53 protein-coding genes, 1 pseudogene and 1 other annotated feature (1 of these 55 running past the window's edge) are annotated in these 57,671 nt (G+C 43.5%); of the genes and pseudogenes, 38 read left to right on the top strand and 16 right to left on the bottom strand.

The window, feature by feature from the left end; translation table 11 throughout:
- Positions 1-212: 212 nt before the first annotated feature.
- The 3 genes from AAEO50_RS09685 to AAEO50_RS09695 form a co-directional block, all read right to left on the bottom strand.
- Positions 213-1,388 carry an acetoin utilization protein AcuC gene (locus AAEO50_RS09685; RefSeq protein ID WP_341983097.1) on the bottom strand — a complete coding sequence of 392 codons (1,176 nt, stop codon included), beginning with the start codon at positions 1,386-1,388 and terminating at the stop codon, positions 213-215.
- Positions 1,385-2,032, bottom strand: a complete 648-nt coding sequence (locus AAEO50_RS09690; RefSeq protein ID WP_341982962.1) for an acetoin utilization AcuB family protein — start codon at positions 2,030-2,032, stop codon at positions 1,385-1,387. The genes AAEO50_RS09685 and AAEO50_RS09690 overlap by 4 nt, the downstream gene beginning before the upstream one ends.
- A gap of 95 nt (positions 2,033-2,127) precedes the next feature.
- A complete protein-coding gene (locus AAEO50_RS09695; RefSeq protein ID WP_341982964.1) occupies positions 2,128-2,760 on the bottom strand; it encodes a GNAT family N-acetyltransferase in 633 nt (210 codons plus the stop codon).
- Positions 2,761-3,025: 265 nt separating this feature from the next.
- Between AAEO50_RS09695 and acsA the strand changes: the two genes are divergently transcribed.
- Positions 3,026-4,744, top strand: coding sequence for an acetate--CoA ligase (acsA, locus tag AAEO50_RS09700; protein WP_341982966.1), 1,719 nt, complete (start codon positions 3,026-3,028; stop codon positions 4,742-4,744).
- Between the two features lie 260 nt (positions 4,745-5,004).
- Here the strand turns inward: acsA and AAEO50_RS09705 are convergent, their stop codons facing one another.
- On the bottom strand, positions 5,005-7,950 hold the full coding sequence (locus tag AAEO50_RS09705; protein WP_341982968.1) for a transglycosylase domain-containing protein: 2,946 nt from the start codon (positions 7,948-7,950) through the stop codon (positions 5,005-5,007).
- 180 nt (positions 7,951-8,130) lie between these two features.
- Positions 8,131-8,345, top strand: a binding site (T-box leader).
- Between the two features lie 69 nt (positions 8,346-8,414).
- Here AAEO50_RS09705 and tyrS point away from each other — a divergent pair.
- Positions 8,415-9,677: a tyrosine--tRNA ligase gene (tyrS, locus tag AAEO50_RS09710; RefSeq protein ID WP_341983099.1), complete on the top strand. Its 1,263-nt coding sequence runs from the start codon at positions 8,415-8,417 to the stop codon at positions 9,675-9,677.
- A 94-nt stretch (positions 9,678-9,771) separates the two neighbouring features.
- Positions 9,772-10,125, top strand: a complete 354-nt coding sequence (locus tag AAEO50_RS09715; protein WP_341982970.1) for a hypothetical protein — start codon at positions 9,772-9,774, stop codon at positions 10,123-10,125.
- Here AAEO50_RS09715 and AAEO50_RS09720 read toward each other — a convergent pair whose 3' ends face one another.
- The gene (locus AAEO50_RS09720; protein ID WP_341982972.1) at positions 10,126-10,338 is read right to left on the bottom strand and encodes a hypothetical protein; all 213 of its coding nucleotides are present in this window, start codon (positions 10,336-10,338) and stop codon (positions 10,126-10,128) included.
- A 5-nt stretch (positions 10,339-10,343) separates the two neighbouring features.
- Positions 10,344-10,946: a 30S ribosomal protein S4 gene (rpsD, locus tag AAEO50_RS09725; RefSeq protein WP_032087327.1), complete on the bottom strand. Its 603-nt coding sequence runs from the start codon at positions 10,944-10,946 to the stop codon at positions 10,344-10,346.
- Between the two features lie 624 nt (positions 10,947-11,570).
- Here rpsD and AAEO50_RS09730 point away from each other — a divergent pair.
- From AAEO50_RS09730 to megL, 3 genes are all read left to right on the top strand, one after another.
- Positions 11,571-12,065 carry a hypothetical protein gene (locus tag AAEO50_RS09730; RefSeq protein ID WP_341982979.1) on the top strand — a complete coding sequence of 165 codons (495 nt, stop codon included), beginning with the start codon at positions 11,571-11,573 and terminating at the stop codon, positions 12,063-12,065.
- A 38-nt stretch (positions 12,066-12,103) separates the two neighbouring features.
- Entirely contained in the window at positions 12,104-13,948 is a 1,845-nt protein-coding gene (locus AAEO50_RS09735; RefSeq protein ID WP_341982981.1) for a sensor domain-containing diguanylate cyclase, read from the top strand.
- A gap of 180 nt (positions 13,949-14,128) precedes the next feature.
- Complete coding sequence (gene megL, locus AAEO50_RS09740) at positions 14,129-15,331, top strand: methionine gamma-lyase (protein WP_341982983.1); 1,203 nt, start codon at positions 14,129-14,131, stop codon at positions 15,329-15,331.
- A gap of 68 nt (positions 15,332-15,399) precedes the next feature.
- Here the strand turns inward: megL and AAEO50_RS09745 are convergent, their stop codons facing one another.
- Positions 15,400-15,885, bottom strand: coding sequence for a GAF domain-containing protein (locus tag AAEO50_RS09745; RefSeq protein ID WP_341982985.1), 486 nt, complete (start codon positions 15,883-15,885; stop codon positions 15,400-15,402).
- A 260-nt stretch (positions 15,886-16,145) separates the two neighbouring features.
- Between AAEO50_RS09745 and refZ the strand changes: the two genes are divergently transcribed.
- A complete protein-coding gene (gene refZ, locus AAEO50_RS09750; RefSeq protein WP_341982987.1) occupies positions 16,146-16,799 on the top strand; it encodes a forespore capture DNA-binding protein RefZ in 654 nt (217 codons plus the stop codon).
- 246 nt (positions 16,800-17,045) lie between these two features.
- On the opposite strand, the gene hisJ is transcribed toward refZ, so the two are convergent.
- A complete protein-coding gene (gene hisJ / locus AAEO50_RS09755) occupies positions 17,046-17,843 on the bottom strand; it encodes a histidinol-phosphatase HisJ (protein ID WP_341982989.1) in 798 nt (265 codons plus the stop codon).
- Positions 17,844-18,062: 219 nt separating this feature from the next.
- Here hisJ and ezrA point away from each other — a divergent pair, with 219 nt between their 5' ends.
- The gene (gene ezrA, locus AAEO50_RS09760) at positions 18,063-19,757 is read left to right on the top strand and encodes a septation ring formation regulator EzrA (protein WP_341982991.1); all 1,695 of its coding nucleotides are present in this window, start codon (positions 18,063-18,065) and stop codon (positions 19,755-19,757) included.
- Positions 19,758-19,818: 61 nt separating this feature from the next.
- On the opposite strand, the gene brnQ is transcribed toward ezrA, so the two are convergent.
- Positions 19,819-21,156: a branched-chain amino acid transport system II carrier protein gene (gene brnQ / locus AAEO50_RS09765; protein WP_341982993.1), complete on the bottom strand. Its 1,338-nt coding sequence runs from the start codon at positions 21,154-21,156 to the stop codon at positions 19,819-19,821.
- Positions 21,157-21,474: 318 nt separating this feature from the next.
- Between brnQ and AAEO50_RS09770 the strand changes: the two genes are divergently transcribed.
- From AAEO50_RS09770 to rarD, 6 genes are all read left to right on the top strand, one after another.
- Complete coding sequence (locus tag AAEO50_RS09770; protein ID WP_341982995.1) at positions 21,475-22,626, top strand: cysteine desulfurase family protein; 1,152 nt, start codon at positions 21,475-21,477, stop codon at positions 22,624-22,626.
- The gene (gene thiI, locus AAEO50_RS09775) at positions 22,623-23,834 is read left to right on the top strand and encodes a tRNA uracil 4-sulfurtransferase ThiI (RefSeq protein WP_341982997.1); all 1,212 of its coding nucleotides are present in this window, start codon (positions 22,623-22,625) and stop codon (positions 23,832-23,834) included. The genes AAEO50_RS09770 and thiI overlap by 4 nt, the downstream gene beginning before the upstream one ends.
- 81 nt (positions 23,835-23,915) lie before the next feature.
- On the top strand, positions 23,916-24,122 hold the full coding sequence (locus AAEO50_RS09780; protein WP_175990678.1) for an alpha/beta-type small acid-soluble spore protein: 207 nt from the start codon (positions 23,916-23,918) through the stop codon (positions 24,120-24,122).
- Between the two features lie 572 nt (positions 24,123-24,694).
- A complete protein-coding gene (mbcS, locus tag AAEO50_RS09785; protein WP_341983001.1) occupies positions 24,695-26,278 on the top strand; it encodes an acyl-CoA synthetase MbcS in 1,584 nt (527 codons plus the stop codon).
- 224 nt (positions 26,279-26,502) lie between these two features.
- Positions 26,503-28,095 carry an amidohydrolase gene (locus AAEO50_RS09790; protein WP_341983003.1) on the top strand — a complete coding sequence of 531 codons (1,593 nt, stop codon included), beginning with the start codon at positions 26,503-26,505 and terminating at the stop codon, positions 28,093-28,095.
- Between the two features lie 75 nt (positions 28,096-28,170).
- Positions 28,171-29,088 (top strand): EamA family transporter RarD, encoded by a 918-nt coding sequence (rarD, locus tag AAEO50_RS09795; RefSeq protein WP_341983005.1) that lies wholly within the window; start codon positions 28,171-28,173, stop codon positions 29,086-29,088.
- Between the two features lie 49 nt (positions 29,089-29,137).
- On the opposite strand, the gene AAEO50_RS09800 is transcribed toward rarD, so the two are convergent.
- Positions 29,138-29,938: an NAD kinase gene (locus AAEO50_RS09800; RefSeq protein ID WP_341983007.1), complete on the bottom strand. Its 801-nt coding sequence runs from the start codon at positions 29,936-29,938 to the stop codon at positions 29,138-29,140.
- 151 nt (positions 29,939-30,089) lie between these two features.
- On the opposite strand from AAEO50_RS09800, the gene sppA reads away from it, so the two are divergent.
- From sppA to AAEO50_RS09840, 9 genes and pseudogenes are all read left to right on the top strand, one after another.
- On the top strand, positions 30,090-31,100 hold the full coding sequence (sppA, locus tag AAEO50_RS09805) for a signal peptide peptidase SppA (protein WP_341983009.1): 1,011 nt from the start codon (positions 30,090-30,092) through the stop codon (positions 31,098-31,100).
- A gap of 92 nt (positions 31,101-31,192) precedes the next feature.
- A complete protein-coding gene (locus AAEO50_RS09810; protein ID WP_341983101.1) occupies positions 31,193-31,678 on the top strand; it encodes an RDD family protein in 486 nt (161 codons plus the stop codon).
- Positions 31,679-31,842: 164 nt separating this feature from the next.
- A complete protein-coding gene (locus AAEO50_RS09815) occupies positions 31,843-32,556 on the top strand; it encodes a DUF2953 domain-containing protein (RefSeq protein WP_341983012.1) in 714 nt (237 codons plus the stop codon).
- A 15-nt stretch (positions 32,557-32,571) separates the two neighbouring features.
- Positions 32,572-33,057, top strand: a complete 486-nt coding sequence (gene ytfJ, locus AAEO50_RS09820; protein WP_341983014.1) for a GerW family sporulation protein — start codon at positions 32,572-32,574, stop codon at positions 33,055-33,057.
- Positions 33,058-33,379: 322 nt separating this feature from the next.
- Complete coding sequence (gene tpx / locus AAEO50_RS09825) at positions 33,380-33,880, top strand: thiol peroxidase (protein WP_341983016.1); 501 nt, start codon at positions 33,380-33,382, stop codon at positions 33,878-33,880.
- A gap of 114 nt (positions 33,881-33,994) precedes the next feature.
- A pseudogene (locus tag AAEO50_RS21415) lies at positions 33,995-34,245 on the top strand (hypothetical protein).
- Positions 34,205-35,191: a class I SAM-dependent methyltransferase gene (locus AAEO50_RS09830; protein ID WP_341983018.1), complete on the top strand. Its 987-nt coding sequence runs from the start codon at positions 34,205-34,207 to the stop codon at positions 35,189-35,191. Before AAEO50_RS21415 ends, AAEO50_RS09830 begins: the two are co-directional and overlap by 41 nt.
- Before the next feature lie 692 nt (positions 35,192-35,883).
- Positions 35,884-37,077, top strand: coding sequence for an acetate kinase (locus AAEO50_RS09835; RefSeq protein WP_341983020.1), 1,194 nt, complete (start codon positions 35,884-35,886; stop codon positions 37,075-37,077).
- 231 nt (positions 37,078-37,308) lie between these two features.
- Positions 37,309-38,145, top strand: coding sequence for an EcsC family protein (locus tag AAEO50_RS09840; RefSeq protein WP_341983022.1), 837 nt, complete (start codon positions 37,309-37,311; stop codon positions 38,143-38,145).
- 76 nt (positions 38,146-38,221) lie between these two features.
- Here AAEO50_RS09840 and AAEO50_RS09845 read toward each other — a convergent pair whose 3' ends face one another.
- Positions 38,222-38,542, bottom strand: coding sequence for a hypothetical protein (locus AAEO50_RS09845; protein WP_341983102.1), 321 nt, complete (start codon positions 38,540-38,542; stop codon positions 38,222-38,224).
- Positions 38,543-38,781: 239 nt separating this feature from the next.
- Between AAEO50_RS09845 and AAEO50_RS09850 the strand changes: the two genes are divergently transcribed.
- Together AAEO50_RS09850 and argH are read left to right on the top strand one after the other, a co-directional pair.
- Positions 38,782-39,993 carry an argininosuccinate synthase gene (locus AAEO50_RS09850; protein WP_341983023.1) on the top strand — a complete coding sequence of 404 codons (1,212 nt, stop codon included), beginning with the start codon at positions 38,782-38,784 and terminating at the stop codon, positions 39,991-39,993.
- Positions 39,990-41,387, top strand: a complete 1,398-nt coding sequence (gene argH, locus AAEO50_RS09855) for an argininosuccinate lyase (RefSeq protein ID WP_341983025.1) — start codon at positions 39,990-39,992, stop codon at positions 41,385-41,387. Before AAEO50_RS09850 ends, argH begins: the two co-directional genes overlap by 4 nt.
- 65 nt (positions 41,388-41,452) lie before the next feature.
- Here the strand turns inward: argH and AAEO50_RS09860 are convergent, their stop codons facing one another.
- On the bottom strand, positions 41,453-41,905 hold the full coding sequence (locus tag AAEO50_RS09860; protein ID WP_341983028.1) for a universal stress protein: 453 nt from the start codon (positions 41,903-41,905) through the stop codon (positions 41,453-41,455).
- A gap of 106 nt (positions 41,906-42,011) precedes the next feature.
- Here AAEO50_RS09860 and AAEO50_RS09865 point away from each other — a divergent pair, with 106 nt between their 5' ends.
- The gene (locus AAEO50_RS09865) at positions 42,012-42,167 is read left to right on the top strand and encodes a hypothetical protein (RefSeq protein WP_341983030.1); all 156 of its coding nucleotides are present in this window, start codon (positions 42,012-42,014) and stop codon (positions 42,165-42,167) included.
- 43 nt (positions 42,168-42,210) lie between these two features.
- Here the strand turns inward: AAEO50_RS09865 and AAEO50_RS09870 are convergent, their stop codons facing one another.
- Positions 42,211-43,554 (bottom strand): purine-cytosine permease family protein, encoded by a 1,344-nt coding sequence (locus AAEO50_RS09870; protein ID WP_341983032.1) that lies wholly within the window; start codon positions 43,552-43,554, stop codon positions 42,211-42,213.
- A 212-nt stretch (positions 43,555-43,766) separates the two neighbouring features.
- Here AAEO50_RS09870 and AAEO50_RS21420 point away from each other — a divergent pair, with 212 nt between their 5' ends.
- The 6 genes from AAEO50_RS21420 (at position 43,767) to AAEO50_RS09895 (ending at position 48,175) form a co-directional block, all read left to right on the top strand.
- Positions 43,767-43,946 (top strand): hypothetical protein, encoded by a 180-nt coding sequence (locus AAEO50_RS21420; protein ID WP_425383180.1) that lies wholly within the window; start codon positions 43,767-43,769, stop codon positions 43,944-43,946.
- Between the two features lie 137 nt (positions 43,947-44,083).
- Positions 44,084-45,205, top strand: coding sequence for an alanine dehydrogenase (gene ald, locus AAEO50_RS09875; protein ID WP_341983033.1), 1,122 nt, complete (start codon positions 44,084-44,086; stop codon positions 45,203-45,205).
- Between the two features lie 311 nt (positions 45,206-45,516).
- Positions 45,517-46,197, top strand: a complete 681-nt coding sequence (locus AAEO50_RS09880; protein ID WP_341983035.1) for a metal-dependent hydrolase — start codon at positions 45,517-45,519, stop codon at positions 46,195-46,197.
- A gap of 123 nt (positions 46,198-46,320) precedes the next feature.
- Positions 46,321-46,575 carry a hypothetical protein gene (locus AAEO50_RS09885; protein WP_341983037.1) on the top strand — a complete coding sequence of 85 codons (255 nt, stop codon included), beginning with the start codon at positions 46,321-46,323 and terminating at the stop codon, positions 46,573-46,575.
- 42 nt (positions 46,576-46,617) lie between these two features.
- Positions 46,618-46,842: a hypothetical protein gene (locus tag AAEO50_RS09890; protein WP_341983039.1), complete on the top strand. Its 225-nt coding sequence runs from the start codon at positions 46,618-46,620 to the stop codon at positions 46,840-46,842.
- A 16-nt stretch (positions 46,843-46,858) separates the two neighbouring features.
- Positions 46,859-48,175, top strand: coding sequence for a CBS domain-containing protein (locus tag AAEO50_RS09895; RefSeq protein WP_341983041.1), 1,317 nt, complete (start codon positions 46,859-46,861; stop codon positions 48,173-48,175).
- Positions 48,176-48,212: 37 nt separating this feature from the next.
- Here the strand turns inward: AAEO50_RS09895 and AAEO50_RS09900 are convergent, their stop codons facing one another.
- On the bottom strand, positions 48,213-48,518 hold the full coding sequence (locus AAEO50_RS09900) for a YtpI family protein (protein ID WP_341983042.1): 306 nt from the start codon (positions 48,516-48,518) through the stop codon (positions 48,213-48,215).
- Between the two features lie 94 nt (positions 48,519-48,612).
- Between AAEO50_RS09900 and AAEO50_RS09905 the strand changes: the two genes are divergently transcribed.
- A complete protein-coding gene (locus AAEO50_RS09905) occupies positions 48,613-49,551 on the top strand; it encodes a bifunctional oligoribonuclease/PAP phosphatase NrnA (protein WP_341983044.1) in 939 nt (312 codons plus the stop codon).
- Between the two features lie 51 nt (positions 49,552-49,602).
- Here the strand turns inward: AAEO50_RS09905 and ytrI are convergent, their stop codons facing one another.
- The gene (gene ytrI / locus AAEO50_RS09910) at positions 49,603-50,133 is read right to left on the bottom strand and encodes a sporulation membrane protein YtrI (protein WP_341983047.1); all 531 of its coding nucleotides are present in this window, start codon (positions 50,131-50,133) and stop codon (positions 49,603-49,605) included.
- Positions 50,103-50,438: a YtrH family sporulation protein gene (locus AAEO50_RS09915; RefSeq protein WP_341983050.1), complete on the bottom strand. Its 336-nt coding sequence runs from the start codon at positions 50,436-50,438 to the stop codon at positions 50,103-50,105. Before AAEO50_RS09915 ends, ytrI begins: the two co-directional genes overlap by 31 nt.
- A 138-nt stretch (positions 50,439-50,576) precedes the next feature.
- Between AAEO50_RS09915 and dnaE the strand changes: the two genes are divergently transcribed.
- The 5 genes from dnaE to accA form a co-directional block, all read left to right on the top strand.
- Positions 50,577-53,930, top strand: a complete 3,354-nt coding sequence (gene dnaE / locus AAEO50_RS09920; protein WP_341983053.1) for a DNA polymerase III subunit alpha — start codon at positions 50,577-50,579, stop codon at positions 53,928-53,930.
- Positions 53,931-54,081: 151 nt separating this feature from the next.
- The gene (locus tag AAEO50_RS09925) at positions 54,082-55,320 is read left to right on the top strand and encodes an NAD(P)-dependent malic enzyme (protein ID WP_341983055.1); all 1,239 of its coding nucleotides are present in this window, start codon (positions 54,082-54,084) and stop codon (positions 55,318-55,320) included.
- Positions 55,320-55,985 carry a FadR/GntR family transcriptional regulator gene (locus AAEO50_RS09930; protein ID WP_341983057.1) on the top strand — a complete coding sequence of 222 codons (666 nt, stop codon included), beginning with the start codon at positions 55,320-55,322 and terminating at the stop codon, positions 55,983-55,985. The genes AAEO50_RS09925 and AAEO50_RS09930 overlap by 1 nt, the downstream gene beginning before the upstream one ends.
- A 484-nt stretch (positions 55,986-56,469) precedes the next feature.
- A complete protein-coding gene (accD, locus tag AAEO50_RS09935) occupies positions 56,470-57,348 on the top strand; it encodes an acetyl-CoA carboxylase, carboxyltransferase subunit beta (RefSeq protein ID WP_341983059.1) in 879 nt (292 codons plus the stop codon).
- On the top strand, positions 57,342-57,671 hold the beginning of the coding sequence (gene accA, locus AAEO50_RS09940; protein WP_341983061.1) for an acetyl-CoA carboxylase carboxyl transferase subunit alpha. It continues 651 nt past the right edge of the window; the window shows 330 of its 981 coding nt (coding positions 1-330); the start codon lies at positions 57,342-57,344; its stop codon lies beyond the right edge, outside the window. Before accD ends, accA begins: the two co-directional genes overlap by 7 nt.

Here is a 57,671-nt window from a genome sequence, read left to right on the forward strand (position 1 = left end):
CATGTGCCTCTAAGCCCCAGAGCTAGACAGGTCTCACATAAGCTACTCTTCCCGCAGGAGTCTTCGTCTTGCACTCCAATCAACCGCTGGAAAGTACTACAATTTCAATGTAAATAAAAATAAACTGAAAACCCGAACTTACTTGCCTACTGAAAGGCAAATTAGTTCGGGTTTTACTTAGACTAAAATACTTTTGTCCCAGTCTCTTCTTCTTAACTCCCTGGTTTCTGCCTAAGCTGCTGGCGGATGGGGTAGAGAGCTTTTTCAAGAGTATGCCTGTTCTTTTCGGTAATTTCACCTTTACGCGGTATGGCTGGATAGATATCTGGAGTGTCTGTCCATTCAGTGGGTAAAGGGATACCTGCTTTGCTTTTCCAACGGTTTACCCAAGCTTCGGGAAATGTACCGGCTGCATTCATGCGTCCGGTCATTTCCAGCCAAATCAGGGACCAGGCCCTCGGAACGACCCGCCAAATATCGTAGCCGCCGCCGCCTACAGCAATCCACTTACCATCACAATACTTCTCCGCGAGTTCGTGGGCAATGCGGGGAATCTCTTTGTATATGTTCATCGTAGCAGAAAGGTGTGTCAATGGATCATAGTAGTGGGCATCTGCGCCATTTTGAGTGAGGATGACATCGGGTTTAAAGAATTCAACTACCTCTCTGAAGCTGGTCTCATATGCTTCGAGCCAGGATTCATCCTCAGTAAATGCATCCAATGGAATGTTGAACGAGAATCCATACCCTTTTCCATGGCCGCGTTCATTGATGTTCCCTGTACCCGGGAATAAATATCGGCCGGTTTCATGGATGGACAATGTACAGACGTCGGGATCATCATAAAAGGACCACTGAACACCGTCCCCGTGATGGGCATCGGTATCAACGTACAATACTCTTGCGTGATATTTCTCTTGTAAATATCGGATGGCAACTGCACTGTCATTGTATATGCAGAAGCCGGACGCCTTTCCTTTAAAACCATGATGAAGACCGCCGCCGAGGTGAAGGGCATGCCTTGCTTTTCCCGTCATCACATAATCCACTGCTGTAAGTGTCCCTCCGACTAAATAGGCACTTGCTTCGTGCATTCCATCGAACATGGGGGTATCTTCTGTACCGATTCCGTAACCTTCTGCCTGTTCAGGAGGAAGCTGGCCTGCACTTGCCCTCTTGACAGCGTTTACATAGTTAGGGTCGTGATTCAGGAACAACTCCTCATCCGTTGCCATCCTTGCAGGTATGATTTCCTGAGGATGGAGAGCCTGGACTTCTTTCAATAAATCGATCGTCAGCGTCAACCGGGTTTGATTGAAAGGGTGCTGATCATTAAAGCGGTACCCCAGAAGTTCGTCGGAGTAAATGAATATTGCATCTTTCATCATGAAGACATTCCTGGCATGTTTGGCCATAACACGTCATATCCTTCTTTCTTCAAATCTTCGATCACGTTCATGGGATTCATCGTCCTTACCCGGAAAACAAGTATTTTATAGGCTTCATCATTTTTATCAGGGTAGACAAGAACACTCAATATATTGCTGTTATGACGGCGGATGATGCCCGCAACATCATATAATATCCCTGCACGATGAGGAACCTTCACCTCGATCTGTGATCCGGGCTGATTGGCTCCGGTCAATTGTATCAATGTGTGCAGGAGGTCGGTTTCCGTAATGATTCCAATCAGCTTGTTTTCCCTTACAATCGGGAGGCAGCTGATATGGTGTTCGTAGAATAAAGCGGCGACTTCTTCCACGAAGTCGAGCGGATGTCCCGTTATCACATCTGTTTTCATGATATATTTAAGGGGATTCTTAAGCTCAGGAGCTGAAGAATCCTTATCGAAGATGGAAGGTGTGCCGTCTTTTACATCGCGGTCACTTACAATCCCGATGACTTCTGATTTCTCATTTGTGATCGGGATATGCTTGATTTTCTTTTCCCTCATTAATTGGATGGCTGATTCGATTGTATCTTCTGGCTGTAAGGAAGCCACGTCCGTTTTCATAATTTCTTCTACTATCACGTTTTCCACCTCTTTTTAGAAAAACTGTTTTCGCCATGATTATTGGTGTACGCACAGGCTTTTCGCAAATGGCGAGCTTTTAGAAAACTAATAGATTAATACATAAAGCGGTTCATAAAACGAAGTTGATCAAATCTTTGAATGGAGTCAGAATCGACTCGTTTCCCGATTCTTGCCATCAGGCAATTGGCAGGGTGGGAGCTGATTTCAGGATCGTCTGTCGCGTAATATTCCAGGCCGCCCGCATTCATCATCTTCTCCATGATTTTCCGGTATTCCCATACGTTCAGACCTGTTCCTTTCAAGTCCCAATGCCAGTAATATTCAGTCGTAATGACAATGTAATCTTCCATATGATCATCCATCATGGAAACTCTTAACAGGTGCTTTCCGACTGATGCCCCGCGGTACTTTGGTATGACCTCAATCGCACCAAGCTCGATCAGATTCTCCATTTTCCCCTGAGACCACCGCTCAAGCGGATCCGGATATAGATATGTAACATAACCTACAATTGTATGATTGTCCCTTGCGATAATAATTCTGCCTTCAGGTAAATCGGCAATTTCCACCAGGGCTTTATGCTGCTGTGCAGGAGGCCTGAAAGCAACCAAATCTTCATGAAAGTCAAGGCGGGCTAGCTCCTCTGCATGAATCGGGCCTTCAATGATCACATTTCCTTTTGTTGTTTTTAACTCAGTTGCATTATAGGTTTTCTTCAATTTCATCTGGACACCACCTAAAGATATTCCTCACAATCTATTATACATGAATTAGAAAAAAGTAGAGCGCTTTCACGAAATTTTCAGACGTTTAAAATAAATTTTCAGCTCAGAACATTATTGTGAAATACCTATAAGTCAGCAGTTTAAAAGGTATTAACCCCTTATCTATTAAGGTTGATTGAACCAACTGATTTTTTAAAAAATTGAGAAAATATAATTTATATACTATAATAAGGATGTAAATTCTTACATAAGGGGGATTCGGTATATGAAAGTGGAAGCGTTACCAGTCACGAAGGGGAATTATAATCTGGAAAGCTATGAAAATGCGAGTGAGTCTTTTGATTGGAAGGAAGTCGAAAAAGAATTTTCATGGCATGAAACAGGACGGTTGAATTTAGCGTATGAAGCGATTGACCGACATGCTGAATCATTCAGAAAAAATAAAGTTGCCCTTTATTATCGGGATCCTGAACGTGATGAAAAATACACGTTCACTGATATGAAGAAATTATCCAACAAAGCAGGAAACGTGCTGAAACAATACGGTGATGTGGAAAAAGGAGACCGGGTGTTCATCTTTATGCCAAGATCGCCGGAACTGTATTTCTCCGTCCTCGGAGCGGTGAAACTGGGTGCGATCGTAGGCCCATTATTCGAAGCATTCATGGAAGGCGCAGTACGGGACCGCCTGGAGGACAGCGAAGCTAAGGTGCTTATCACGACTCCTGAATTGCTGGATCGTGTACCTGTAAGTGAACTGCCTCATCTTAAACATGTATTCCTGATCGGGGATGACGTGAAAGAAGATGATGTCTACGTTGATTTCAATGCAAAATTCAAAGAGGCAAGTGATAAGCTTGCAATCGAGTGGGTCGACCGCAATGATGGGCTGATCCTGCATTATACGTCAGGTTCGACAGGTAAGCCTAAGGGTGTCCTTCATGTTCACAATGCAATGTTGCAGCACTACCAGACATCTAAATGGGTGCTGGATCTGCAAGAAGAAGATGTATACTGGTGTACAGCAGACCCTGGCTGGGTAACCGGAACTTCATACGGAATCTTCGGTCCATGGCTGACAGGTACCTCAAACGTGATTGTAGGGGGACGTTTCAAGCCTGAGAATTGGTACAAAACGATAGAAGATTACGGTGTGAGCGTCTGGTACAGTGCTCCAACCGCTTTCAGAATGCTGATGGGTGCAGGAGACGAGGTCGTTAAACAGTTTGACCTAAGCTCGCTTCGCCATATCCTAAGTGTAGGTGAGCCGCTCAACCCTGAAGTGGTGCGCTGGGGAATGAAGGTCTTTAATTTGCGCATCCATGATACGTGGTGGATGACTGAAACAGGGGGGCAGTTGATCTGTAACTACCCTTGTATGGAAATTAAGCCTGGATCTATGGGGAAACCTTTCCCTGGAGTGAAAGCGGCAATCGTCGATGATCAGGGAAATGAACTGCCTCCGAACCGCATGGGGAATCTTGCCATTAAAAAAGGCTGGCCATCCATGATGAGTCAGATTTGGAACAACCCTCAGAAATACGAGTCTTACTTCATGCCGGGTGACTGGTATGTGTCTGGGGATTCTGCTTATATGGACGAAGAAGGATACTTCTGGTTCCAAGGACGAGTGGATGATGTCATCATGACATCCGGAGAACGTGTCGGCCCGTTCGAGGTAGAGAGTAAGCTTGTCGAGCATCCTGCTGTAGCTGAAGCAGGGGTGATCGGGAAACCTGACCCTGTACGCGGTGAAATCATCAAGGCCTTTATCGCACTGCGTGATGGTTATGAAGTGACGGATGAACTGAAGGAAGAGATACGCCAGTTTGTTAAAAAAGGATTGGCTGCACACGCGGCTCCTCGAGAAATCGAATTCCGCGACAAACTGCCGAAGACACGAAGCGGTAAAATCATGCGCCGTGTGTTAAAAGCATGGGAACTTGATTTGCCGACAGGTGATTTGAGTACGATGGAAGATTAATAGATGAATAGAAAAACCCCCGCTCCTTGATTGGAACGGGGGTTTTTCTTATGATAGCCGTTATCTAAAAAATTTGTTGCTTCCCGAACGAAATGGTATTTAATGTTAAAAAGCTAAATTGCCTATAGTTTCGGCGAGAATACTAGAAATTTATCTTTTGAGACAGCTTCATTCTAATGAATCTTTGGACTAAATAAGGGTTCCATGCTCTATCATCAAGAAAGCCGGGCAAAAAGTGCCCGGCTTTCTTAGATAGTGACTTATTCAGATGGTGATTCTGGATCTGGTTCTGGATCTGGTTCGGCAGGAGGCTCGGTGCCGCCATCACCGCCGCCGTCTCCACCACCATCGTCAGCTGGAGGGGGTTCCGGTTTATCAGGCTCCGGCGGCTTAGGGTCGGTGGGCTTATCACCGCCGGGAGGCTTTGGTTCCGGCTTTGGCTTCGGCTTCTCAGGTTTCGGTTCTGGTTTTCCGACTTGAACCGTATTGGAAGCAGAGGATTGTTTGCCGGCTACATCGACTGCAACGACAAAATATTCTCCGTTTCCGACTGACACCGTATAATTATCACCGGATTTGACACTTGCGACTTTACTGCCTGATTTAGAGAATACACGGTAACCAACGACATCCCCGCTTCCAGAAGGAGTCCATGTTATTTTATTTCCGTTCACAGAAGCTTTTACCGTACCAGGTGCAGCTCCATCATCAGAAATTTTATTTTCTGCAATCAGTACATTTTTGTATCGTTCGTCGTCTTGAGGGATCAGTTTGGAAGCATCCCCAGGGACTTTACCGAAGACATTTTTCACGAAATCAGGGTTCAGGATGACTCCCGGCTGTGAAAATTCTTCAGGTGTATTTGGCAGTGCCAGATATTTCTTTCCATTGACCATTACGTAACGGCTCATAAGTAAGCTGTCATCCGTTTTGGTTGGTACATATTTGGCGTTGAACAGATCACTCTTGACCAGTCCGGCTTTTGTACACGCCTCTGAAGGAAGCAGTCCGGAGATGGAACAGAATGAACGGCGTACGATTCCGCCCGGCTCTTTAAAGGAGCCCCCGGGATCGATCAGATCCGGTGCAAGGTCCCGTGTGTCATTGAGCAGGTAAGACCAGAGACGAATGTTTCTTAATCCGTAGTGGCCATACTGCGCGCGGGAAGCTGCAGTATTCAAATCTGACGGTGTATCATAGCCAAACCAAGTACCAAAAGTAATGCTCGGATTCGATGCTACAAACCAATGGTCCTTATAATCTTGTGAAGTACCTGATTTCCCTGCCCAATCCGATGAGAAGTTCAGGAATCTCTTCGCATAGCGGCCTGTTCCGAGTGAGTGATCAAGTGTGTCTCTCATCATATCGAGCGTCAAGTATGCTGTTTGCGGACTGTATACTTGCACAGGTTCCGTTTTATGTTCAAACACAACATTTCCGTCTTGATCAACGATTTTGTCAATCATGTAGGCGTCTGCAAATTTTCCTTCATTGGCGAAGGCTGTATAAGCATTGACGTTTTCTTCGACTGTCACACCCTCTGTGGTCGCTCCGAGTGCAAGGGATAAGTTGTTATCCACTCTGCCCAGTTTGGCAAAATCCATTTTCATGAGGAACTCATTAAATGGGTTGCGGTCATATATGTTTGCATACGTTCTTACCGCCGTCAGGTTCAATGACTCGGCCAGTGCCAATCTGGCAGGGTATAGTCCGCGTTCTTTTAATGAGTAGTTTTCCGGTGTCCATCCATTGATATTGACGGCTACATCTGGAAGAGGCGATCCCGGAGAAATATAGCCGTACTCAAGCGCCGGCGCGTAAGCAAGCAGCGGTTTCATCGTCGAACCGTTCGAGCGGTAGGATGATGTTGCATGATTCAACTGCTCGGTTTTGAAATCACGTCCTCCGATGAAGCTTATGATTCTGCCAGTCTTGTTTTCTATCATGATGGCACCGACTTGAACCGGTTCCTCAATTTGGACTTCTTCATTGGTTTCAGGGTCTGTAGTAGTGACCGTTTTTGACGGCCCGTACATGTTGTAGGCATTTTTTGTCTTTTGCATTTGATCATAGATTTTCTTATCGATGGTTGAATGGATTTCATAACCGCTTTGGCGTACATTGCGGTCAGCCAAAGTATGATACTTCTCTTCCAATTCATCGTTGTTTTCAAGGTCCTGCTTTGAATAGCCGTCTTTCTTGGCAAGAACCACCTTCATGATATCGATGGCCCTGCTTTCAAGCTCGGCTGTCAGCCAAGGATACTTTTCATTTGGAGAAGCTTTTGGTTCAATGAAATCCTTTGACAGATCATAAGCGACAGCATCTTCATATTCTTTGTCCGTAATGTAGCCTTCTCTATGCATCCGGTAAAGGACGGTGTTTTTACGTGACATACCCGGCTCCAGGTTTTCTTTCAGTTGTCCATTGTTCATGAACGGCGTGTAACTGAATGGAGCCTGCGGCAATCCTGCTATGAATGCTGACTGTGGGAGGGTCAGGTCTTTTGCATCCACGCCAAAAATTCCCTGGGCAGCAGATTGGACACCCCCGATATTACGGCCTGATGAATTTCTTCCCAATGTTGCAACGTTGAGATAGGCTTCAAGGATTTCGTCCTTCTCAAAAAATCTTTCCAGTCGTAAAGCAAGAAGGATTTCCTTCGCTTTTCTTTCGAACGATACTTCATTTGTCAGGATCTGATTCTTGATCAGCTGCTGGGTAAGGGTACTTCCGCCCGATTGAGTCGCGGAATTGGTGAATTCCTGGAGTACCGCACGCATAATCGCTTTAGGTACTACTCCATTATGCTCTTTGAAATATTCATCTTCAGTGGCGATGACAGCATTTCTTAAATGTTCCGAAACATTCTCAAGCTTCACTTCTTCACGTTCGAGGTCTGTCCTTAATTTTCCAAGGTAGACATCGTCAGCAAAATAAAGCTGCGAAGTTTCTTCATAATTGTAGATGTCCTTTTTCATTTGATCATAAGTGCGTATCGGCTCTTCTTTGACGAGTGAGGCGAAATAACCGGCGCCCACACCACCGGCGAATGCCGTCCCGAGGACCAATACAATAACGGTAATTAGTGCGAGGTTCCAAAATACCCCGTATGTAATTCTTGCTCGTTTTTGAACTCTGGTATTTGTAAAGAACCTTATGACAGGATCTAATTTTTCAAGTAATTTGTTCCATTTTTCTCTCATATTTTCATTCCCCCTAGAACATTCCTATTATAGCATATCTGGAAGAACACTGTCGTAATAAGTCAAATAAAAAGGGTATTTTTACTTAAAAAATTCTTGACTTCATTGACTATTATAGTGCAATATGGTAAAAACCTTATATAGATTAGTTATGATTTTTCAATTCACTTTCATATAGACCTTACCGCAATGAGAGGATCAAGTAGTTTTGCATTCCCTGTTACCCAGAGAGTCAGTGGCCGCTGAAAACTGACACAAAATGCAGATGAATTACATCCTGGAGCTTTTGCTGTGAACCCTTTAGTAGCAGCAGACGGTTAAAGCCGTTATCTTTTTAGAGTGAAGGATGTATAGATTCCTTAATTTGGGTGGTACCGCGCGACAGCGTCCCTGCATATATGCAGGGGCTTTTTTGTTTTTATGCGTGTTAAGTGAATCGAAGAGAAGAAGGAGGAAGATTGGATATGGAATTATTGAAGGATTTAGAGTGGCGTGGAATCACGTACCAGCAAACAGACGCTGAAGGGCTAAAGAGCCTTTTAGATAAAGAAAGCATCTCCATTTACTGCGGAATCGACCCTACGGCAGACAGCATGCATATCGGTCACTTACTGCCATTTTTAACTCTTCGCCGTTTTCAGAATGAAGGACACCGTCCGCTGGTTTTAGTCGGAGGAGCCACTGGTTTGATCGGTGATCCAAGCGGTAAAAACGAAGAGCGTAAACTTCAGACAATCGATGCAATCCGGCACAACGCAGCAAGCATCAAGAATCAGCTGGAAAGTATTTTCGATTTCGATGGGGAAAACGGAGCGGTCATGGTGAATAACTACGACTGGATCGGCGCGATGGATGTCGTGACATTCCTGAGAGACTTCGGTAAGCATGTCGGCGTCAACTACATGCTGGCAAAAGATACAATCTCATCCCGCCTGGAATCAGGGATTTCATTCACTGAGTTCACATACACGATTCTTCAGGCGCTTGATTTCAATCACTTATACGACAACTACAATTGTAAGCTTCAAATAGGCGGAAGCGACCAGTGGGGGAATATCACTACCGGCCTTGAACTGATTCGCAGAACTCATGAAGAAGAAACTAAAGCATTCGGCTTTACGATTCCGCTTGTAACGAAAGCGGACGGTACAAAATTTGGTAAAACGGAAAGCGGCGCGATCTGGCTGGATCCAGAGAAGACATCTCCTTACGAGTTCTACCAGTTCTGGATCAATACGGCTGATGCCGATGTCGTGAAATACCTGAAATACTTTACATTCCTGTCTCAAGAAGAGATCGAGGCCCTTGCCGGGTCAGTAGAGACGGAACCTCATTTACGCAAAGCACAAAAAGCACTTGCCGAGGAAATGACAAAAATGATCCACGGTGAAGAAGCATTAGAACAGGCAATCAGGATTACCGGGGCACTGTTCAGCGGAGACATCAAGTCACTTTCAGCTTCTGAAATTCTGGAAGGCTTCAAGGATGTCCCATCATTTGAGCAGCCGAAAGGAGACGCAATCGGTCTTGTTGATCTGATCGTAAATGCGAAAATTTCACCTTCTAAACGCCAGGCGCGTGAAGATGTAGGCAATGGTGCAATCTACATTAACGGTGAACGTGTGACAGATCTTCAGCATGTGATCGATGAGAAGGATATGATCGAAGGGCAATTTACGATCATCCGACGCGGGAAGAAGAAGTACTTTAAGATTCAGTACGTATAATATGTTTAGATGGAAAAACAGCATGGGAACCGCTTGATTTAAAAGCGGGGACCATGCTGTTTTTTAGTTTGGTTTTGTTGAGAGAGAAAGGAGGATGGTTGATCGTGTGGTGGAAGTTGAAAATAAATCGGGAGGAGTTGAAAATAAAAGATGGAAAGTTGAAAATAACTTGGAGGAAGTTGAAAATAAAGTAGTCAAAGTTGAAAAAAAAACTGGGAAATTTGAAAGAAATACGGATGATTTTATGAGCAAATTTATTATAAAAAAGACTCTGCAACATAAAATCGTCTCGAGATTTATCCAGACACATGAAAAAAGAGGCATTTGTGTGATTTTAGATGAAAAATGGATGCTTAGTCAGGTCGTTCAGCTCTTAACTCAGCCGAAAATCAGGTCCAATCGGAAAAATATAAATATATTAATATTAATTGCGCCAGACTCAGGATAATTAAGCCACTTTTTGATTAATTGCGCCGGAATCCCAATAATTAAGCCACTTTTTAAATATTTGCGCCACTTTCCCCATAATTGCTCCACTTCCCGAATTTTCTTCGATACCGTCGGAACGAGCCCGATCGTATCCCCCCAATTTGCCCAACACCATAACTGAAAAAAGACAAACAAAAAAACCCCGCCCAATCGGACGGGATTTCTTCTTCACAAAGATTAACGAGAGTAGAACTCAACGATAAGAGCTTCGTTAATTTCAGCTGGTAATTCAGAACGCTCAGGAACGCGAGTGAAAGTACCTTCAAGCTTGTCAGCATCGAAAGTTAAGAACTCAGGAACAAAGCTGTTCACTTCAAGAGCTTCTTTGATGATGTCAAGGTTGCGTGACTTTTCACGAACTGAGATTGTTTGTCCAGGTTGTACGCGGAAAGATGGGATATCTACGCGAGACCCATTAACCGTTACGTGGCCGTGGTTAACAAGCTGACGAGCTTGACGGCGAGTACGTGCAAGACCTAAACGATAAACAACGTTATCAAGACGGCACTCAAGTAAAGCCATGAAGTTTTCACCGTGTTTACCTTGTAATTTGCCAGCTTGGTCAAATAGGTTACGGAATTGACGTTCAGTTACTCCGTACATGTGACGAAGTTTTTGCTTTTCTTGAAGTTGTAAACCGTATTCAGAGATTTTCTTGCGTTGGTTAGGACCATGAGGACCTGGAGCGTAAGGACGCTTTTCTAATTCTTTACCCGTACCGCTTAGAGAGATTCCAAGACGACGAGATAATTTCCAACTTGGACCAGTATAACGAGCCATGAGAGACTCCTCCTTTATTGTTTTTATTTTGTTGTAAAATAAAAACACCTGTGAATAACAATTATGTGTATTTTGTTTTCATGTACCTTCGCCCTAGCAGCAGAGGGTTACAAGATACACCTCAAGTGTAGAGGAACAAAATACGAGCATAAAGGATTTCACTGAAGCTGCATTATTTTACACAAAGAACATTATATGACGTAGAAGAATAGAAGTCAAGGAAGTATTTGAGTTTCGTATAGAAAGAAGAATGATCATTATCACAAAGTAAGCAATAAATGATGACTTCTTATTTTATTAAAATCCAAAACATTAATCGATCACCAAACGTCTAATCTATTGTAATACGCCGATAGTTTCCGGGCGAGGTGATTTGACTGTGGAGGACATGATGATTCACTCGTTTGCTGCAGGATTTCTAAACTGTTTTTTTACCTAAATAATGCCAAATAATTTCGTTCATAACGTTTCTTCATATGCTATAATAAAGAGTGGAAAAAAAGTTAGTCAGGTGAATGCATTTGAAAGAAACGAAGCGTGAAAAATACATACGATTTTTATTGATTGCATCGTGCTTAATGGCGGTGGTTATAAGGATTTATTTATTCTGGATCCTCCCGGGAAATGGAACGTCATCGTGAGCCGCTCGTTTCTGTGCAGGTACTACAAAAACAGGACGGCGGACAAAATGCCATTGCAGCGGTCTCCAAGATGGCCGGTGATAAGCCGGTTCTTGTACTATATGAAGTGGAAAAAGAAAATAAGTACTACTTTAATGTGCTTCAGAGTGTCGAACTGAAAGAACATGTCGAAGAAATAAAAATCGATGGTCACGGGGAAGGCCTCTGGGCAAAAGGAGAAAAAGACCGGTGGTATCTTTTTTCAAATGGTTTGGAAGTGCTGAACCAAACAGAAAACCCGGCAGACGTCCATTCAACCACGCAGACATTTCAATATGATAAAAGAAATCATAAAGCCAGTTTGGTGATCGATCAAAAGGAGATAGAAATAGAGTTGTCTAAAGAAACCAAGCCATTGGAAATACATCAGCTGTCTGCTGATGATACTTTATGGCTTATTGTATATGAGGACGATCTGGTCCTGGCACAATCGCGTTAATCTTATATTCACAAACCTATTAAGGTACGGGTGAGAAAATGATCAATTTAACTGATAAATTACATGCTTATAAGTCTAAATTATTCGATTTGATTCATGATGATATGTCCATCGGGCTGCAATCAGAACATCTGCATAATTGGCTGGAACTGTTAAAGGAATGCCTGGGAATTGAAGAGGCTTTTTTATATAGGAGCAGAAAGGAAGATTTCCGCCTGCTTCAAAGCACTGAAGAAAGAGAGGCTCCTGCTCCTCCGCCATTGAGTAGAAGCTGCATCGCTTCATGCTTTAGAGACGCCTCCCACTTTGTTAGGAACTGCCGTGATTCTGTCTTCCATGCAGGCTTCCGCTTTCAAACGGATGACGAAGAGTCTTACGTGTTATTGATCCAGGGGCGGGATGCCATGGAAACAGCTGAAGCGGATTGGCTTTCTTCTTTCTGGAAAGCGAGCGATCAGTTCATGAAACATGCATGGAAGATAGGGAACGTGTTTGAAGAAGAAAGGCGTTACCGTGAATTGTTTAAGGTGACGGAAGTCTTTCATTCAAACAGGGATGTACAGGCGTTATTGGTGCAAATTATCGAGACGCTTCGTGAGGTTTTTCCGCAGGATACGTTCCAGATCCTTCTTTCTAATGACCGCTATGATTTTGGTTCTCTTCCGATAAAAAGCTTTGATTTTGAAAAGGCTAATCCTTTTGCCATGCAGGCTTTTGTAAATGGCGATATTGAGTTGGATGAAGGATCGATGCTCTATGCCCCATTAAGGGGGAAACAGGGGATTTATGGCGTTTTGGAAGTGGGCACAGCTTCTCATATGCTGTTTACAGAACAAAAAATCGAGTTTATCAAATTACTGGCTTATACAGCAGGAAGTGCGCTCGAGAATGCCAAACTGTATGAGCAGTCGAAAAGGTTGATAAGTGATTTACAGCTTATTAACGAAACTTCTCATCAGCTGAATCTGGAGTCCCGTTTATCCGATACCTTATTATTTTTGAAAAAACAGATTCAGCGGTCATTTCTTCCCAGCGCGATTGGATTCGTATTAATTGAAAAGGATGAATCAGCAACTCTGGAGCAAAGCTCTTCGGTGTTTTTTACAGATGAAGGACAAAAATACATTTCCTATGTAAATGAACGAATCACAAAGGATCGGGATTCGATCTTTCTGGGAGACGTCAGTGACCGGATTGCTGCACCTGATTTTTTATCTCTTATGGCTGTGCCCATGACCCAAAATGAAGCGCTTATTGGTTTCTGCGTCGTTCTTCATACAGAGGCATATATGTTTTCATTTGATATGTACAAGCTCTTGCAATCATTTATCCATCATTCAGCGCTTGCAATCACGAATGCGACCCTTCGTGAAGAACTGGAGCATTTGGTCATCACTGATCATATGACGAAACTGTATGCCCGGCATTACCTCGATGACAAAATGGAAACTGCTATGAAAGAAGACAGACTGGGCACGGTGCTGCTGATCGATATTGACGACTTTAAATCGGTGAATGATAGTTATGGTCATCAAATAGGGGATGAAGTCCTCATCCAGGTAGCCGGCCTGCTTAAGGATATTATTGGTGAGAATGGGTTTGCAGCGCGCTGGGGCGGAGAAGAAATGGCTGTTTATCTGCCCCGCCTTGAACGAAAAGAGGCGCTTGTCATTGCTGAAACCATCGTGGAAGAGATCGCATGTAAAACAGAGCCAAGGGTTACGCTCTCATGCGGGCTTTCATCATGGGGAAAATATGAAAGCACCGGTCCCCAATCGGTAAAGGAATTAGTCAAGAAAGCGGATGAAGCTCTTTATATTGCAAAAAATCATGGCAAAAACCAGGTGGTTGAAGACCTGGATACCCGCTTACTAATAAAGTGATCTCCTATCAACCCGGCAGCATATAGAGCTGCCGGGTGTTTTTAAACCCTTTTACGCCGTTTTTTTAAGGGAGATACTTTAACACGTTAGTGTAAACGCTTTCTTTTTTGAGGATATTATCATATTCTAGAATAGAAGAGTAACAGAACTTAGAGGAAACATTTTTGGGAGGAATACTGGATGAAAGATGAGAAACATTTCGAAACACGTGTGATTCATGAGGGGTATAAGTCTTCTCAGCATTTTGATAGTTTAGCACCCCCTTTATATCAAACTTCCACTTATACTTTTGCCAATGCAAAGCAGGGAGAGAACCGCTTTGCAGGGGAAGAAGAAGGATATATCTATTCCAGGCTCGGCAACCCGACCGTAGGAATCCTTGAAGATCGAATGGCATCACTTGAAGGTGGAGAAGCAGCACTCGCATTCGGTTCCGGGATGGCTGCTGTTTCGGCGGTCCTCTTCTCACTGACTAAATCAGGGGATCATATTCTTTGTTCTCAAGGAGTATATGGCTGTACATTCGGGCTGTTAGAGTTATTGCAGGATAAATTTTCAATTCAGCATGATTTCTCTGCTATGGACACGGAAGAAGAAATTCGGGCAATGATTAAGGATAATACAACATGCATTTATGTAGAAACTCCGATTAATCCCACGATGCAATTGATAGATTTACAGATTGTGGCCAAGGTGGCGCAAGAAAAGGGGATCCCTGTGGTTGTGGACAATACTTTCTGCTCCCCTTATTTGCAAAGACCTCTGGAACTCGGCTGTGACATTGTGATTCATAGTGCGACGAAATACATCGGCGGCCACGGTGATGTCATTGCAGGTATAGTGGTCGGTACACAGGAGAAAATGGCCGAAATCAGAATGACGACGCAAAAGGATATCGGCGGGATCATTTCTCCATTTGATGCCTGGTTATTATTAAGAGGTTTAAAGACGCTGGCTGTGCGTCTGGATCGACACTGTGAAAGTGCCGACAAGATTGCCGGGCTCTTAGCTACACACCCTGCAGTGGACCAGGTGATTTATCCCGGGCGAACCGATCATCCGCAGCATGCGATCATGAAGAAGCAGATGAAAAAGCCCGGCGGCATGATTTCTTTCACCATCAAAGGGTCGAAAGAGGATGCCCAAAGGTTGATGGATGATTTGCATATGATCAAGATAGCAGTCAGCCTGGGTGATGCAGAGACATTGATTCAGCATCCAGCTACAATGACACATGCAGTAGTCCCTGAAGAAGCTAGAGCAAAAATGGGTATTACGGATACTCTGCTCAGACTGTCTGTCGGTCTTGAATCTACAGAGGATATTTGGGATGATCTCGAACAATCATTGAATAAAGTGAAGTTTCCAAGTGATGTCATATAAATATATTAAAAAAGCGTGAAGAACATAGTGTTCTCCACGCTTTTTTACGTGTTTCTGTCATTGGTCAATTACAGATGCTTCAGTAATTCTTCGGTAAATGCTTCAAGATACTTCTGGTCTTCTTCATCAAAGCGGGCTTTTTCAGGGCTGTCGATATCCAGTACTCCCAAGAGTTCTCCATGCTTGACCAGAGGGATGACGATTTCTGACTGGGATGCAGCGTCACAGGCGATATGGCCGGGGAAACTGTGGACGTCTTCTACGACAAGTGTTTTTCTTTCACTGGCGGAAGTGCCGCACACACCTCGTCCCAATGGAATGCGCACACAAGCGGGAAGTCCTTGGAATGGCCCCAAAACGAGTTGATTGCTTTCTTCTTCATATAAATAAAACCCAACCCAATTGATGCGGTCTAAAAATTGATTTAACAGGGAAGAGGCATTGCTTAAGTTAGCAATCTTATTCGGTTCACCTTCAAGCAGTGCGCTGAGCTGCTTCGTGACAAGACCGTATTTATCTTTCTTTGTTCCTTGATATTTTTCTGCTTGAAACATCATTATTTCCCCCAATTCTACAAAATCAGTGTGAATTCCTTGCAGTATCGCTTCATTGATGGAAAAACTGTCGAGAAATACTTAAAGGGATTCATCCGGTGAAAGCCGAAATCATTGTTAAATACTATGTGAAAAGTCTATTAGAATATTTTTAGCATACTTTCATGGAAGCTTCAATAGATTCGATTTGATCAAGTTCGATCCGAGTAAGTTGCAATCAGGGTGTAAAGTACTTTAATAGAAGAGAAAAGAGGGAGAATATGAAAAAGGGACAAACCTCTACTTCGCCGAAGGAAGCGATTTTTCAAGCAGCTGTTTCATTGTTTTATGACCATGGATATGACGGGACCTCTGTAAGGGATATAGCCGGAAAGGCGAAAGTGAATCCGGCCACCATTTCATATTATTTCAAAGGCAAACAGGGGCTGTTGGAGGCATGTTTTACCCGCTTCTTTGAACAATATCTGCAGTTTCTGCAAGAAGAAGTGGATGCACTTAAATATATCCGTGCAGATTTATGCCTGAAGCGTGCAGTATTTAAGATTCTGAAATTCCAGAGTGAAAATCATCAATTATCCCGCTTCATCTGGCGGGAAGTATCCATTGACTCTCAAGTAGTGCGTGAAATCATTTCTTCTTATCTCATGAAGGAAAGATTTTACATGAAATGTTTATTTGAGCAGGGGATGATTGACCGATCCTTTAAAAAACAGCCGATCAGTTTCCTCGTCATTCAATTGAAATCGATGCTGACGATGCCGTTCTTGAACAGCCAGCATTTGAGGGAAGTGTGGCAGATGTTTCCGCAGGAATATTATTTTGTCGATCAGTATTATCAGAATATCGATCAGTGGATCAATCTGCTGATGGCTTCCGATGGTTCAACGGATTACAAGAAGGAACTGATCATTTGAATGTGAAAAACTTTTAAACACCGCTGTTGATTTCCGTGGAAGACTTCGCTTTCCGCGGGTAGCCCGTGAGCCTCCTCGGCTTTGCCTGCGGGGTCTCACATTAGCTACTTTTCCCGCAGGAGTCTTCGTCTTCCACTCCAATCAACAGCTGTAACCACCCTTATAACATTAATACTATTTTAAATAGCTTATTTAAAAATCAAAATAAGAGATTGTCCGAATGATGTGGACAATCTCTTTTGGCTGCTATAGAAGATTCATGGCATGTCTTCCCTGATCAAGACCGCTCGCTGAATGTGCATCGGAACCATATACGGTTTTGATGCCGAGTGAACGGGCATGTTCAATTATAACCTTAGGAGGGTATGACTCTCCGCAGTGTGGCTTGATGACTCCTGCCCCGTTATAATCCAGTTCGAGCTCCCTGGCTGCCACAGCCTCAAGGATTCTCTGGATTTCTTTAGTGAATGGCTGTGAAGCAGGGTAGAGTTTCTGAAACTTTTTGACGAGTGTGATATGTCCGATGCGGTTTGGCTTGAATCTGCCGAGATCTGCCTCGATGGATTTTAATACTGTCCGGTAGTAATGGGCATGGACAGAGTCGACCGAACCATAGCGGTCAATCATGCTGTGAAAAACTTCATGACTGAAATCAAGGCAGTCCCACTTATTTTTATACTGTAAAAAGTGAACTGAAAGGATGCTGTCATCCAATCGTTCACCCCAGCTATTAAGAAAATCGGACGATTCTTCTTCGAATCCTTCGATATAATCGACTTCCAGCCCGGCACGAATGGTAATCCGATGTTTATATATTTCTTTCAGTTCCTCTATTGTATCGAAGTATATTGAAACATCTTCTTCAGACATCCCGCTGTCCTGATCAGGTGTTGTGTCCTTAAAGCCGGCGGGAAGGGGGGCGTGCTCCGTAAATGTCAGGTGGGTATAGTCAAGGGAAATGGCCCTTTCGATATATTCACGGAATGAATCCGAACTTCCATGAGGACAGAAAGGAGTATGGATATGTCCATCGACCTTTTTCATCAAAAAACACTTCCTTCTTCAGAGATCATCTACGCTTTTCTATGAAAATTTAGCTTTTTTCATAGAAAACACTAAAATTTAACTTTTTACTGTTGAAAAAATAGAATTTATTAGTCAAAAATTGTCGTTCTCATGGTATCATTATAACAATGAGAATTTATTAATGAAACTTTCAAATTGATATAGATGTCTACTGAATAGTTGAACAGGGGGCTTAAGATGCAATATGTCATCGCTGGAATCATACTAATCTTGATTTTATTCCTTATTGGAGTCTTATCCAGAAAGAAATACTATACGGAAATTGACCGTTACGAAGCATGGAAGGTAGATATTATGAACCGGCCGATTCCAGAGGAACTGTCAAAAGTCAAACAGCTTAACATGACTGGACAGACGGAAAAGCTTTTTGAAGGCTGGAGACAAGGATGGGACGAAATCGTAGCTGTGCAGCTTCCTGATATTGAAGAATTGCTATTTGATGCAGAAGAGTTCACAGACAAGTTTCGTTTCAAGAAAACGAAAGAGACTCTGGCTAAAATTGATCGGGTCCTTACCGAAACAGAAACCAAGATTGATAAAATCCTTCAAGAACTGAACGAACTTGTCGGCAGTGAAGAAAAGAACCGGGAAGAAATCGAATTTTTACAAGAAGAATATCGCGGCAGCAAAAAGCAGCTGCTTGCATATCGTCATACATATGGGCAGGCGGCTAAGAAAATTGAAGCTGTATTGGACACTCTCGCGAAAGAAATTGAACAATTCAACGAATTGACCGATCAGGGGAACTATCTGGATGCACGTGAAATTGTTTTAAATCTTGGTCAGGAAATGAAGGCGATCGCCTACAAGATGGAAAGCATTCCTAAGCTGACCGCAGACTGCGAGAATATACTTCCTTCACAGTTATCTGAACTAGAAGCCGGTTTTACGGAAATGAAAGAGCAAGGGTACATACTCGAGCATATCGAAGTGGAAAAAGAAGTGAACGCGTTGAATGAAACTCTTGCCGGTTTCACTGCACATCTTCAGTCCTTGGAAGTGGAAGAAGTTGAGGAAGGCTTGCAGGAAATCAAGAGTAAAGTTGAAATGCTTTACGATTTACTGGAAAAAGAAGTGCATGCAAGACATTTTGTCCTTCAATACAAAGATGAAACCACTGAAGGGCTGATTAAGGCAAAAGAAGAAAACGATGATATTCAGTATGAAGTGAACCTTGTGCAGCAGGGTTACCATTTACATGAATCCGATCTTAAGGCACCACAGGAGCTTCAGAAGAATATCATCCAACTTTCGAAACGCCATGAATTGGTAATGAATAAAGTTGAAAACAATAAGACGGCTTACACGACCTTGAGCGACGAACTGAAAGAAATAAGAAATGCGCTCGAAGTACTTAATGGAGAACAATCGGAATTCGCCTTATTCCTGCAGAATTTAAGAAAAGATGAATTAACGACCCGTGAAAAAATTGCAGAACTCAAGAAAAAAACGGCAGAAGCAAGCCGGATGATCGCAAAAAGCAATGTGCCGGGTCTTCCTGCGGATTATGATGATCTTCTGAATGAAGTTCACCGGAAGATTGAACAAGTGAATGCCAGCTTAACCGAAAAACCGTTAAATATGAAATTCATTCAGGAAACGCTGTTAGAAGCGGCTGATACAGTCGATCACTTCTATAACAAAACGCGAGAGCTGATAGAAAATGTAGTGTTGTCGGAGAAAATCATCCAATACGGAAATCGTTACAGAAGCAGGTATAGCACGGTGCGTGAAGGGCTGCAGGCGGCAGAAGAAGCCTTCAGGCAATATGACTACCGCAAAGCTCTGGAAGAAGCCGCAACAACGATTGAAAAAGTAGAGCCGGGTGCACTCAAGAAAATCGAAAAGATGATCAACCTCGAAGAACATTAATCATACCAAAAGGACCCATGCAGAAGAGTGATCTTCTCCATGGGTCCTTTTTAAAATTGAATCAAGCCTCAATAATCCGTTTCGATTCCCCTACAATAAGGGCAATGATATAGCCGATGACAGCTCCGATTAGTGCAGGTACGATCCAGCCGATTCCTTCAGCATAGAAAGGGAGGAAGCTCAGAGTGCTGCTTACTGCACTTACATCCAACCCTGCCGTTTTAAGCCCGTCAATCAAACTGATCAATCCGGTAGGCAGTAATGCGCCAACATAAACCATCGAGTATCCGTTGAACCAATTATGCATGAATGAAAGCAGAATCAGTACGATTGCCAATGGATATATGATAATGAGTACCGGCAGTGATACGGTAATAAGCTGAGTTAATCCGATATTGGCAATCAGCATGCTGAAAGCAGATAAAATAATGACAAGCTTTCCGTATGAAATTGGTACTATCTTCACAAAGTACTGTGCACAAGCAGAGACCAATCCGACAGAAGTGGTGATACACGCAAATGTGATGGCCAGTCCTAGAATCACAGCGCCTAAAGAACCAAATAAGTGATTTGCAGCTGCAGAAAGAATCGCTCCTCCGTTAGCCTGCGCTCCGATTGAATCAGTACTGGTGGCACCGATATAGCTAAGTGATAAATACACAAGAGCCAATCCCGTTGCTGCGATGACGCCTGCAATGATGGTGATTTTTGTCAATGATGCCTTACTTGTAATACCGCGTTCTTTAATTGCATTGATGACGACAATCCCGAAGACTAGAGCCGCGATTGTATCCATCGTCAGATAGCCTTCAATAAATCCTTTGAAGAGTGCACCATCCTGGTAAGCAGGGTTCGGTTCCCCAAAGCTTCCCATTGGAGTCACAATGCTTTTCACTACTAATATTGTTAGAATGACAAGCAGTGAAGGTGTCAAAATCTTTCCGATCCTGTCAACAAGCTTGGAAGGATTCATCGCCAGCCAAGCAGTAAGCCCGAAAAAGACAATCGAATAAATCAGAAGAGAAACCCCGTATTTTGCGGCATCTTCTGATAAGAAAGGAATAATGCCAATTTCATATGCAACAGTGCCGGTTCTTGGAATTCCGAAAAACGGGCCGATTGCAAGATACATAATAATAGTAAAAATCAATCCGTATAGTGGATGGACACGGTTTGCCAGGGTTTGAAGGTCTCCTCCTGATTTTGCGATGGCGATGACACCCATTAAAGGAAGACCTACCCCTGTAATCAAAAATCCGATGATCCCTGTCCACACTAGTTCGCCTGCCTGCTGACCAAGGAATGGCGGGAAAATCATATTTCCAGCTCCGAGGAAAAGAGCGAAGAGCATAAGCCCTACTGTTAAAATGCCACTAAATGACAGCGCTTTCCCGTTCATATAAACCCCTCCGTTTGTAAACGTTATCATGAGCAAATCTATCTTATCATAATGATGTAGAAAAATGTCGAAAAACTAAATAGTCTAACAATTTAGTATATTTGAATAACTTCGACTCTTGATTACCTAAATGATTGTCGCAAATTTTGTGGGAGTTAGCAATGATTATTTTTAAAAATTGATTAAAATTTGAAAAATTTTTTTCTGATAACATTATTGCCATAATAATATTGAAAGTACATTTTTTTAATTTCATTTGGGAAAAAATGATTTTGTGATAAGATTAATGATTGGATAGAACTAAAGAAGGTGTATATCGTGATCTATTTTGATAACGCAGCAACCACAAGGCCATACAGGGAAGCTTTAGATTCATTTGTGAAAGTAAATGAAGTCTATTATGCCAACCCCTCCTCCATTCACTCCTTTGGCGGACGGGTGGAAAAATTAATCGCTCAGTCAAGGAAACAAATTGCGGGCCTCCTGAAAGTAAAGGAAAGAGAAATATTTTTCACTTCGGGTGGAACAGAATCCAATAATCTAGCGATTAAGGGAACGGCTATACAATATGGAAGCAGAGGGAAGCACATTATTACATCCAAAATCGAGCATCCTTCTGTTTCGAATACAATGAAGCAACTGGAATCACTCGGTTATTCTATTACCTATCTTGATGTCGATGAGACTGGAAGAGTGGATCCCCTTGATGTAGAAAAAGCGATCCAGGAAGAGACGATCCTCGTTTCCATCATGCACGTGAACAATGAAGCGGGTGCGATCCAGCCGATCAAAGAAATCGGCTCCATTTTAAAGGATCATTCCAAGATCCTTTTTCATGTAGATGGTGTGCAGGCTTTCGGGAAAATTTCTTTATCCCTTCCGGATGATCATATTGATTTATATAGTATTTCAGCCCATAAGATCCACGGACTTAAGGGCGCAGGTATGCTTTTTGTCAGAGATGGTGTGAACATCTCTCCCCTTCTTTCCGGGGGTGAGCAGGAAGGAAATGTAAGAAGCGGTACGGAGAACACGGGCGGAATCGTTTCTTTTGCGAAGGCGATGAGGATGTATATGGAGGAAAGCCGGGATCACCTAGAGAAAATGAAGGATATTCAACGCTATTTACGCGAGAAACTGGTAACAATAGCTGGTGTGAGAATTCATACCCCTCAATTGGATAGTGCCCCGCACATACTGAACTTCACCATCGAAGATTTCAAGAGTGAAGTAGTCGTTCATGCGCTCGATCAGCATGAGGTATATGTCTCCACAACAAGCGCATGTTCATCAAAGAAGAGCAAGCCGAGTCAAACCCTCCTTTCCATGGGGGTGGGTGAAGACCTTGCTGACCGGTCCATCAGAATTAGCTTATCCTTTCGAAATACAATGGAAGAAGCAGAACGATTTGTTCAACTGCTGATAAAAGAAACAGCCCAATTACAGAAAACAATGAGGAGATCGAGATGAAATACAATCGAATTCTAGTCAGATACGGTGAGATTTCTACAAAAGGAAGAAACCGTAAAAAATTCACATCAAAACTAAGAGAGAATATCGTTCAGGCATTAAAGGATTTTCCCGGGGTATCAGTGTCTGCGAGCCGTGACCGGCTGCATATCCTATTGGGAGAAGAGAACGGAGATGAGATCATTCCCCGGCTCCAGAGTATCTTCGGTATTCAATCATTCAGTCCTGTAGTAAAGGTTGAACGCGATATAGACGAAATCTGCAAAGCTGGAGCCTCTTTGGTCCATAAGAGCTTTGAACCAGGTAAAACATTTAAGGTTTCAGCCCGCCGCGCAGATAAGCACTTCCCTCTTGAAACAAATGAAATTAACTATGAAGTTGGTTCATACGTTTTAAGAAATACAGAAGGACTGTCTGTGGATGTGAAAAATCCGGATATAAAATTAAATGTGGAAGTAAGAAAAGAAGGCGTGTATCTTTCTTCTGAAATTTATCCTGGTTCAACTGGTATGCCCGTTGGGACAAGTGGAAAGGCGATGCTGATGCTTTCTGGAGGAATTGACAGCCCGGTCGCAGGCTACTTAACAATGAAGCGCGGAGTCGAAGTGGAAGCGGTCCATTTTCACAGCCCTCCTTTCACAAGCGAACGGGCAAAACAGAAAGTAATCGACCTTTCCAGGAAGCTTTCCGCTTTTAGCGGCAGCATTACATTACATGTAGTCCCTTTCACTAAAATCCAGCAGACGATTCACGATCAGGTGCCTGAGAACTACACCATGACTTCAACAAGGCGGATGATGCTCAAGATCGCTGATAAGATCCGTCAGAAAAATGAAGGCCTTGCCCTTGTGACAGGTGAAAGCCTTGGACAGGTAGCAAGCCAGACGCTCGAAAGCATGCAGGCAATCAACGATGTAACGAATACCCCAGTATTGAGACCGCTCATCGCTATGGATAAACTGGAAATCATCGATATCGCCCAAAAGATCGATACCCATGATATCTCGATCCTTCCGTATGAGGATTGCTGCACGATCTTTACACCGCCGGCACCTAAAACAAGGCCTAAAAAAGAAAAAGTTGAGTATTATGAAAGCTTTGTTGATTTTGATGCATTAATAAATGAAGCAGTCAATGATACAGAGACAATTACCATTAATGGAGCAGAAGATTCCGCACTGGAAGAAAGCTTTGATGAGCTCCTTTAAATAGGAACATTTACCAATGAAATTGGTTGCATGAAGCCATGTGTTTTCGCACAATCTATACTCACAAGGAGGTGAAAACACATGGCAGATAACAGAAGTTCTAACCAACTAGTAGCTCCTGGAGCTCAACAAGCAATCGACCAAATGAAATACGAAATCGCTTCTGAATTCGGAGTTCAACTTGGTCCAGATGCAACTGCACGCGCTAACGGATCTGTAGGTGGTGAAATCACTAAGCGTTTAGTCCAAATGGCTGAACAACAAATCGGTGGCGGATACCAAAAATAATTAAATACAATGGCTACAAGGAGCGGGGCAAACCCGCTCCTTTTAATTTTGTCCGGGCATTCCACGCCGCAGTTGATTTCCGTGGAAGACTTCGCTTTCCGCGGGTAGCCCGTGAGCCTCCTCGGCGAGCCTGCGGGGTCTCACATTAGCTACTTTTCCCGCAGGAGTCTTCGTCTTCCACTCCAATCAACTGCTGGATCCACTTTACTCTTATATTCCACTCCTTATTTTAATGTTAATAACTGTTCACAACCCCATTAAAAATATTAAAAATATCATTTGAGAGATGATTTTAGTAGTACGTTGAAAGCACAGAGTGGATTGGAGCGGAAGGCATTTGACTCCGGCGGGATGTAGAGGAAAGGTCGAGACCCCGCAGGAGCTTTAGCGACGAGGAGGCTCGACTTCCTCCCCGCGGAAAGCAAATGCCTGCACCGGAAAGGAACGGTCTACTTCTACATCCAAAACACGCTCTTAAATTCCCTGTAATTAGATTATTAAAAATGAATAATTTAAAAAATTTAAATTATTTTGTATAATGGAGGAGTAAGAACAAACAAGGGGGAATTCGGATGAACAGACAAGAACTAATCGCACCTGAAAAGTACAACTTGGTTGAGGAAGTAGAAAAGTTTGCAAGTGATGAAACCAAACTCGCGATCAAATGGGAGAATGAAGCGGGAGAAAAGAAAGAAATCTCTTACAGAAACCTTATTAAAAACGCAAATAAAATTGGAAACGTTTACTTGAATTCCGGCCTTGAACAAGGTGATGTCATCCTGGTGATGGTTCCAAGATTGGTCGAAGCATATGCAGTTTACTTAGCTGCCCTAAAATCAGGGATGATCGTCATTCCAAGTTCTGAAATGCTTCGTACGAAAGACCTTGAATATAGAATTGAACACGGGGATGTAAAAGGGATCGTCGCTTACTCTCCGTTCATAGAGCAATTTGAAAATGTCCGCGGAATGGACAAGCTGAAAAAGTTTGTCATAGGCGATCAACAAGATGGCTGGATAACAGTAGAGGAAGAAATGAAGAATGTCTCTGATGAAATGGCATTTGCCGAAACGGCAAGGGATGATATGGCTTTCTTATCCTATACTTCCGGCACGACAGGAAATCCTAAAGGGGTAGTACATACACACGGATGGGCATTTGCCCACCTGAGAACGGCCGCTAAAGGCTGGCTGGGAATTGAAGAAGGAGATACGGTTTGGGCAACGGCTGGTCCGGGCTGGCAAAAATGGATTTGGAGTCCGTTCATGTCCGTTCTTGGTTCCGGTGCTACGGGTCTTGTCTATCAAGGGAAATTCGAACCGGCTAAATATTTGGAATTACTTCAGGATAACGGTGTAAACGTCCTTTGCTGTACACCGACTGAATATCGACTAATGGCCAAGGTGGAAAATCTTGGTGACTATAACCTTTCTCCATTACATAGTGCAGTCTCGGCGGGTGAACCATTGAACCGGGAAGTGATTGATGCATTCAAGAAGCACCATGGCATTGAAGTGCGTGATGGATACGGTCAAACTGAAAATACACTGCTTGTCGGAATCATGAAAGGCATGGAACTGAAGCCTGGTTCAATGGGGAAGCCGACACCTGGCAACCGGGTGGAAGTAATCAATGAAGAAGGCATTCCGTGTGAAGTCGGGGAAGTAGGAGACATAGCTGTTCACATAGAAACACCTGCATTATTCAAAAATTATTATAAAGATCCGGAAAGAACGGCTATGCAGTTCAGAGGGGACTACTATATCACCGGTGACAAAGCGAAAAAGGATGAAGACGGTTATTTCTGGTTTGAAGGAAGGGGAGACGACATCATCATCTCTTCCGGATACACAATCGGTCCGTTCGAAGTAGAAGATGCCCTTGTTAAGCATCCACTCGTTCAAGAGTGTGCGGTAGTGGGAAGTCCTGATGAAGTCCGAGGACTTATCGTAAAAGCCTTCGTCGTTTTGCGTGAAGGCGTCGACCAAAATGATCCGGAGCTTGTACCTCAGCTTCAGGAGCACGTGAAAGAATTAACTGCACCATACAAATACCCGCGCAAAATCGAATTCGTTGCGGAACTGCCGAAAACAACTTCAGGTAAAATCAGAAGAATCGAATTGCGTCAAAAAGAAATGAGCTCGATTAAGAACTGAATTTATGTAAGTAAGATACAGAGAGCCTTATATGGGTTCTCTGTATTTTTGTGAATTAGATACCAGATAATATTAGGAATATTTGGTGCGAGTTGGGTCCAGCGTTGCACGGAAATCAAAAGCGGTGATTAATAGAACTATCTAAACACCTCCCACTTCCCGATTCCTCCTATTATATGGTACATTTGAAACAGAATTTTTTAAGTAGAAAGGAAGCTTCTGAGATGGGTACATTATGGACGAACGGAAAGATCTATACAATGCAGTCTGAAGGCCATACGGTTGAAGCAGTATATACAGAAAACGGGTTCATTAAGGAATTGGGTTCCGCAGAAGAAATACGGAAGAAATACACAATAGAAGAAACTGTGGATTTAAAACATGGTGTCATGTTCCCCGGTTTTGTGGACAGCCATATGCACTTGATCGGTCACGGGGAGACATTGCTCCGCCTCGATTTGTCTCAAATGACGAGTAAAGAGGAAGTGTTGAAAGCAGTGGCTGAAAAAGCGGAAAAGCTTCCTGAAGGACAGTGGATTTTTGGTGAAGGATGGAATGAAAATCTTTGGGCGGATGCAGAGGTCCTCACTAAAAAAGAATTAGATGACGCCGTTCCTAACCATCCTGTCCTGCTAAAACGAATCTGTCGTCATGCCATGGTCGTGAATTCTCTTGCATTGAAACAGGCAAACATCGATGAAAGTACATCTAACCCTGAAGGCGGATTAATAGAAAAGGATGAAGAAGGAAAGCTGAACGGCCTTTTGAAGGATAAAGCACAGGATCTTATGGTCGATGCTTTGCCGCCAATTTCATCTCACTATTTAGAAGAAGCCCTCTCTAAGGGAATAGAGAGCTGCTGGGAAAACGGTTTGGTCGGAGGGCATACGGAAGACTTAAGCTATTACGGTAATTTCAATAAAACTTATAATGCGTTCAAACACACGATTAATGATCAACAAAAGAAATTCAGGGCACATCTTCTCGTCCATCATGCAGTGATCAATGATTGGAGCGAAGAAGGTCACCATTTCCTTGGAGGAAATGAATTTATCGAATTTGGGGCCATGAAGATTTTTGCAGATGGTGCGCTAGGCGGGAGAACTGCTTTGCTTAGCTATCCTTATGCAGATGATCCAAGCACAGAAGGTGTCAGCATTCATGCTCAAGAAAAACTTCTCAAGCTTGTCGAAAAAGCAAGGAGCTTTGATTTACCGATTGCGGTACATACGATCGGGGATCAGGCATTCGAAAATGTAGTGAATGCGATCAAGGTGCACCCATCCCAGCAATCAAGGCGCGACCGCTTGATTCATGCACAAATTTTGCGTGAAGAATTAATAGAGAGTATCAACGACCTGCCGCTGATTTTGGATATCCAGCCGCGGTTTGTAGCTTCTGATTTCCCATGGGTGATTGATCGGCTCGGTGAGGAAAATATGAAGTTCAACTATGCATGGAAGACTCTGTTGGACAGAGGTATTCCATGTGCGGGGGGATCGGATGCACCGATTGAGCCAATCAATCCATTATGGGGGATCCATGCCGCGGTAACAAGGACCAATCCACTGGATCCGCAGAAAACCGTGCATATTCCTGAAGAAAAGCTGTCGATGTACGAAGCCATTTCTCTCTTCACAAAAGGCAGTGCGTATGCATGTCACCATGAAGATGACCGCGGAATGATCCAAGAAGGATATACGGCTGACTTCACCGTGCTGGAAAAAGATCCGTTCGAATCGGATCCGGATGAACTTCTTGAGAGAATCGTTTTCATGACAGTGGTGGATGATACGATCGTATTTCAAAAAAAATAAAAAGATTGCCCCCAAAACGTTTCCCCGATATAATGAAGTTATTTCGGAAACAGAAATAGTTTTGGGGGTGTTTTTTTGAAGCAAAATGAACAGACAGGAATACTTTACACAGCTTTTTCCTATTTTCTATGGGGAATACTCCCGATTTACTGGAAATGGTTAAACCATGTGGCAGCTGATGAAATCTTAGCCAACCGGATTTTTTGGTCTTTCTGGTTTATGCTATTATTCTTATTTTTCACGAAGAGATGGAAGGCATTCACTTCCTACATTAAGTCTTCTTTTACCAAGAAAAAACAGCTATTTGCTTTACTGCTTGCCTCGATATTGATCAGTGCCAACTGGTTCATTTATATATGGGCAGTGAACACCGACCAAATGGTGGAAGCGAGTCTGGGCTATTATATTAATCCTCTTGTGAGTGTCCTGTTAGGGGTATTCATATTAAAAGAAAGCTTGTCAAAAGAGCAGATTTTGTCCTTCATTCTGGCAGGTGCTGGGGTATTGATCCTCACATTCTCTTACGGCGAATTTCCGTGGATTGCGATAGGGCTCGCATTTTCATTCGGATTATATGGTCTTGCGAAAAAGTTGATCAAAGTGGATTCAGCGATCGGATTGACGCTGGAGACCATGACGATAGCGCCGGTTTCCCTGATTTATATGGGATATATGTACGGAGCCGGATCTCCTTCATTATTCACCGTTTCATGGGGGACGGATCTTCTGTTAATGGGAGCAGGAGCGGCAACGGCCATTCCATTGCTGTTCTTCTCGAAAGGTGCACAGCAGATTCCGCTCTATATGGTTGGATTCCTGCAATATATTGCGCCTACCATAACATTGATCCTCGGTGTCATGGTATATGGGGAAACATTCTCTACTACTCACTTGGTTTCCTTTATCTTCATCTGGATTGCGCTGGCGATCTTTACAGCGTCACGAATCCAGTTCGCCCGAAAAAGAAGAAGGGAAGCAAAATTGACTGCATAATAATAAAAAAGCTCCGGCGCTGGGTGCGCCGGAGTTTTTCTTTTTTAGATTATAAGAACGAACGTTTGACTTTTTCCCAGAAAGAATTGTCCTTCAGTTTTACTGTTTTGATTACTTTATCACTTAACTTGGCTTCCACTTTTTCGACGTGCTGGATGCTCAGTGCCTCATTGTCCATTCCCATGGCAGGATAGTCGTTCCCATCCTGGACGATCTTTAATTCCAGGCGGCGTTTATCACTGAGGATGAAGGACGATCCGAGTGTACGATAGCGGTTGTTGTTGAGAGAAGCCATCTCGCTGACTTGAAGACATGGAATCATCGGATCGACAACAGCCCCGTTAACAGATTTGTTATAAGCTGTGCTTCCAGTCGGTGTAGCAATGATCATTCCGTCTCCCCTGAATGTTTCAAAGTGAATATCATCAATGAAGACATCCATTACGAACGTCTTTATGATTCCTGAACGGATGCTGAATTCATTCAAACAGAGGAAAGATGTCTGCTCGTCCACCGTTAATTCGATGGTAGGGTATTTCCTTACTTCGATTTGTTCCTTCGTCATCGCATCGATCATTTTGGACGTGTCGTCGATATGGAAATCGCAATACATGCTCAATGTTCCGCCTGTGGAAATTCCGGCGTACAGGCAATCCTGTCTGAAACCGGTTTTACGGACAGCCTGCAGGAATGTGCCGTCACCGCCGACACTTACGATGATGTTCGCATCTTTTGGTGAATTTACAATGGTAAAGTCGTAGCGCTTTGCAAGATCATATAATTTTTCAAGCTTGGGCTGAATGGTCTCATCTTTTAATACGTAAAAATAAATGTTTCGGCGATTGTTCATTCTATGTACCTCCCAAAAATTAGTAGGATAATTTTTCCCATTCCATCAAAAGTCTGCTAAAATAACTTTGTGAATATTCTATCATGTTTTGACACGAGAATGATATTCATATCCTTACATAAGATAGGATAAACGAGGGAGGAATATACAGATGAATGCGAAAAGATGGATTGCACTGGCGATTGCCGCAGGTTTATTTTTTGTCTCTGTCGTGGTGAACTTTGCCACTTCTGCATTGACAGGCGATTTTAACAAGGCATTCGATGAAGTGCTTGGGAGTACGGAGCAGGCTTTCGGGGAAGAAATCATCGAGGATGGAAATATGCAGAAGAGAATTGCGGTCCTTGAGGTGGATGGGGTCATCCAGGATACGGGTGACGCAGCATCCATGTTCCAAAGTCCGGGATATAATCATGAACTTTTCATGGAAAAGCTTGATGCCGTTCAGGAAGATGACTCGGTAAAAGGGATTGTCCTTAAAGTCAATTCCCCTGGCGGAGGAGTGGTGGAGAGTGCTCAAATCCATTCCAAGCTGGTTGAAATCATAGAGAAGTCCAAAAAGCCTGTTTATGTGTCAATGGGAAGCATGGCGGCTTCAGGAGGATATTACATATCAGCACCGGCAACAAAGATCTTTGCAAGCAAAGAGACATTGACCGGTTCACTCGGGGTGATCATGCAAAGCATCAATTACTCCGAGCTTGCTGAAAAGTATGGTGTCGACTTCGTCACGATCAAGAGCGGCCCTTATAAGGATATTATGAGTCCGACGAGAAAGATGACAGAAGAAGAAAGAAAAATCCTTCAAACGATGATCGATAATTCATATGAAGGTTTCGTCGATGTCATCGCAAGCGGCCGTGACATGTCCGAGACGCAAGTGAAGAAAATTGCTGATGGCAGGATCTATGACGGACAACAAGCAAAAGAAGTAAACTTAATCGATGATTTCGGATACGTGGAAGATGTCATTGCTGCTCTGAAAAAAGACCAGAAACTGAAAGGTGCACAAGTATTTGAATATACGAGCGGCGATCCTTTCTCAGAGTTTTTCAGTATGAGTGCCAAGAAGGTGATCGGCAAGGACTTTGAAGCGGCAGCTCTCGTGAAGCTTCTGTCTAAGCCGAATTCACCGCGATTGATGTATCTATATTCTGAGTAAGGAAGGTGAATGAAGTGAGTGAAAATCAAGATGCCCCTCGAATAAACGAGGAAGTAATAGAGAAACACGAGACAGACGATAAAGATATGACTATGCAGCACTCCAATGTTCTGCCGCCTCCTTACAGAGAGACAAGAGGATTTTTTCTGGCGGGTTTCTGGCTGAGAGTATGGGCTTATCTGATTGATTTAATCGTCATTGGCAGTATCACACGCCTGATCGTCAAGCCGGTTTTCAAAGTGTTGGATATTTCGCTGGTGGAAGGATCGATGTTTGCTCCGATTTCGATTCTTTCTGCCATCGTCTTTTACGGATATTTCGTCTTGATGACGAAGTTCTTTAGTCAAACGATCGGCAAGATGGTACTCGGTATCAAGGTGATCGATTTGAAAGGTCGCCGTCCAACCTGGGGAACTGTCATCTTCAGGGAGTTGATCGGCCGCTTCATCTCGTCAACCATCTTCATTTTGTATATCGTGGTGGCGTTCACCACTAAAAAGCAGGGAGTCCATGACTTGTTTGCAGATACGACTGTTGTTCAGGAAAAGAAGAAACTCGAATTTGCACCTGCCGTTTAGGTATCAGGAATCCGCTCTATCAATAGGGCGGGTTCCTTTTTTTGCTTTGAGCTTCAAATTCCAGCCATCCACCGCATCCAGGGGAAATCTGATAGATAATTTGCACGGTATCGTTTATTTTTCCCTGCTTCGGCCATACTGAAAAGTTGAAGGGTTGTGAAAAAATGAGTGGTTGGATATGGGCTTTACTCATTCTTTTAGCATTTATAATAGTCATGATTATTCTTATTCTCATAACGAAATTAACCATTACCCTATCTTTATATCATGGAAATGACAATGATCATTTCAAAGTGAAGCTGAGGGCTTGGTTCGGGTTGTTAAGGTATACGATTGATGTTCCATTGGTCAAGCTTGATGACGATGGGCCAAATATTGTGGTCGAAGAAAAAAATATACGCGGGGATGAAAACGAGCCTTCCAGTGAAACAGAGTCTAAAAAGAAGATTACACCTAAAGATTTTATCAACAGTTTAAATGACACGAAAGAAATTCTTACCCATGTGAAGGAATTGCATAAAATCATCCGCAGGTTTTTGAACAAAGTGAAAATCGATCATATTCATTGGAAGACGTTATTCGGAACAGGGGATGCCGCTTCAACAGGGACAATGACCGGGGCGATCTGGGGAATGAAGGGAAGCATCATCGGGCTGATCAGCGGTTATATGAGACTGCAGTCACAGCCTTCGATTGAAGTGATTCCTTCCTTCCAGAAAGCCATCATACAGACTCATTTTTCATGTATTATCCAGTTTCGGATAGGGAATGCTATCCTAGTAGGTTTCAAGATACTTCGGTACTGGAGAGGCGGTAAAGCGGACTTTAAGACTAAGCCTCTTTCCCGTTTCTCCGAAGAAGAACAACAATCCGTTTAATGAGGAGGACTAATCATGTCTGAACATCCTATTGAAGGTCTCATGACCACTGCAATGGAAAACTTAAAAGAAATGATCGATGTAAATACCATCATCGGAGATCCTGTGGAGACACCTGATGGGAGTGTCATCCTGACCGTATCCAAGGTAGGCTTTGGATTTGCTGCTGGCGGTAGTGAATTCAGCATTGATGGCAAAAGCAAGAACAGCGAAAGTGAAGGCGGCAAAAGCGGCAGCGATGGCGGAGGCTCATCCAAGAAGCAGCCGTTTGGCGGCGGTAGCGGTGGAGGGGTATCCATCACACCGATTGCGTTCCTGATCGTAAGTTCAAGAGGAATCAAGATGCTTCACCTGGATGAAAGCACTCATCTTCTAGACCGTCTGCTTGACCTGGCACCAGGCGCAATCGAGAAGATCCAGGGCATGATGAAAAAAAATGACCAGGGCAACAACAACCAAGGAAACCAAGGGAACGCCCAAAAACAGAATATGGACTTCTAAGAACATAAAAGGAGCTGACTCCTATTGTCAGCTCTTCTTTTATTGTAGCTATGTTAAAGTTATTTGATGAGGAATTAGGCTGTCCCAGCAGTTGATTGGAGTGTAAGCCGAAGACTCCTGCGGGAAAAGCGAAGCTGGGGAGACCCCGCAGGCGAAAGCCGAGGAGGCTCCCTGCTCGCCCCCGGAAAGCGAAGTCTTGCACGGAAATCAACTGCGGAAATCAAAACCCAGGCTAATCATTTCAACCCTTATCATTTGCGTTGACTATCCGATTTTCTGTACTATAAAGTTGTACATATTATTCATAGAGGAGGAACAAATGATGGCAAACATTACATTTAAGAATAACCCTGTAACGCTGCTTGGTAATGAAGTGAAGGTAGGAGATAAGGCACCTGATTTCACGGTACTGGCAAATGATTTATCAGAAGTCACTCTGAATGATTCAAAGGGTAAGGTTCGTTTGATCAGTGTCGTTCCTTCAATTGATACAGGCGTTTGTGATGCACAAACTAGAAAATTCAACGAAGAAGCTACTAAGTTCGATAATGTTGAAGTGCTTACTGTTTCTGTCGATCTCCCATTTGCCCAAAAGCGCTGGTGCGGAGCGAACGGAATCGAAAATGTCCAAACACTTTCCGATCACCGCGACCTTTCATTCGGTGAAGCATACGGTGTCCACATCCAGGAACTGCGCTTACTCGCTCGTGCTGTATTTGTTGTAAACAGCAGCGATGAAGTCACGTACGTGGAATACGTAAGCGAAGCAACTGACCACCCTGACTATGAAGCTGCTGTAGAAGCAGTGAAAGATGCAAAATAATATAACCTATTATTAGAACAAGAGACTTGCTGACCTACCACTGCTGTATGGTCAGCATTGTTATTTTTATAAAGTGTGTAAAAGCCTATTACAATTTTAAAGTCGTTCTAGCTGATGATTGGAGTGCAAGACGAAGACTCCTTCGGGAGAAGTGGCCAATGTGAGACCCCGCAGGAGCACAGCGACGAGGAGGCTCACGGGTCACCCGCGGAAAGCGAAGTCTTGCATGGAAATCAACAGCGGTGTTAATAGAGACTTTTACAAAGTGCCCGTTCACGGGTAAAATAGAGGACACAGAAAAAGCAGGTAAAGGAATGAATGCATATGATGAATTCGCCAGTCGAAACCCTCTTCGAAATCATTGACGAAACAGCACAGCTTCTTAAAGAAGAGTTGGCATGCAGCTATCTAGAAGCAGTTGCCGAAACAGGGGAGAACCTTTTTCAGGATGATATTCTGCAGGATGAATTGAGTGAACTGACAAAAAAGCGTCTACATAAAAAATATGAAGAAATAAAGGTTGGCAGCATTGAAAACGAAGATATTCGTAAAGCATTTCAATTTGCCATTTTGAAGGGCATGAAAGAAAATGTTCAGCCGAATCATCAGATGACTCCGGATTCGCTCGGGTTATTTATCAGTTTCCTTGTCAATAAATTCACACAGGGAAAAGAGAATCTGACCGTTTTAGACCCTGCCATCGGTACGGGGAATCTGCTTACAACCGTATTGAATCAGATGCCTCACATCGAGTCCCAATCAATCGGGGTGGAAATCGATGAAGTGTTGATTAAATTAGCTTATGTGGGTGCCAATCTGCAAAAGCACCCGCTGGATCTATTCAATCAAGACGCCCTGGAGCCTTTATTCATCGATCCTGTTGATATCGTGTTGAGCGATCTGCCGGTAGGTTATTATCCGAATGATCTGAGAGCTCAGGATTATGAGCTGAAAGCTGAGGAAGGTTATTCTTACGCGCATCACTTATTTATCGAACAAAGCTTGAAACATACGAAAGAAGGCGGTTATCTGTTCTTTATCGTCCCAAATGCGCTGTTCGAGTCACCGCTGAGCAGCCAGCTGCACTTATTCTTAAAAGAAAAAGTCAACATACAGGGATTCCTGCAGCTGCCGCTTTCACTATTTAAGAATAAAAACTCTGCGAAAAGCATCCTGATCCTTCAAAAGAAGAAGGAAGGTCTGAAAGCACCAAAAGAAGTCCTGCTTGCCAATCTTCCAAGCCTTTCAAATCAACGGGCACTTGAAGATATCCTAGGTAAAATCGATCAATGGCTGCTTGAAAATAAATAATATCATCACCAAAGTGGCTGGGACAAAAGTGTTTTAGTCTAAGTAAAACCCGAACTTACTTGAATTCCAGAATTCAAGTAAGTTCGGGTTTTTTATTAGCTATGTTCAAATGTCCATTTAATTTATAGCTTGTTCAAGCGGTTGATTGGAGTGCAAGACGAAGACTCCTGCGGGAAGAGTAGCTTATGTGAGACATGTCCAGCTCTGGGGCTTAGAGGCACATGTCATAAGTCAACTCTGCCAAGAAGGCAAAGAACGCCTTCATGGCCGATTCGCCTTATGCCACCCGCCTCTAAACAAAGCCCCCCCCGCTTTTCTAACCCACAGGAGCGCAGCTCCGAGGAGGCTCACGGGCTACCCGCGGAAAGCGAAGTCTTGCACGGAAATCATTAGCGGTATTAAAGAGCCTACACTGAAATTTTTCGTATTAATGGGGAGGTTTTATCGTTTTGTCCCAGTTTATTATTGCTCTGATTTCTGTTTAGCAGCCATAAAAATGCGGTAATAAGAGAAAGTAATGCCTTTTCGAATTTTGTGAAAATATTTAATTTATCATGAAAACGATGTCATTTCAAGCTTTTTCTTGAAATAGAGGGTGTACAGTGATTAAATGGGAAATTGAGAGATAAAATGTGATTCAATGAACACAATATAGATAGTAAAGATCCTATAACTTAAAGGAGCGATACAACGTGGCAAACAAAATTATTGCGATCAATGCTGGAAGCTCATCCTTGAAGTTTCAGTTATTTGATATGCCGGAAGAAACAGTTATTACAAAGGGACTTATTGAACGTATTGGACTGGATAATGCGATCTTCAATATATCAGTGAACGGTGAAAAGAAAGAGGAAACAACAGATATCCCGGATCATGAAGTAGCGGTCAAAATGCTCCTTGAGAAACTGACTGGCTTCGGTATCATCGACTCTCTTGATGAAATCCAGGGGATCGGCCACCGTGTAGTTCACGGAGGAGAATTATTTAATGAATCTGTACTGATTACGGATGAAGTGATCGAAAAGATCGACGAGCTTTCAGACTTGGCTCCACTTCATAACCCAGCGAATTTAACAGGTATCAAAGCATTCAAAAATGTGCTTCCGAATGTTCCTGCAGTAGCAGTATTCGATACGGCTTTCCACCAATCCATGCCGGAAAGCTCATTCTTATACAGCCTTCCATATGAGTATTATGAAGATTTCGGCATCCGTAAATACGGATTCCATGGTACTTCGCATAAATACGTATCTGAAAGAGCGGCTGAAATGCTTGGACGTCCTAAAGAGCAAGTACGCCTGATCTCTTGTCACTTGGGTAACGGTGCGAGTATCGCTGCCATTGAAGGTGGAAAATCGATCGACACATCCATGGGCTTCACACCGCTTGCTGGGGTAGCGATGGGTACACGTTCAGGAAACATCGACCCTGCTTTGATTCCATTCATCATGGAGAAGACAGGTTCAACGGCTGAAGAAGTACTGAACATCCTTAATAAAAAATCAGGTATGCTTGGTGTATCCGGATTCTCAAGCGACCTTCGGGATATCGAGCAGCAGGCTTCTGAAGGAAACGAACGTGCAGAGCTTGCACTGGAAGTATTCGCAAATCGTATCCACAAATATATCGGATCTTATGCTTCCCGCATGTACGGTGTGGATGCGATCGTCTTCACTGCGGGTATCGGTGAAAACAGCACCCTTGTACGTGAAAAAGTACTGCAAGGTCTCGAATTCATGGGCGTATACTGGGATCCTGCACGCAACAACGTGCGCGGTGAAGAAACATTCATCAACTATCCGCATTCACCGGTAAAAGTCATGATCATCCCGACAAACGAAGAAGTCATGATTGCACGCGACGTAATGGCAAAAGGAAATATTTAACGCTTTAAAGCACCGAGGGACGGGCCTTTAGCATGATAAAGGATGGTCTCTCTCCCAAACATATCAAAACAGGATTGCCTTATTGGTGATCCTGTTTTTTTATGTCAGGAATGATAAATATGATTAGAGTCCGATAACAGAAAATTCAAATTCCATTGTTGAAGAGCAGAATGTCAGCAATTATTTATGATATACTAAAATTAATTTTATAACTGTAAGGAGTGGGAAGTCATGAGCTGGTCAGATCGGGATAAACAAGTTTGGCAGTCAATCAAAGCTTGGAAAGAAGACTTGTATGAATATGAAGCAAATGATTTGGAACATACATATGTTAAGTGGTTAGATTACGCTTTTGAATCCGTACCGCCGGATGTTCAGGAACAGTTCTTTCAGCTTCTGGACGGCTGGCTGTTTCATATGCACTCCCTCATCCAGGGATCGCAGATGCAAAATGATGCTCGTGAAAGGATCCTTGTCACAGCACGCGCATTCAATCAGGATATTCAGACGATTGATGATCTTCAATACCTCACGATCGATCAGCTACACTATATCGCAGAGCAGCATGCTGGGCGCCACCGCATCTATTCATTATTCCAAGGCGGGATCACGGGTACAGGCGGCATCGTAGCACTCGGTTCTGATTTGCCGGCGATGGCCGTCATCAACCTCCGTTCGGTTCAGCTGATCGCCATCACGTATGGATTTGACGTCCAGACTCCATTTGAAATGATGACGGCGTTGAAAGTGTTCCATGCATCCACGCTGCCTTCAAGACTCCGAGCTCTCGCCTGGGAGGATTTGATGGAAGATTTAAATAAGAAGGATTCGAATTATTTCTATGACGGCTCGGAGCAGCTGACTGATTATACGTGGCTGGAAGGACCGATGAAGCATGCGTTGAAAGGTTTGGCCATTACGATGTTCAAAGGGAAGAAATGGTCCGGCTTGCCGCTTGTCAGTATGGCGATCGGTGCCGGGGTGAATTATCAGCTTTCAAGAAAGATTACCGACTTTGCGGAAAAATACTATCAATACCGTTACTTAAGATTAAAAAAGAACCAATAAATATTGGAAAGCGATAGGGCCTGAGGGGTTCTATCGCTTTTTACTCTTTCAGGAGCGTGTCCTGTGACTTTGCCTTCTACCTGGTGGAAGATTGAATGTCAGGCGCCGTTCGATACCATATCCACAAATCATTGATCTCGGAAGCTCTCTCGGAAATCTCGCTATTCAGCCTGCACGATTCCTCGAAATCCTCCTCTTGTGCAAGAGAGGCTTGTAAATCCTCTATTTCTTTTTCGATTTCCCCTATGCGGTCTGGAATGGCTCCTCTGATTTTTTCCCATTCTAGGAGAATGAGTTCCTGAGTTTGAGGAGAGTAAGTAAACCATTCTTTTAGCAGGCAAGGCACATCTATTTTTAAACGTGGATCAAATGTAAAAAATTTATCTACTGTGCACATAGTAACGAAAGTACTCCTTTTCAGGTTATCTTTTACCATAAATCCTACACCAAACTTTTTCTTAAATCCATTCATCTCAGCATCTCCACCACAATCGTATAAAATATTTATACAAATTCATGAATAAGTATTGATAAAAATGCGGTAAGTTGTTAATATAAATTCATTCAAAAGAATAATTATTCACACTAAAAGATTCTAGGTACAATTTATATAAACTACAACTGGAGGGAATACGATTGAACAAAAAAGTGGTTTTGGCTTATTCAGGTGGGTTAGATACGTCAGTGGCAGTGCAATGGCTAAAGGAAAAAGGGTATGAAGTCATCGCCTGCTGTTTAGATGTCGGCGAAGGAAAGGACTTAGATTTTGTAAAAGAAAAAGCGTTGACGGTCGGCGCAGCGAAAAGCTATGTCATCGATGCAAAGGAAGAATTTGCAAAGGACTATGCATTACTCGCTTTACAAAGTCATGCTTTATATGAAGGGAAATATCCTTTGGTCTCAGCTCTTTCAAGACCTTTGATTGCAAGTAAGCTTGTTGAAGTAGCTGAAAAAGAAGGAGCATCGGCAGTGGCGCACGGATGTACCGGCAAAGGAAATGATCAAGTGCGTTTTGAAGTTTCCATCCAGGCTCTGAATCCTGATCTTGAAGTGATTGCCCCTGTCCGTGAATGGAAATGGTCCCGTGAAGAAGAAATAGAGTATGCAAAAGACAAAGGCATTCCGATTCCGATCAATCTTGATTCGCCGTATTCCATTGATCAGAACTTGTGGGGCAGAAGCAATGAGTGCGGAGTATTGGAAAACCCTTGGACCGCTCCGCCGGAGGATGCATATGATCTCACAAGCAGCATAGAAAATGCACCGGACAAGGCAGATGTAGTGGAAATTACTTTCTCACACGGTGTGCCGGTTGAATTAAATGGTCAGGCGTACCCGTTGGATCAGCTGATTTCTGAATTAAATGTCATTGCAGGAAAACACGGAGTAGGGCGTATCGACCACGTAGAAAATCGTTTGATCGGCATCAAGTCCCGTGAAGTGTATGAATGCCCGGGTGCTGTTACATTGTTAAAAGCACATAAAGAACTGGAAGATCTGACATTAGTGAAGGAATTAGCACATTATAAGCCGGTTATCGAGAAAAAAATGACTGAATTAATTTATGAAGGTTTATGGTTCTCGCCGCTAAATAAAGCATTAAAAGCTTTTCTTGATCAAACTCAGGTGTATGTAAATGGAGTCGTGCGCGTGAAGCTGTTCAAAGGCCATGCCATCGTCGAAGGAAGAAAATCTCCGAACTCCTTGTATGATGAAAATCTGGCTACGTACACAAAAGCGGATGAGTTCGATCATGACGCAGCTGTTGGTTTCATTAAACTTTGGGGTCTGCCGACCAAGGTATCTTCTGTCATCAACAAAGAGAAAAAGGAGAAAGTGACTGTATGAGTAAGCTTTGGGGCGGAAGATTCACGAAGAAGCCAGAAGAATGGGTGGATGAGTTCAACGCATCCATCTCATTCGATCAGGAATTGGTCTTTGAGGATATTGAAGGCAGCATTGCCCATGTGACCATGTTGAAAAAGTGTGACATTCTTTCTGCAACAGAAGCCGATCAAATTCTTCACGGGCTCCAAACACTTTATCAAAAAGCTAGTGATCAGGAACTCGAATTCTCTGTTGAGTATGAAGATATTCATTTGAATCTTGAGAAACTATTAATTGATGAAATCGGTGAAGTGGGCGGTAAACTTCACACTGGCAGAAGCCGGAATGATCAAATTGCTACTGATATGCATTTGTTTTTAAAACGGAGAGTGCAGGAAATCATAGAACTGATTACAGAACTGCAGGAGGGAATCATCCTTCAATCCGAAGAGAACATTGAAACGATCAGTCCCGGTTATACTCATCTGCAGCGTGCACAGCCGATTTCTTTCGCCCATCATTTAATGTGCTATTTCTGGATGCTTCAGCGTGATAAAGAGCGGTTAATAGACTCGCTTAAGCGTATCGATATTTCACCGCTAGGGGCAGGTGCGCTTGCAGGTACTACATTCCCGATTGACAGATCGTATTCCGCAGAACAGCTTGGTTTCGGGTCGTATTACGAAAACAGCCTTGATGCCGTGAGCGACCGCGATTTCATCGTGGAGTTTTTAAGCAACAGCTCCCTTTTGATGACGCATCTATCCCGGCTGGCTGAAGAGTTTATCCTCTGGTCGACGGAGGAATTTCAATTCATTGAACTGGATGACAGTTTTACGACCGGAAGCAGTATCATGCCTCAGAAGAAGAATCCCGACATGGCTGAATTGGTCAGAGGGAAAACGGGAAGAGTGAACGGAAACCTCGTCTCGTTACTAACGGTGCTAAAAGGACTTCCGCTCGCTTATAACAAAGACATGCAGGAAGATAAAGAAGGAATGTTTGATACAGTCAAAACAGTCGTCGGGTCTTTGAAAATCTTCAACGGGATGGTTCGTACGATGACGGTTAAACAACAAAAAATGAAAGAAACCGTGTCGAATGACTTTTCAAATGCAACGGAGCTCGCCGATTATTTGGCAGCTAAGGGTGTTCCTTTCCGACAAGCCCATGAGATCGTCGGAAAGCTTGTCCTGCATTGCATCGAGGAAGGCTGCTATTTAAAAGACGTCTCTCTGGAGCGGTATCAGCAATATTCGCCGCTTATCGAAGAGGATATTTACTCCATTTTAGCCCCTTATGCAGCAGTTGAAAGAAGGAATTCCTACGGCGGAACAGGGTTTGAACAAGTGAAAAAACAAATCAAAAAAGGCAAAACTCTTTTAAGTGAAAATGTAATGGTAAATAGCCAATAAAGAAAGAGAGGCGGGATTTGATGATCCTTGCCTCTCTTCATTATTGGATTGTTTCCAAAGTGATTTTAATCTTCTTTATCTTCTGTCCGTACAACAAGGACATCGCAATGCGCAGCACGGGTAATATGCTCTGAGACGCTTCCGATAAGAAAGCGTTCCACGGCATTTAATCCTGTTGCCCCGCAAATGATCAAGTCAGCTGATATGTTCTTGTTCGCTTCTCTGGGGATGATAACTTTTGGAGAACCATATTCAACATACGTTTTTACCTTTGACACACCTGCTTCGGCCGCTTCTGCTTTATATTCCTGAAGAAGTTCTTCAGCATAATTGATCGCTCTTTCACCCACTGTGCGGTCATATGATTCAATTGCTGCAAAAGAACGGGTATCAATCACATGAATCAAGGAAAGTGTTGCATCATTCCGCTTCGCAATGGCAATCGCTTTTTCGAAAGCCCATTCCGCTTCTTTAGATCCATCTACGGCTACTAATATGTTCTGATATTTTAAACTCATTGTTATCCCCTCCTTACCTTTATTATACTACATTTTTCCACTCATAGCTTGTGGCGAATAATCGAACAATAAAGGTGATGAAAATTTCATAATAGGGGGATTTCCTATGAAGAAAAAAGATCCTAAAGAACAGTTTACGTACGATGAGCAGGGCAGCGAGCAAGTGAGCCAGCAGATTATGAATTCTTATACGAGCGGTGTCATCGATACTGAAAATGGTCATTACGACACGTATGAAGATCACGGGGAAACTAATCAATAACGAGCGAAAGAAGGCTGATCCATTCGAAGGATCAGCCTTCTTTCTATCCGAGCATATTTTTAAGTGGAGTCGGCTGTTCTCTGGAAACCGAACGCTGTTTTGTTATCGTATAGACAGCACATGTCAAAATGAAGGAAAGAAAGCCGGGCGAAAAAGCTTCAGGGATCAGTACATACGAAATCATCCCCATGACTAGCACCCATAAAGCTTCTTTGTTATAAGTAGATGTCCCACTCAGTAGTTGAAGCAAAGAGTTTTCGGTCAACTTCCCTTTTTGTACGAACAGATAATCTGCTGTCACAATCGCTGAAATGGGTATGATCAGAATACCCAGAAATGAGATATATTCTTTGGCATTCAGGACGAGCGATGGGATACAGCTAAGCAGGATTCCTGCTGCTCCAAAGACAGCGGCACTTTGAATACGGGAAAGCCCCGGCAGTGCATTCAGTAAGCTGTAGCCTCCTGTATAGGCATTGCTGAGGTTGATTGAAATCATGGAAACCATCGCGCATGCAGTAATGATGAATAAGAGAATAAGCGACGAAGTGAGTTCACTTGCTATGACAAATGGATTCAGCTCTCCGAATAAGCTTGCACTCAACCCGCCTAATAAAGCCGTCATCATGAAACCGACCACATTCCCGCCATACAGTCCCCAAAATCCGTGGGCACTGCTCTTACTATATCGTGTAATATCGGAAGATGCGCTGACACCTGATACATATTGAACGAATACCAAACTGGAATAAAAGAAGAATGAAGCGGCTCCAGCGTCTTTTGTTCCTTCTGCTAAAGTAGTCAGGGGTACCTGGGACAGTCCCTTGGTGATAAATAAATAAAGAATGGCCAGCTGTCCGACAACAAGGACAGGAATGAAATATTTTGTCGCTTTTTTCACCGCATGAAATCCGACTAAAGCAAGCAGCGTCATGATAAGTGCCAGCCCTGCCGCGATAGGGATAAAAGGCAATGACACGCCAGTGATCTTCTTAACGATCGATAAAAAGACATACGTTCCGCCAATCGTCTGCACACTGAACCAGTATAGAGAAGTCAGTGACCTGATCGGTGAAGCGATCCTCATCGAAAGCTTTGTACCGAGCAGGGTCCTGAGAACATATTGTGCCGGCAGCCCGTATCTTGCTCCGGGCAGCGAAAATAAGGATACAAATAGAAATGCCGCGATTGCCCCTAAAAGGGTGCAAGTGAATGCAGCTGCAAAAGAAAGGCCGCCCTCGAGCACCGCTAATGCGGGAATCAGAAAGTTGCCCGCATTGACCGAAAAGGCAAGCTGGATGATGAAATATTCTTTCCAAGTTGTTGTTTTTTGGTCTGTTGGGACCGGCTCCAGACCGAGCCGTTCAATCAAAGGTTGTTTTGTCATAATGTTCTCCTTTGCACATTTATTGCGGTTAATTATATTGTTGTTTTAGGAGGTTCAGCTGTTGATTGGAGTGCAAGGCGAAGACTCCTGCGGGAAAAGCGAGACAGGTGAGACTTGTCTCGCTGCAGGGCTTAGAGGCACATGTCATAAGTCAACTCGTCCAAGAAGGCAAAGAACGCCTTCGTGGCCGATTCGCCTTATGCCACCCGCCTCTGGACAAAGCCCTTCCGCTTTTCTTACCCGCAGGAGCGCAGCGACGTGGAGGCTCACCGGCCGCCCGTGGAAAGCGAAGTCTTGCACGGAAATCAACAGCGTTGTGTAACAAGGTTTATTTTAAAGAATTTTTGCAAAAAAGCGAAGAAATAAACATTAATAATTTTACAAGAAAATAGAGATATTTTTATATTTATTTGTTAAAATGTAAGTGCTTACAGAGACGGCGATTCTCTTAGCTATTAGATAAGAATGATGTTATATTAATGAAGTGATGCTCTAAAAGAGCAATAGTGGAATTAGGAGGTAGGCATTTATGCGTATTGGTGTGCCAATGGAAATTAAAAACAATGAAAACCGTGTAGCAATGACTCCTGCAGGTGTTGTAAATCTGGTGCAATTCGGACATGAGGTTTACATTGAGTCCGGAGCAGGATTAGGATCAGGTTTTACAGATGAAGATTATATTGCTGCAGGTGGACATATTGTTGATTCTGCAACAGAAGCATGGTCGATGGATATGGTCATGAAGGTAAAAGAACCTCTATCAAGCGAATATTCATATTTCCGTGAAGGGCTGATTTTATTTACATATTTACATCTTGCGCCTGAGCCTGAGCTTACAAAAGCTCTTATTGAAAATAAAGTCGTGGCGATTGCTTACGAAACAGTTGAAGTGAATCGTGCGCTTCCATTGCTTACTCCAATGAGTGAAGTGGCAGGACGCATGGCTACTCAAATCGGTGCTCAATTCCTTGAGAAAATTCATGGAGGAAAAGGAGTGCTTCTATCAGGTGTTCCTGGAGTGCGCCGCAGTAAAGTAACGATCATCGGAGGCGGCGTTGCAGGAACGAATGCAGCGAAAATGGCTGTTGGATTAGGGGCGAATGTGACCATCCTTGACTTGAATCCGGACCGTTTGCGTCAGCTTGATGATATTTTCGGCAGCGATGTTACTACGCTTATGTCTAACCCATTAAATATTGAACAAGCAGTAAAAGAAGCAGACCTGGTTATCGGGGCGGTTCTGATCCCTGGAGCTAAAGCACCTAAACTGGTAACAGAAGACATGATCAAATCAATGACTCCTGGATCGGTTGTAGTCGATATTGCCATTGATCAGGGCGGTATCTTTGAAACAACTGACCGCATTACAACTCATGATGATCCAACGTATGAAAAACATGGCGTTGTTCACTATGCAGTTGCGAATATGCCGGGAGCTGTACCGCGTACGTCTACGATTGCTTTAACGAATGTAACCGTGCCTTATGCAATCCAAATCGCTTCTAAAGGCTATAAGAAAGCATGCCTTGACAATGAAGCACTGCTTAAAGGAATCAATACTCTAAACGGATACGTAACGTATCAGGCTGTTGCAGAAGCACACGGTCTAGATTATTCAGATACAAGAACACAACTTCAACAACAGCTTTAATACACCCAAGCCGGCCGCAGATGAAACTCTCTGGGCTGGCTTTTGTTTTTTTTACTATGATAAAGACTATTGTTAAGTATTTAGTGGTTCCAGCTGTTGATTGGAGTGGAAGACGAAGACTCCTGCGGGAAAAGCGAGACAGGTGAGACCCCGCAGGAGCGCATGCGACGAGGAGGCTTACCGGCCGCCCGCGGAAAGCGAAGTCTTCCACGGAAATCAACAGCGGTATTAAAGGAGATTTACTTTTAAAAAACTGAAAATCAGGGTATATCAAACTATATACAATAATAGATCATGCAGGAGGAGATACAATGAAGATTTCTTACCACGGACATTCAGTAGTGAAAATTGAAACGGATGGGAAGACGATATTAATCGATCCCTTCATTACAGGAAATGAACTGACAGATCTTAAGGTTGAAGAGGAAAAGCCGGACGTGATCATCCTGACACACGGACATAATGATCACGTCGGGGATACGGTGGAACTGGCTAAGAAAAATGATTCACTTGTCATTGCCAACCATGAACTTGCGACATACCTCAGCTGGCAGCTGGTTAAAACCCATCCTATGCATATTGGCGGAGCGTACGAGTTTGACTTTGGAAAAGTAAAGATGACGCAGGCTTTCCACGGCTCCGGACTCATTACAGATGGAAATGAAATCATCTATATGGGCATGCCCGCAGGCCTTCTACTATTCATCGAAGGGAAAACAATCTATCATGCAGGGGATACCGCCCTATTTTCAGATATGAAACTGATCGGCGAACGTCATCCGATTGACCTGGCATTCCTGCCGATCGGGGATAACTTTACGATGGGGCCTGAGGATGCGGCTGAAGCTGCACGCTTCCTGAAACCGAAGAAGGTCGTCCCGATTCATTACAATACTTTCCCGCCGATCAAACAGGATCCGCATCAATTTGTGCAGATGCTCGATGAATCTGACGGACAGGTCATGTCCGCAGGCGACATAATCGAATATTGATGAAAGAAGAGAGTGATGTATAGAAGTTCGATGTGACCTATGCGTCACTCTCTTTTCAGTTTTTACACAATATCTTGTCCTTCTTTGCATATATATGAAACATGCTCAGAGAGGAGGAATATTGTGAAAAAACAACGGTATATTCTTTGCCTGTTACTGACAGGTGCCTTACTGTATTATGCAGCTCCGCGATTATCAATTGAAGCCGGGGGACTCGAGGGTGCATTCGCAATCGGATGGCTTGTCCTGGCCACATTCGTGATTGCCGGCAACCTTGCCGCACTGCTTTTCAGCCCTGCCAAAGCATCTAAAGGTATTAAAGGTACTAAGGGAAAGACTTCTACGTTACGAAAAAAGAAGCTGCGATCCTTTGGATGATGGTGAAACAGGCTGAAAATTTCTTTCATATTGTTCTAGCTGTTGATTGGAGTGGAAGGCGAAGACTCCTGCGGGAAAAGCGAGTCTGGTGAGACCCCAAAGGAACGCCGAGGAGGCTCGCCGGCCGCCCGCGGAAAGCGAAGTCTTCCACGGAAATCAAAAGCGGTATTCAGGGGAGGCATAAAGGCTAAAGCCATTAAACCCCCTGATAAAATTGAAACCCCAAGCTTTTCACATTATAATGAAACTATTAAGCAGGACGTATAAAAGAAGGGTGAAAAGCTTGGCAACCAAACACGAACAAATTTTAGAATACATAGATTCCCTCCCTGTCGGAGAAAAAATATCCGTCCGCCAAATCGCAAAAGCACTGAGCGTCAGTGAAGGAACAGCTTATAGAGCGATTAAAGACGCGGAAATAAAAGGCTATGTCAGTACGATCGAACGTGTCGGAACGATCCGGATCGAACAGAAGAAAAAAGAAAATATCGAAAAGCTGACATACGCCGAAGTGGTAAATATCATTGATGGACAAGTTCTAGGCGGAAGAACAGGTCTTCACAAGATGCTCAATAAATTTGTCATCGGTGCGATGAAGCTCGAAGCGATGATGCGGTATACCGAAGCGGGCAACCTGCTGATCGTCGGAAACCGGACAAAAGCGCATGAACATGCGTTAAGAGCGGGAGCTGCCGTCCTGATCACAGGCGGCTTCGATACCGAAGATGAAGTAAAGAAGCTTGCTGATGAACTGGAACTTCCGATCATTTCCACCTCTTACGATACTTTTACCGTAGCGGCAATGATCAACAGGGCGATTTATGATCAGTTGATCAAAAAAGAAATCGTCCTCGTAGAAGATATTCTGACGAAAGTGGATAACACGGCTTATTTATATGTGAACGATACACTTGAAGATTGGTACGAAAAAAATCAATACACCTTCCACAGCAGGTTTCCGGTCGTCGATCAAAACCTGAAAGTGCATGGAATGGTGACCTCCAAAGATGTAATGGGGCAGGAAAAGCATATCGGCATTGATAAGATCATGACCAAACAGCCGATCACAGTCAGTGCAAAGACAAGTGTTGCTTCAGCAGCGCACATGATGATCTGGGAAGGCATCGAGGTCCTGCCAGTGGTAAATGAACAGAACAAGCTGCAAGGAATCATTTCACGTCAGGATGTCTTGAAGGCGCTCCAAATGATCCAAAGACAGCCCCAGGTGGGAGAAACGATCGATGACCTGATCAGCAATGGAGTCGAAGCGGGTGAGAAAAAAGGGGATAGAGAAATCTATCATTTTGCGGTCACCCCTCAAATGACGACCGGACTAGGCACCATGTCCTACGGGGTATTCACCACACTGATGACAGAAGCGGCCAACCGGGTGTTGAAACCTTATAAAAAAGGAGATCTCGTTGTCGAGAACATGACAATTTATTTTATCAAGCCGGTGCAGATGGAAAGTATGCTTGAAATACACCCGAAGGTCCTCGATGTAGGGAGAAAGTTCGGTAAAGTGGATGTGGAAGTATACAGTGATGGAATCCTGGTTGGGAAGTCTCTGATGATCTGTCAGTTGATTGACAGGCATTAAAAAAAGACCGGGAATGATGATTCCGGTCTTCTTGGCACTAGTTGCCGTTCAGTTCCTTTGCTTCACGTTCTGCGTAGGGAAGGACATGCTTATAAAGCTTGAAGCCTGCCCAGCAGCTCCCTAAACCAATCAAGATGAACAGGGCACCTACGATATACGTGATGGTACCAGGGAACAATACAAGCTGATTGACACCGAATAAAGCAACAAACAAGCCGAGCGCCATACTGGCCTTTGCAGACAGCCATTTCTTCTCCATCGGGCGGTTGCTTCTGACTTGCTTCACTTTATAAAAAATATAAAATGTAAAAGCTAATGTAATGAAAAAAGCGAGAAAATACATAATCATTGTCCTCCAGTGTTGGCTTACTCGCTACTATTTTACAGGTAAGAGAACAGATTGCCAAATGAAAATTTCGTGAAAAAAGGAGATACTTATGAAAGAACAGATCTTGGATTTAATCAAACAATATAAAACGATCATCATCCACAGACATGTCCGTCCCGATCCCGATGCATATGGTTCACAGGGCGGTCTAGCCGAAATGCTTAAAGCTTCATTTCCAGATAAAAATATATATGCGGTCGGGCTTGAAGAAGAAACACTTCATTATCTGAACCGCCTTGATCCTATTGAGGATGAAGTCTTTGAAGGAGCTCTGATCATTGTTTGTGACACTGCCAATGAAGAACGGATCTGTGACACCCGCTACAAACTGGGGGATAAGCTGGTGAAAATCGATCATCATCCAAACGAAGATGCGTATGGTGATCATTTATGGATTGATACGGCTGCCAGCTCTGTCAGTGAGATGATTTATGAATTCTACCAATACGGCAAGGACAAAGGGCTGGTTCTTCCTGACAGCGCTGCCCGCCTGCTGTTTGCCGGCATCGTGGGAGACACAGGAAGATTCCTTTATCCGAGCACCACGCAGAAAACATTTGATAGTGCAGGAGAATTGATCCGTTTCGACTTTGACCGAAATGAACTTTTCAATAGAATGTATGAAGTCGATCAGAATGTACTGAAGCTTCATGGATTCGTCCTCCAAAACTTCCAAATGGATGAAGACGGGTGCGGCCAGATGATCTTGTCCAAAGAAATCCTTGAACAGTATGGAGTGGTTCCGGCGGAGGCTTCCCTGCTGGTAAGTACACTAGGGAATGTAAAAGGAATCAAAGCATGGGTATTCTTTATCGAAGAAGATGACCAGATCCGCGTCCGCCTGCGTTCGAAAGGTCCAGTAATAAATACAATCGCAAAAAAATACAATGGCGGCGGACATCCGCTGGCAGCCGGAGCTTCGATTTATTCATGGGAAGAGAAGGAAGAAGTGCTGCGGGATTTGCGTGAGGTGTGCCGAGATCATTAAGAGTTTGAGACAGATTAGTATATTTAAAGCTCCCTATTACCGGGAGCTTTTTTATTCTTCGTACTTTAGCTCCAATGTGATCTGCGTGGTTGTCCAGAAATAAATCTCACGCACTTTAAAGGTGAACGACTTGTCATTTAACTCCACGGTTTTATTTTCGATGATCTTCTTAATCAGATCACGGGTTCCATAAGCGGATTCAAGATCCTTATTGATCAAACTCCTAAGGTCCTCACTGAGCCGGTCTTCGGTTTCATGGATGCTGAGCAGCTCGATTTTTGTTTTGGTCGGATTTTGGATTTTAATCTTCACTTCTTGGATGGTAAGCTGTTCTTCGTTTTCTTCATTCAGTTGTTTGTATTCTTCCTGCAGATAGGAGAGGGTATTTTTATATTTGCTGATTTCATTTTTTTGCTCTTCAATCAGCTTGGTCTGGTTTTCATGCATGACCCCGAACATATAAATGAAAATCATCCAGCTGATGACTCCCCCTACAACCATGCCGGCGAAAAAGCGCTGCCAGGAAGGAAGTCTGTAAAAGGGCGGGATCCTCATGATGAAATATGCTCCTGAGTCAGCCATGAAATGATCATGGCACCGGTGTTGGCTCCTCCCAAGGCAGAAAGAATTAATAAAAACTGTTTGAAGACTTCTTTCGTTTCCCCATTCAAAAATCCTTTTTCAACATTGTAAACTGTATCAAACGTCCCTCCGATTGCAGCGATGATCGCCCATATCCGCAAAAAATTGGAGAGGCGCCACATCTCGATGAACAGCGGCTGACCCATCGCAAACGAAGCCAAACCACCCATCAAAGACCCTCCCAGTAATACGCCCAGGGCGATAAAGAAACTTTTAATCAATTCAGGAAAAAAGGCTTCAGCCATTTTATCATCTCCATCTGCAAATCTCTCTTACGATAACTATATGATTCCCGGGACGAGATATGAGGGAGAACATATTTTCTTTTTTTGCTTTTCTTACCTATAATAAAAGTATATTGAAACTAAAAGGGTGTGCATAATATGTCGTTTGTTCATTTACAAGTAGCAAGCGCTTATAGTTTACTTTCCAGCACAATCTCCATTAATGGACTTGTACATAAGGCAAAAACGCTCGGATATAAGGCTTTGGCATTGACTGATAGAAATATGATGTATGCCGCCATTCCTTTTTATAAGGCGTGCATGAAGGAAGGAATCAAGCCGATCATCGGTTTGACGGCAGATGTCGCAGTCAGTGACGATCATTCCTTTCCCTTGGTGCTGTTAAGCAAGAATAATAGGGGATATCAGAATCTATTAAAAATATCGAGTGCTATCGGAGCCAAGTCCTCGGACGGAATTCCCCTTAAATGGCTCAGTTCTTACAGTGAAGGACTGATTGCCATCACCCCGGGTCCTCACGGTGAAATAGAAACCCATCTATTGAATGATGAAGTTGATAAGGCGAAGGAAGCCATACATACGTACCAAAGGATGTTTGGACGAGGTTCCTTTTATATAAGTCTTCAAAAACACGGGTTGAAGGCAGAAGAAACAATCATTCCTCTTCTTAAAAAAACAGCCGGGGAAACCGGTGCTAATATGGTCGCGGCAAATAATGTTCAATATTTAAACCAGGAGGATCACTTTGCACATGAATGCATGAATGCGATCCGGGATGGAGTCAAGCTTTCAGAAGATGAGCGGGTGGTACTGGAGTCGCAGGAGTACTACTTCAAGTCAAGAGAGCAAATGGTCGAGTTATTCTCAGAAGAAGTGAATGTACTTGAGAATACATTGAAGATTGCGGACGAATGCAATGTCAGGATCCCGTTTCATCAGCAGCTCCTGCCGAAGTATCCTCTGCCTGAAGGAGTCACTGCTCAGCATGAACTTACCCATCTTTGTGAAAAAGGGTTGAGTGAAAGACTTGATGAAGTGACGCCTGAATATCTTGAAAGACTGGACTATGAACTGGAAGTCATCGGGAGGATGGGGTTCAGTGATTACTTCCTTATCGTCTGGGATTTTATGAAGTTTGCAAGGGAAAGAGATATTCTCACCGGTCCGGGAAGGGGCTCTGCAGCGGGCTCTCTCGTTTCCTACGCACTCCGTATAACCGATGTCGATCCGATCAAGCATCATTTACTCTTTGAGCGTTTTCTCAATCCTGAAAGAGTTTCGATGCCTGATATCGATATCGATTTTCCGGATCACCGCCGGGATGAAGTGATTGAATATGTAGAGGCTAAATACGGATCTCTTCATGTCGCCCAGATCATCACTTTCGGTACGTTTGCAGCGAAGGCTGCCTTGAGGGATACAGGAAGAGTCTTCGGCTTGAATATGAAGGAACAGGAGCAGCTTTCGAAGCTGATTCCGAATCAACTGGGCATTACCTTGAAAGAAGCATACGGAAAATCAAGAGAGCTTCGTGAATTCATCGAGACTAATGAATTGTATAGCAGGCTTTTTGATACGGCCCTTAAGCTTGAAGGTCTTCCGCGGCATACTTCTACTCATGCGGCCGGTGTTGTGATCAGCGAAGACCCGCTGGTGCAGTGGATCCCTATACAGGGAAGTGCCTCGGGGATTCATCTGACCCAGTATTCGATGGATATCCTTGAAGAAATCGGCTTGCTGAAAATGGATTTTCTCGGACTCCGGAATTTAAGCATCTTAGAAAGAATCGTAAAGAACATCAGGAGGGGTAGGGATAAACGCTTTTCCCTGGAAGGCATTCCGGCCAACGACGGCAAAACCTTCGAGCTGCTGAGTAAAGGTCAGACCAACGGCATTTTTCAGCTGGAATCGGAGGGGATGCGCAATGTATTGACGAGACTGAAGCCTTCTTCTTTTGAAGATATCGTAGCCGTAAACGCCCTTTACAGACCGGGCCCGATGGAAAACATCCCGACCTATATTAATCGGAAGCACGGAAAGGAAAGCATGGAATATCCTCATCCGGACTTAAAGACGATTCTTGAAATGACGTATGGAGTCATCGTGTATCAGGAGCAGATCATGCAAATCGCTTCAAAAATGGCAGGATTCTCCCTCGGGGAAGCCGATTTGTTAAGAAGGGCCGTTTCGAAAAAGAAAAAAGATGTGCTTGATCAGGAAAGAGAGCATTTTGTAAAAGGGTCCATTCAGAAAGGATACACGACCAGTGTGGCGAATGGCATCTATGACCTTATCGTCCGGTTTGCGGATTATGGATTTAACAGATCACATGCTGTTGCATATAGTATGATCGCTTATCAGTTAGCCTACTTGAAAACACATTATCCCGCTTACTTCTTATCAGCCCTTCTTACATCGGTCGTTGGCAATGAAACGAAAATCTCTCAGTATATAAGAGAAGCCAAACAATATGAGATAGATATCCTGCCCCCATCCGTCAATAGCAGCCAATTTGTTTTTTCGGTAGAGGGGAAAGGTGGAATCCGCTATAGTTTAGGGGCGATCAAAGGGATCGGGGCCCAGGCTCTCAAAGAAATCATCGCGGTAAGAAACGAGAAGCCATTTGATGATCTGTTCGATTTCTGCATGAGGGTTTCATCGAAGATCATAAACCGGAAGATATTGGAGAACCTGGTCCTGGCCGGTGCATTTGATGAATTCAATGTCGACCGGGCAACGCTTCTCGCCAGTCTGGACGTGGCGATTCAGCATGCAGAACTCGTTAACCCTGAAGATGATCATGATTTGTTTAAGGAAGAAGAAGCTTTCCTGCTTAAACCGAAATATGTAGAAGTGGAAGATATGAATGTGGAAACGAAATTAAGCTTTGAAAAACAGGTTCTCGGTCTGTACTTGTCCAATCATCCAGTATCTTCATACAGAGCTCTTTTCGAGGACCTTGGTGCTATACTGATTTCAGATTCCACACAAGGATCAAGGACGGCGATAGGGGGATATATTACCTCGATACGCTCGATCCGGACGAAAAAAGGGGAAGTCATGGCCTTTCTGGAAATCAGTGATGAAACAGGTGATGTGGAAGCTGTCGTATTTCCGGCAGTCTATCGTCAAATTATGACACATTTAAAAGAAGGCAATGTGTTATGGTTTGAGGGGAAAACGGAAGAACGAAACAGTAAACTGCAGCTCATCATCAATAAAGTGCAAACCATCGAAGAAATCAAAGAACGAATGGAAAAGCGGGAAACGAAATTATTTTTAAAAATCCCTTTATACAAGGAACAGGATAGCTCCATGAAGGACATACAGCAAATCATTCAGCGAAACAGAGGAACGCAGCCTGTGATTGTTTATATTGAACAAGACAAAACGAGTATAAAACTGTCTGATTTTTATAGAATCGACCCTACTCAGGATGCGCTGAATGAATTGGAAGCTTTTTTAGGAAAAGCAAATGTCGTTTTAAAATAACATGCTTTACTTCAATCAACATTTATATTATTGTTTAATAGAAAAAGGTGGTCTGACCACTTGGATTCTATATGCAATTAGATGACACAATCATTAAAGAATCGATAAAAAAGAATATATAATACGGAATTTGAGAAGGAGTGAATGAATATTGTCATTACGCGAAGAAGCTTTGCATATGCATCGAGTAAATAAAGGAAAACTTGAATCCAAATCAAAGGTAGAGGTAAGAAATGCCGAAGATTTAAGTCTGGCATATTCACCTGGAGTTGCAGAGCCATGTAAAGTGATCTATGACAAACCCGAAACAGTCTATGATTATACGATGAAGGGCAATATGGTAGCTGTCGTGTCAGATGGGACTGCTGTACTTGGTCTTGGGAATATAGGTCCGGAAGCCTCTCTTCCAGTTATGGAAGGGAAAGCTGTTCTGTTTAAGAGCTTTGCAGGTGTCGATGCATTTCCGATCTGTTTGAATACAACGGATGTGGACAAGATCGTTGAGACGGTAAAGCTTCTTGAACCGACATTCGGCGGAGTGAATTTAGAGGATATTGCCGCTCCGAATTGCTTTGAAATCGAAGAACGCCTAAAAAAAGAAACGAACATCCCTGTATTCCACGATGACCAGCATGGTACTGCAATTGTTACAGTTGCGGGATTGGTGAATGCATTGAAGATCGTCGGCAAGAAAATGTCCGAAATCAAAGTGGTAGCCAATGGTGCCGGAGCTGCCGGCATTGCCATCATCAAACTTCTTTATCGTTATGGTGTAAGAGATATCATTATGTGTGATTCTAAAGGAGCGATCTATGAGGGACGCTCACAAGGAATGAACGCGATTAAAGATGAAGTGGCAAAATTCACGAATCGTGAACGCATTGAAGGCGGACTCAGCGATGTACTGAAGGATGCGGACGTATTCATCGGAGTTTCTGTTGCAGGGGCATTGACCGAGGAAATGGTCTCATCAATGAAAGAGGACCCGATCATCTTTGCAATGGCGAACCCAGTCCCTGAAATCATGCCGGAACTGGCAAAAGCCGCAGGAGCAAAAGTGGTAGGTACCGGCCGCTCTGATTTCCCTAATCAAGTGAATAACGTACTTGCTTTCCCTGGTATATTCCGCGGTGCTTTGGATGTGCGCGCCACTCATATCAATGAGAAGATGAAACAGGCAGCCGTTGAAGCGATTGCAGATTTGATCAGTGAAACCGAGTTGAACGCTGACTATGTCATCCCTGGACCGTTTGATAAGCGCGTAGCACCTGCTGTTGCAGCTGCGGTAGCCAAAACGGCAATGGAAACGGGGGTTGCCCGTATAAAGATAGATCCTGAAGAAATCCGTAAAAAAACCGAAGAGTTAGCAGTCATCGGGAAGAGTGAATAATGTCTAAAGTGAACTCTCTCCATTCTCAATCCAAAGTATATATTGGAATTGTTCACCAACTTAGAGATATGATATCGAAAGATGGCCTCAAGCAGGGAGATAAAATCCCTTCTGAAAGGGAACTTTCTGAAAGGCTGAATGTCGGGCGCTCTTCTGTCAGAGAAGCATTCAGGGCCCTCGAACTATTAGGGTTGATCGAAACCAGAAGAGGAGAAGGAACATTCTTGAGAGACTTTAGGGATCATCATCTGATCGACCTTCTCGGGATGTTCATTCTACAGGATCAAAAGGCCCAGGACGATGTTAAATGTACGAAAACGATGATTGAAAAAGAGGCGCTTCGTACAATTTTCTGTCAAAAACTTGATGTGTCCGGGCTCATAACAAAGGTTGCCGAGAATAAGGGCACTCTTACTTGGAGAGAAATAGTTGAAGACATCATTCTCGTAAGCAACAATTATTTGTCTCATAGAATCTGGAACGTCCTGAATGATTACGAAACTTTAATCATCGGTGAAAAAAAAATAACCCCTGAGATAAAAGAAAAGCTTTTAAACCTGCTTCAAGGATTAGAAAAACAAGATAAAGAAACCGTGCAGACTGCCTATAAACAGATTAGCGAAATCAGCGACCGCGAGCTGACAAATTCCAACATCTTTCTATAACATTTTCCGTTAAACTGGTAAACAAGCAGTCTTAATGAATAATGGTGTGTATTTGAAAGGGGATAAACATTAAGGATTCTGTTAGAAGATAAGTAACTTTTAAACAGGTTCCAGCAGTTGATTGGAGTGCAAGACGAAGACTCCTGCGGGAGAAGTGGCCAATTCGAAAAGCGGAAGGGCTTTGCTCAGAGGCGGTTGGCATAAGGCGAACCGACCTAGAAGGCGCCCTTTGCCTTCTTGGACGGTTTGACTTATGACATGTGCCTCTAAGCCCTGCAGCTAGACATGTGAGACCCCGCAGGCGAAGCCGAGGAGGCTCACAGGTCACCCGCGGAAAGCGAAGTCTTGCACGGAATTCAACTGCGGTGTAACAAAGCCTCTCTCAGGCCAGGTTTAATTTACCTGCACCTTGCACTTATAACTTTCTATCATCCAAAGAATACGAATACAAAAGCGACTGTAATTAGTTAAGGAGGTTTCAACCTTGCTTAAGGAACTTTTCAATAAATCCAATAAACCCAAAAAGAAAAAATATGCAACCATTCCTTCTGAAGCAGCCAAACAGGATGTTCCTGAAGGGATCATGACCAAATGTCCCGAGTGTAAAAAAATCATGTATACAAAAGAATTACAGAAAAACTTAAAAGTATGCCTTCATTGTGGATACCATCATGGGATGAGCTCGACGGAGAGAGTCGACTGTTTCATTGATGAAGGCACATTTGAAGAGATCAATGCGGACCTTGTATCTGTCAATCCGCTCGGCTTTCCTGATTACCTTGAGAAAGTGGAAAAGGATCGAAAGAAAACCGGCTTAAACGAAGCGGTTCTTACAGGCTCAGGGAAAGTGAATGGGATCGAAGTAATAGTGGCGATCATGGATTCCAGATTCAGAATGGGAAGCATGGGATCAGTGGTCGGAGAGAAAATTACGAGAGCCATAGAGGAAGCAGACAAACGACACGTCCCGTTCATCATTTTCACAGCATCAGGCGGTGCCAGAATGCAGGAAGGTGTGCTGTCTCTTATGCAGATGGCCAAAACAAGTGTCGCTCTTAAACGCTTCAGCGAAAACGGAGGTCTCTTCATTTCAGTCATGACTCATCCGACGACAGGAGGAGTATCGGCAAGCTTCGCTTCTGTAGGAGATTATAATTTTGCTGAGCCGGGTGCTTTGATTGGTTTTGCGGGCAGAAGAATCATTGAACAAACGATACGGGAAGATCTTCCGGAAGATTTTCAAACAGCAGAATTCCTACTCAAGCATGGGCAGCTTGATGAAGTCATTTCCCGAATGGAAATGAAAGAAAAGATAGGATTAGTACTTGATATACATCAGTGGGACGGTGATCTGCCATGGTAAATGAGCTGGAGTTTGAAAAGCCTGTTGTAGAATTGAAAAAGAAAATAGCGGAGCTTAAAGAATTCACTCAGAATTCGGAAGTAGATTTATCAAAGGAAATTGAAAAATTGGAAACGCGGTTACAGAAGCTTGAAAATGATATCTATGAAAACATGAAACCATGGGAAAGAGTACAGGTTGCACGTCATCCGAATCGCCCGACGACCCTGGACTATATCCGCTATCTATTCACTGATTTTATGGAGATGCACGGTGACCGTTTATACGGCGATGACGAAGCGATTGTCTCTGGACTTGCCAAATTCGATGGTGTGCCTGTAACC

The sequence above is a fragment of the Rossellomorea oryzaecorticis genome (genome assembly GCF_038405515.1).
In the GTDB taxonomy this organism is placed as follows: Bacteria; Bacillota; Bacilli; order Bacillales; family Bacillaceae_B; genus Rossellomorea; species Rossellomorea oryzaecorticis_A.

Bases quoted from the DNA above. Each gene is read 5' to 3' on its own strand.
- AAEO50_RS09685 (WP_341983097.1), bottom strand. From the start codon at position 1,388: ATGATGAAAGATGCAATATTCATTTACTCCGACGAACTTCTGGGGTAC.
- AAEO50_RS09695 (WP_341982964.1), bottom strand. From the start codon at position 2,760: ATGAAATTGAAGAAAACCTATAATGCAACTGAGTTAAAAACAACAAAA.
- acsA (WP_341982966.1), top strand. From the start codon at position 3,026: ATGAAAGTGGAAGCGTTACCAGTCACGAAGGGGAATTATAATCTGGAA.
- AAEO50_RS09705 (WP_341982968.1), bottom strand. From the start codon at position 7,950: ATGAGAGAAAAATGGAACAAATTACTTGAAAAATTAGATCCTGTCATA.
- tyrS (WP_341983099.1), top strand. From the start codon at position 8,415: ATGGAATTATTGAAGGATTTAGAGTGGCGTGGAATCACGTACCAGCAA.
- AAEO50_RS09715 (WP_341982970.1), top strand. From the start codon at position 9,772: ATGGTTGATCGTGTGGTGGAAGTTGAAAATAAATCGGGAGGAGTTGAA.
- rpsD (WP_032087327.1), bottom strand. From the start codon at position 10,946: ATGGCTCGTTATACTGGTCCAAGTTGGAAATTATCTCGTCGTCTTGGA.
- AAEO50_RS09730 (WP_341982979.1), top strand. From the start codon at position 11,571: ATGGAACGTCATCGTGAGCCGCTCGTTTCTGTGCAGGTACTACAAAAA.
- AAEO50_RS09735 (WP_341982981.1), top strand. From the start codon at position 12,104: ATGATCAATTTAACTGATAAATTACATGCTTATAAGTCTAAATTATTC.
- megL (WP_341982983.1), top strand. From the start codon at position 14,129: ATGAAAGATGAGAAACATTTCGAAACACGTGTGATTCATGAGGGGTAT.
- AAEO50_RS09745 (WP_341982985.1), bottom strand. From the start codon at position 15,885: ATGTTTCAAGCAGAAAAATATCAAGGAACAAAGAAAGATAAATACGGT.
- refZ (WP_341982987.1), top strand. From the start codon at position 16,146: ATGAAAAAGGGACAAACCTCTACTTCGCCGAAGGAAGCGATTTTTCAA.
- hisJ (WP_341982989.1), bottom strand. From the start codon at position 17,843: ATGAAAAAGGTCGATGGACATATCCATACTCCTTTCTGTCCTCATGGA.
- ezrA (WP_341982991.1), top strand. From the start codon at position 18,063: ATGCAATATGTCATCGCTGGAATCATACTAATCTTGATTTTATTCCTT.
- brnQ (WP_341982993.1), bottom strand. From the start codon at position 21,156: ATGAACGGGAAAGCGCTGTCATTTAGTGGCATTTTAACAGTAGGGCTT.
- thiI (WP_341982997.1), top strand. From the start codon at position 22,623: ATGAAATACAATCGAATTCTAGTCAGATACGGTGAGATTTCTACAAAA.
- AAEO50_RS09780 (WP_175990678.1), top strand. From the start codon at position 23,916: ATGGCAGATAACAGAAGTTCTAACCAACTAGTAGCTCCTGGAGCTCAA.
- mbcS (WP_341983001.1), top strand. From the start codon at position 24,695: ATGAACAGACAAGAACTAATCGCACCTGAAAAGTACAACTTGGTTGAG.
- AAEO50_RS09790 (WP_341983003.1), top strand. From the start codon at position 26,503: ATGGGTACATTATGGACGAACGGAAAGATCTATACAATGCAGTCTGAA.
- AAEO50_RS09800 (WP_341983007.1), bottom strand. From the start codon at position 29,938: ATGAACAATCGCCGAAACATTTATTTTTACGTATTAAAAGATGAGACC.
- sppA (WP_341983009.1), top strand. From the start codon at position 30,090: ATGAATGCGAAAAGATGGATTGCACTGGCGATTGCCGCAGGTTTATTT.
- AAEO50_RS09810 (WP_341983101.1), top strand. From the start codon at position 31,193: ATGCAGCACTCCAATGTTCTGCCGCCTCCTTACAGAGAGACAAGAGGA.
- AAEO50_RS09815 (WP_341983012.1), top strand. From the start codon at position 31,843: ATGAGTGGTTGGATATGGGCTTTACTCATTCTTTTAGCATTTATAATA.
- ytfJ (WP_341983014.1), top strand. From the start codon at position 32,572: ATGTCTGAACATCCTATTGAAGGTCTCATGACCACTGCAATGGAAAAC.
- tpx (WP_341983016.1), top strand. From the start codon at position 33,380: ATGGCAAACATTACATTTAAGAATAACCCTGTAACGCTGCTTGGTAAT.
- AAEO50_RS09830 (WP_341983018.1), top strand. From the start codon at position 34,205: ATGATGAATTCGCCAGTCGAAACCCTCTTCGAAATCATTGACGAAACA.
- AAEO50_RS09840 (WP_341983022.1), top strand. From the start codon at position 37,309: ATGAGCTGGTCAGATCGGGATAAACAAGTTTGGCAGTCAATCAAAGCT.
- AAEO50_RS09845 (WP_341983102.1), bottom strand. From the start codon at position 38,542: ATGTGCACAGTAGATAAATTTTTTACATTTGATCCACGTTTAAAAATA.
- argH (WP_341983025.1), top strand. From the start codon at position 39,990: ATGAGTAAGCTTTGGGGCGGAAGATTCACGAAGAAGCCAGAAGAATGG.
- AAEO50_RS09860 (WP_341983028.1), bottom strand. From the start codon at position 41,905: ATGAGTTTAAAATATCAGAACATATTAGTAGCCGTAGATGGATCTAAA.
- AAEO50_RS09865 (WP_341983030.1), top strand. From the start codon at position 42,012: ATGAAGAAAAAAGATCCTAAAGAACAGTTTACGTACGATGAGCAGGGC.
- AAEO50_RS09870 (WP_341983032.1), bottom strand. From the start codon at position 43,554: ATGACAAAACAACCTTTGATTGAACGGCTCGGTCTGGAGCCGGTCCCA.
- ald (WP_341983033.1), top strand. From the start codon at position 44,084: ATGCGTATTGGTGTGCCAATGGAAATTAAAAACAATGAAAACCGTGTA.
- AAEO50_RS09880 (WP_341983035.1), top strand. From the start codon at position 45,517: ATGAAGATTTCTTACCACGGACATTCAGTAGTGAAAATTGAAACGGAT.
- AAEO50_RS09900 (WP_341983042.1), bottom strand. From the start codon at position 48,518: ATGTATTTTCTCGCTTTTTTCATTACATTAGCTTTTACATTTTATATT.
- AAEO50_RS09905 (WP_341983044.1), top strand. From the start codon at position 48,613: ATGAAAGAACAGATCTTGGATTTAATCAAACAATATAAAACGATCATC.
- ytrI (WP_341983047.1), bottom strand. From the start codon at position 50,133: ATGGCTGACTCAGGAGCATATTTCATCATGAGGATCCCGCCCTTTTAC.
- AAEO50_RS09915 (WP_341983050.1), bottom strand. From the start codon at position 50,438: ATGGCTGAAGCCTTTTTTCCTGAATTGATTAAAAGTTTCTTTATCGCC.
- dnaE (WP_341983053.1), top strand. From the start codon at position 50,577: ATGTCGTTTGTTCATTTACAAGTAGCAAGCGCTTATAGTTTACTTTCC.
- AAEO50_RS09930 (WP_341983057.1), top strand. From the start codon at position 55,320: ATGTCTAAAGTGAACTCTCTCCATTCTCAATCCAAAGTATATATTGGA.